We start from the raw sequence: 57379 nt of genomic DNA on the forward strand, positions 1-57379 counted from the left end.
GCCCGGAAAACTACCTCGCCGCCGTAAAGCTCGTCGCAACAAGAATATGGTGCCAAAGTTTATGAGTCGACGCCGTAAAAGAAATGTCCGGACAGGTTCCGGGGCTCGCGGTCATTCTCGTCGGCGACGATCCGGCAAGCCGCGTCTACGTCGCCAACAAGCATCGCCAGACCGTTGAAGCGGGGATGAAGTCCCTGGAGTTCCGGCTTTCGGAGCAGACGACGCAAACTGAGCTCCTCGCGCTCGTCCAACGCTTGAACGATAATCGTTCGGTTCATGGGATTCTCGTTCAGCTGCCGCTGCCTGCGCAAATCGAAGCGTACACGGTCATCAATGCAATCGCCGTCGAGAAAGACGTGGACGGCTTTCATGTCCTCAATGCCGGGCGTCTTGCGACCGGGCAGGCATCGCTGGTGCCCTGCACGCCGCTCGGATCGATAATGCTTCTCAAGGACCGTCTTGGCGATTTGTCGGGCCTTCACGCCGTGGTGGTCGGTCGTAGCAACATCGTCGGCAAGCCGCTTTCACAGCTGTTGCTTGCCGAAAATTGCACCGTGACGGTCGCTCATTCGCGCAGCCGCAATTTGCCGGAGATATGCCGGAGCGCGGACATTCTGGTCGCCGCCGTCGGCAGGCCGGAAATGATCAAGGGCGACTGGATCAAGCCGGGTGCGGTCGTCATCGATGTCGGCATCAACCGGCTGAGCGACGCGGGCGGCGTGCGGCTCGTCGGCGACGTGGCGACTTCGGAGGCAGGACACGCTACCGCCATTACGCCCGTTCCCGGAGGGGTCGGGCCCATGACCATAGCCTGCCTTCTATCCAATACGCTGGAGGCGTTCAGGCAAAGCCTGGCGCCGGCCGCAACTTGACCTAGCGAGAGGACATCCATGTCGAGTTTTGCCCTGCGCGTGCGCTGCGCATCCACCCGTGGCATTGTTGCCGCCATCTCTTCCTTCCTGGCGGAAGAGCAATGCAACATCACCGACAGCGCGCAGTTCGATGACGCTGACACGGGCCAGTTCTTCATGCGTGTCAGTTTCTGCTCCGAAGGCGGACGGGAATTGGAGTCGCTGCGGGCTGGATTTCAACCGATTGCGGACCGTTTCGGAATGGAGTTCGACTTCTTTGATGAGAAGGTCAAGCGCAAGGTGATCATCATGGTCTCACGCTTCGGCCACTGCCTGAACGACCTGCTCTACCGCTGGAAGATCGGCGCGCTTCCGATCGACATCGTCGCGGTCATCTCCAATCACTTGGATTACCAGAAGGTTGTTGTGAACCACGACATTCCGTTCCACCACATCAAGGTGACGAAGGAGAGCAAAGCTCAGGCCGAGGCGGAGCAGATGCGCATCGTTGAGGAGACCGCGGCGGAGCTCGTCGTGCTCGCGCGCTATATGCAAGTGCTCTCAGATCGCATGTGCCGGGAGATGTCCGGTCGCGTAATCAACATCCATCATTCGTTCCTGCCCTCCTTCAAAGGAGCCAATCCCTACAAACAGGCCCTCGAACGCGGTGTGAAACTCATCGGCGCCACGTCCCACTACGTGACCGCAGATCTCGACGAAGGCCCGATCATCGAGCAGGACATCGTCCGCGTCACCCATAGTCAATCGAACGACGACTACGTCAGCCTTGGTCGCGACGTCGAAGCTCAGGTCCTGGCTCGGGCGATCCACGCTCACATTCACGGTCGTGTTTTCCTCAACGGTAACAAAACCGTGGTGTTTCCGCCTTCGCCTGGAAGCTACGCATCAGAGCGCATGGGGTGAGTGGGCCTCCTCGTTGCGGCGCGGACACCGAATTGATCGGGTGCCGATCACGTGGGAGGGCGATGCGATGGCTAGTATCCAAACCGGTGACAAATTGACAGGAACTCAACGGGAGATGCCAACGTCGACCCTCAGCGTCGAGGACATCAAGGTGAGAATTATCACGCGCGAGATCATCCTTCCGGCCGCCCTGAAACAGGCCATGCAGGTCCTGCTCCAGGATCCCGACCTTGTCGCATTCGGGACGGCGAAGTCTGTCGCAGTGTCGTGCTCCGTGTCGACGTCGTCTGTGCATCGCTTGGCACGGCAATGCGGATACGAAGACTTTGCGAGGATGCGCTCCGCATTTAGAAACCACCTCCTCCAACGGAGCCGAGCCTGGAAGAACTTCGAAGAATTTTTCTCTGCGACGTGACCGTTCTTGTGTCCATCCGTTCCTATGGTGCAAAAGGCATCGCCCGCCACTTCGAATCGCGAGCGTTGAGTAGAGTCGAATTTCCATTCACCCCGAGCCACTGCTCGTTGCCCACTGTTCTGTGTACGTTTCCGAGTTGTGCGTGTGGGATCGCATAATGTATCGACTGGAATGCTGTCGTTCGGGAGAGCGGCACTATTTGCTCAGTCGCACGCCAGGCCCACCACTTCCCGCGTAGTCGCCGTCGATGAATGCTATGCCGGCGCTTTCCAAGACAGAACGAATGTCAGCAACCGTGCGAGGTTTAAGCTCTTCGCCGCGTTCGAAACGCACGATCGTGTTGGTGGAGACTGTCGCTGCCTCAGCAAGCTCCTTGACGCTCATCTGAAGAGCTGTGCGAGCCATTCTGCATTGAACCGGCAACAAAATCGCCTCTCCATATCGATTTCGCCTTGACGTGGCGAATTTTGGTGAGTATTTACAACCTCGGAGCGCATTGCGCTTAGAGGTGATTCTATTCGGACTATAGCGAGCCAAAGGAGCGCGCGCGAGCGTGCGACCTGCCGCGCCTATCGTTTTTAGCAAGGCAAGGCGTCGCTGGAGACACGGCGATCGAGTTGCTCGCATTAAGCGCGGAGCACGACATGGAACTGCGCCAACTTTCGTTCTTCGTTGCGGTGGCCGAGGAGCTGCATTTCAATCGGGCGGCGGCGCGGATGTGCATCGCCCAGCCGGCGCTGAGTTCGCACATCCAGGCGCTGGAGAAGGAGCTCGGGGTGCGGTTACTCGAGCGGTCGACGCGCCGGGTCGAGCTGACGCGGGCAGGGGAGGTGTTCTACGATCGGGCCGTCCGGATCATCGGCGATGTCGGTTTGTCTATGGAGGTGGCGCGTTCGGTGGCCGGCAAGGCGGCACGCACGATCAAGATCGGAACCGTCTATCCGGCAACGACCGGCGTGCTGCCGGCGTTTCTCGCCCGCATCGGCCGGAAGTTTCCGGATGTGGCGCTGCATGTGAGAAGCGGCTCGACCTCAGACATCATCCGGTCCATCGAAAATGGCCAGATCAATCTCGGCTTCATCCGACCGGTTGAAAACATCGGCTCCTTGCGCTTCTTCTCGATCGCGCATGAGCGCTATCTCTTGGCAGTCGAAAAGAGGAGCCCGCTCGCGCTTCGAAGCGAGATCGACATTGAGGATCTGCGATCCGAGAAGATCATCGCTTTCTCCCGTCAGAACCTCTCTTACTCTGAGCGCTATTTCTCCGAGATGTTCGAGACTCATGGGTTGACCGGCAACATTGCCTATAGCTGGACGACACCTTTTCGCTGGTGTCGCTGGTCTCTGCCGGCCTCGGCATCGGCTTTGCGCCGGAATGGACGAAGGACCTGCCGAACCGCAACTTCGAGCTCAGGCCGGTGCGCGGCGTCGATCTGAAGATCGGGCTTGGTGTTGCCTGGAACAAAGAAGACCCAACGGCGGCACGGGACGACATCATCGACATCGCCCGGTCGTTGGCGCGGCCGGGACGGTGAGGTGGCGCCTGATATTCGAGCGCTGGTCTGAAAAACGAGCAGGCACTGTCCTGCGGCCGGCACTGAAAGCGGCGGCCGCAGGATCGGAGTGACGATGCCACATTTCGTTGTTCGCCGCCTTCAGGCGGCGATCAGTTCGTCGGACGGGCCAAAGAACTCGAAGTGAACCCGCTCGCTTGAAACGCCTTCTCTGGCCAGCGCCGGAACGAGGGCGCGAAGGAACGGCTTCGGTCCACAGAGATAGAATTCAGCATTTTCAATGGGCGTATTCTTGCGAAGCCACTCTGCGGTGATGAAGCCGTCGAAGTCGTGAGACAGTCCGACCGCGTCCTCAGCTGTGGGCGCGCTGTAGAAGCTGCTGATCTTGATCTTGCCATGCGCGTCGGCGAGCTGGCGAACATGCCGGTCCATGGCATGCGTCCCGCTATTCAGCGCGCCGTGGATGAAATGCGCTTCAAGGTTCGGATGCTCCTCGGCGATTGTCTCCAGGATACTGATCATCGGCGTCAGGCCAACGCCGCCCGAAAGCAACACGACCGGTTTCTCCGGCGCTTCGGGAAGGAAGAAGTCGCCGGCCGGCGGGGTCGCACTCAACACCATGCCGACGCTCGCCCGATCGTGGAGGTATCGCGATCCACCCTGTCCCTGCGCTTCCCGCTTGACCGAGATGCGGTAGAAACTATCGCTGGGACCGCTGGAGATCGAGTAGTTGCGCTTGATCTCCTGGCCGTCCAGTTGGAAGCGAAGCGTCAGATATTGGCCGGGCTTGTGGCGCGCAACGCGACCGCCATCCTTGGGCTTCAAGACAAACGAGGTGACGACATCGCTTTCGCGAACCTTCGCGTCGACGACGAAGTCTCTCCAGCCATCCCAGCCGCCCGAGCGCTTCAGCAGTTCGCCGCGGATCTCGGCTTCGCGCTCCTTGAGAATATCGGCCAGGAACCAGTAAGCCTCGCCCCATGCATTCAAGAGTTCAGGTGTCGCTGCATTTCCGAGCACATCCTCGATGGCGGCGAGAAGGGCCGTGGCCACAAAGGGATAGTGCTCGGGCAGAATATGATACCCGATGTGCTTGTGCGCGATCCGCTCGACCACGGGGCCGAGCACGGCAAGGTTATCGATGTTTTGCGCGTAGGCCACAATGGCGGCGGCAAGCGCGTTAACCTGTGAGCCGCCTTCGCCCTGATTTGCATGGTTGAACAGCTCGCGGATATGATCGTCACGGAATAGGCGGGCATACATGCTCTTCGTGATGTCCGCTCCGTGTGCCGCGAGAGCCGGGATGCTTGCCTTTACGATCTGAACGGTCTCGGGTGAGAGTGGTTTCGGCATGATCTTTCCTTTCGATGCGGTGCATCAGTGGGGGGCAGGTTGATGATCGTAGAAGTGCAATTGAAGTTTCACCGGGCCTACGATCTGGAGGTGGTGGGGCACATCCGGGGGGATGATGACCGGCGAGCGGGTGTCCGCTTCGATCACCGGCTGAGAATGAAGGTGGTAGTGGAGGCTTCCCTCAAGGACGGTGAGCTTCGCCCAGGTCTGCGGCCGCAGCCTGTGAAACTGCAGGAGCGGTTCGGGGACCGTGTCTTCGTCGAAAACCGGTGTGCTCCTATAGGGCCGTGAGGCAAGCTCAAGCGGTCTGGCCGGCGGGACTGCGTGGTCCGATCCAAACAGGGCGGACGACAAACGCGAAGCAATTCTGATGGCCCTTGACTGGATCTCGGCAGCAACCTCCGGCGACAGGGCGTCTGAAGTGACCTTCCTCCAACGCGTCAACCAGCGCTCGAACATGCCCGGGTGGATGCGTTCAAGGTGGATCAAGTGCATTGCCACCGGATTGCCCTTGTAACGGCCGGTGGACATCATCATCGACCCCCAGAATGCCGTCATGCGCTCGAGATGGTCGTCCCAATCTGTTACGGCCGCGAAGCCAGCGTTCAAGACCTGGTCGGATCGCGCTTCGGCGTAGAAACGTTCAACGACCGTTCGGATGTCTGTTTCGGTTATCGCTTGCGAGCTCATCGCAAATCCGCCCTTAAACATGTATCTCAGATGCATCTATTTATTCGAGAACAAAGATGCTAATCAAATGCATGTTTTTGGATTGGACTATTTGACGCAGACCCCGATGAGGCTCACCAAATATACCGACTACGCAATGCGATTGATGATCTATTTGGGATCACGGCCATCGGGGCTTAGCTCGATCCGGGAGATATCGGACACGTTCTCTGTCTCGCAAAACCATATGATGAAGGTTGTTCAGGACCTTGCGAACGCTGAGTTCCTGGAGTCCGTGCGCGGTCGCAATGGCGGCATACGCCTCGCGAGGCCGACGAACGAGATCAATCTCGGCGCCCTGCTTCGGCATACTGAAGGGCTGACGGATTTGATAGATTGCCACGGCTGTCGTATCGCGCCCGCCTGCGCCTTGCCGAGCGTGCTTTCGGAAGCCACAGCCGCCTTTGTGGCGGTTTTCGACAAATACACGCTCGCCGATCTCGTGGGCAAGCGTTCGGCGCTCGGCGAGCTTTTGGGCTTCGGGGAGCATTCGTCGCGGTGAGGTTATGTCGTGGCCCTTCGAAGACGCGGCCATTCTCCTTGCCTACCCTCGCAGGTGATCGCGGGCGGGTCGCGATTGAAACTCCCGGATAGCGAGGGGAGAGCGCCAAACAGGCCAAGTTCATGTCTTGCGGAATGAACCTTTAACAGCGGGAATAATAACTGGGTCATTAGTTCTGATCCCATCAAGGGATTGAAAGTCGGCTTTGGGGCCGCTTGCTGACAGTCTGCTTCGGAGCAGCGTCCGGCAGAAAACTGCCGTTCAGTAAGCGACCGCAATTCGGCCATTCGCTCTCCAAAAACGTAGACCCCAAAGCTGCTTGCAATTACCTAAATGGCCGATTTGTCTGCGTAGACGGCTTGACGGTCTGCACTAAACTTCAGGCCCCTGTCGTGGCTGCGGCACCGACTATCCGCTGATGCTGGTCGCCTGAGACCAGACGACCATCCATTGGCCATCACGCTGTTCGTAGACGTCGGTGTGCCAGTAATCACTGAGAGGGACTTTGTGCCCACTGAACAAGACCTCCAACTGGGCGCGATATCGGATGACCGCAGCGGTGTCGTACAGGCGCACCGCAATGTCGGCAGGCTCCCAGGTCAGGTATCGAATTTTGCCCAATGCGATAGACCCCAGATACTCGTCTTTGGAAAGGGCCACGCCGATTGGCGTGATCAATTGAAAGTCTGGTGCGTGAAGCTTTCTTGCACGGTCGAGATCAGCGACGACGAGGGCGCGCAGTCTGGCGCGTTCCGTTTCACGCAAAAACTCTATTGTGCTGGAGGTTTCGACAGTATCGGGGGATCGGGTCGTCATGGTATTCTCCAATTGAAAAAGGCGAGATCGCTCGATCTCTAAATAAGTGACGACTATACGGAGGCTGCGGCGGTCGGCGGCATGGCTGCGATCAAGCCCAAGTCAATCAGGCTCTGGGCGCTAGCCCGTATAGCCTCTTCCTCTGAGCGCGACCGCCAGTTCAGGACATGCCGGGCCTTTGCTGCGCTGACACTCAGGTCACGATTGAGTTCATGAACGATGGTTCGTGCATGGGGGTCGGATTCCGCCATCGCCCTAACCACCTCATCGGGAACTTCACCTGAAGGAAGCCGTGAGACGTACTCTGGGAAGGACGCAGCCAGGACAGCTACCAAATCCTTGAGCCAGAAAAAGCGCCCGCCAACGATAAACCTTTGATCTTTGGCTTCGGGCTGCGTCATCGCCAGCAGGTGAGCCCGCGCCACATCGCGCACATCCACCACTGAGAAACCAAACCGTGGAATACCTTGGAATTGTCCTGTCATCAGATGATGGATCAGTCCCACGGATGTCCCGAAATTCGCTCCGAGCAACGGCCCCAGGATCATGCTCGGGTTAATGACAGTCAGTTCGAGCCCTACGTCGCGCGCAAAGGCCCAGGCAGCACGCTCAGTCAAAGTTTTTGACTGGTAATAGGGCGTTGCCCGCGGACCGTTCGGGTCAGTCCAATTTTCTTCGGTGAAGGGGGCCTGCCCGTCGCCATGGTTGGTGGCACCTATCGAGGATGTGAGGACCACCCGCTCGACGCGCGCGTTGTGCGCCGCAAGGAGTACCCGCAAAGCGCCCTCACGGGCGGTCTGGATCAAAGCGTCCGTATTTTCCGGAAACCCAGGAGGAAAGGGAGACGCGGTATGAATGACATAACGACAGCTTTCGACAGCTGCAGGCCAGCCATCGTCGCTATCAAGATCTGCCTGCACGAAGCTGAGCCGCTCCAGAGCATCCTTGCCAATATGAGCGACAAGCAGACGTCGCACGCTGTCACTTTTTTCGATGTGGCGCAGACTACCGCGCACACGATAGCCTTGCTTAAGCAACTGAAAGGCGACGTGCCCGGCGAGAAACCCACCAATGCCGGTAACCAGCACCGCTGCATTTGCAGCGTTCGTCTCTGTTTTCATCGAATGTCCTTCTGACCGCATCAGTCGGTCATACCGATTAGACACTTGAACCCTAAATGTCCAATCGTCTTTTGACAGTCTGGACTGAAGGTGTCAATCTGCCCATCATGCAGCCCGACCAAAAAATAACCCTGATCCTGGACGCAGCCTTGCCGGTGTTTGTACGCTTTGGCTTTCGCAAGACGTCAATGGCGGACATTGCCCGTGCGGCGTCGATCTCGCGCGCCTCGCTCTATTTGAGCTTCAGCAGCAAGGAAGAGCTGTTTCGGGCCGGTTCAGTTCGCGCCCACGCCAAGGCCTTGGATGAAGTGGCAGCGGTGCTGGCGAGCGACGGGTGTGCCTTTGATCGCATTGCCAAGGCCATGGCGGTTTTTCAGCGGGAGTTGATTGCGCCATTTGGCGGCAGCGCTGATGCAGATGAGCTATTTGCCGCCAACGTGGCCTTGGCGGCCGATATTACGCTCGACGCGCGCCAGAAGCTTTTGAACCTGCTGACGCAAACCATATTGGCTGCTGCGCAGAAGGGCGAAATCGATCTTGAACCTCTGCAAGTGCCACCTGCGCAGCTGGCCAATCTCATTGTCGCTGCCATGGATGGGATCAAGCACGCCCAAGGCGGCGGTTCCAGCCTTCAAGACGGCATGAAACTCTTCATGCGCCTCCTTCGACTGGCCGTAGCCGCCGTTCCGCTCCCCACCCCAAATCGGATCTCGTGAATGAAGAACCAGCCGACGAAGCGGTCATCCGTTTTGAGCGAATGACCGTTCCATGTTCATATTTCGGTTCGCTCAGCCAAAAGCAACGCATCCTCGATGTCCATACCGAGACATCGGACCGTGTTCTCGATCTTGGTGTGCCCGAGCATTATCTGGATGGCGCGCAGGTTGCCGGTTGCCTTGTAGATCATGGCCGCTTTCGTTCTTCGCAGCGAGTGCGTGCCATAGTCCGATGCTCGAAGCCCAATCGCTGTGACCCATTCATCAACCAGACGGGCGTACTGTCGCGTGCTCATGTGCCGCGAGTGATCGACCCGACTTGGGAAAGCGTATTCATCGACGGTGCCACCGCGTCTCTCAAGCCACGCCAATAGGCTGGCCGACCGTCTCCCCGCATTCCATGCGGCACGGCCGCGGGCTGCAGCATCATATCGAGAGTTTCCCATTTCATTTCTCCTTGGCCTTAATTGGCCGAAAGAGAAACGATTGAGGCTGGCAGCCCTCGGGCCGCAAGCGGACCAGCGGCTTTCGTGCTGCAACGCTTTTAAGCCGCCAATCCGGCATGTATCTATTGCCTTGAGGGGGCATGACCATCCGGCTGGTCAATGGCCTGGAAGCCTTTACTGAGGAAAAACAACATCTGGTTACTCCAATCGCCAACGCTCCAGCTCAGCCAGAGTGAAGCGCGGCGTAATGTGCTGCGGGCAGTTCCAGTCGAACGCCTCCACCGCGATGAGGACGAGACGCTCCACCCGAGCGGGATAGTCGGGTACGGTCAGCTTTTTCGCCAGCACCGGATCGTCTTCTGCATCGATGACGCGCATGTGACCATAGATTTTCAGGCGCCGCCGGTGCGCGTAGTCCATCAGAAACAGGGAGACGCGGTCATTGGCGCTGACATTGCCTGTCGTGATGTATTGCCGGTTACCGCGAAAATCCGCAAAGCCCAGCATCGATGCGTCAACCGTGGTGAGAAAGCCCGCAGGCCCACCACGGTACTGGACGTAGGGCCAGCCGGTCTCCGAGACACTGGCAAGATAAAAACCGTCGCGCGCACCGATGAAGGCCGTTTCTGCCGGACCGAGGCGCTGGCTCTGCGCAGTTTCGTCTGCGTGAGCGCGCGCGATCCGCGCCCACTGCTCCGCGCTGCCATAGTGCTCCTGTGCGGCCGCTACGGAGGGCGTCGTGGCGATACTGAGATATCTGCTGCTCATTCCGTTCCTAACTTTCTAGAGCGCCGGAGCTAACTTCAATCCTGCAAGGCCCAGTCCGCCACCTCCCAGCGCATCTGCCCACGGTCGGCGACGACACGGCCGAGCCCTGGGAAGGGCATGTGCGTGGCGGCGATGAGTGCGCCTTCCGAAGCGGCGCGAGGGAAAAAGCGGTCGCGCATTGCCTTGGCCGCTGCACGGTCCTGCTCGAACAGGAAGAACACGTCGGTCGCCCCCGGATGCACGACCGGAAAGATCATGTCCGAGACCATGATGAGGCTCTTCCCGTCATCCTCGACCCGCACGCCGATATGGCCGGGTGTATGGCCGGTCAGGTCGACAATTGAGACGCCGCGCACAATTTCGCGTTCTCCGTCAATCGCCTGGAGTTTCGGGTAGAGGCGCACCACCTCCTCCGCCATCTTAAAGCTGGTTTGCAGATAGTCGGGCGCGCCGCTGCGCTTGGCCGGGTCGGTCCAATGGGTGACGTCGCGACGATCGATGTAGAGCTCCGCCTTTGGGTAGTTGTTCTTGCCTCCGGCGATCAGACCGCCCATGTGGTCCTGATGCATATGCGTTACGATCACCGCGTCGATCTGGTCAAGCTGCAGGCCAAGCGCACCGAGCGCCTGCGGCAGTTTGCCGGTCTGCCCGATCGAGCCCGCTGCACCGGCATCGATCAGGATGCGGCGCTCACCATCATCGATGAGATACTGGTTGAAGAGGAACCGCACCCCACTCGGCCGGGCGGTGAACTGAGCGACTGCCGCCTGCTCCACCTCGGCCGGAGCGCGTCCCGGAAAATAGTCGAAGGGCATATCGGCGTACCCGTCTGTCAGCGCCGTCACCGTGAAGCGACCGATGCGGATCTGCGCCAGCGGCGTAATGCTGACCGGCGTTTTGGCGGTATTCTGCGCGGCGGCAGGGGCCGGTGCGCCACTGATCAGTCCTCCCCCAAGGAGGCCGAGAGGAAGAGCGCTGGCAAAGGCACGACGTGAAAGTTGAGGCATGACGTCTTTCTCCTGATCATTGGCAATACGGGGAGCCGGCCGGCGTCCCCTGGATCGACGCAAAAGCTAGGATATCCGAAACCAATAGGGTATCCTGCCATTTCAGGAACTTTCCTCTCAGTTTCCGGAAGGATACGATGGATCGGTTTGAAGCGATGTCGGTGCTGCTGGCGGTGGTGGACGCCGGCAGCCTCTCGGCTGGATCGCGGCGATTGCATGCACCGCTCGCCACGGTCAGCCGCAGGGTCGCGGATCTTGAAAAACACCTTGGCGTGCGCCTGGTCCTGCGCACCCGCCGCGGCCTCTCCTTGACGGATGAGGGGCGCAGCTTCGTCGCCGCGTCACGTCGTATTCTGGAGGAACTGGACGCGGCAGAGCGGCAGGCCAGCGGCGACTATGGCGCGCTGCGTGGAGGGCTGCACGTGACCGCACCGATTGCCTTCGGCGAGCGCCATCTGCTGCCAATAGCTCTGGAGTTCCTGAAGGAGCAACCCGATATCAACCTGCGTCTGACCCTCGCCGATCGGCAGCTAAGTCTGGCAGACGAGCACGTCGATGTGGCCCTGCGGATCGGACACTTGGCGGACAGCGCGCTTATCGCAACGCGCGTCGGCGCCGTCCGACGGGTGATCTGCGCGAGCCCCGACTATCTTGCCCGCCGAGGCGTTCCGCTTCAGCCGGAAGACCTCAGCCACCATGACGGCATAAGCTTTCAGGGCTTTGCGACCGCGCCGGAATGGCGCTACCGCCGGGACGGCGCGGCCTTTGCCATCGAGCCGCGCCCCAAATTCGCGGTCAATACGACGGAGGCTGCCATTCAGGCTGCAATAGCCGGTATCGGCATTATCCGCGTGCTGTCTTACCAGATCTCCGATCAGTTGCGCTCCGGCGCTCTGCACGAATTGCTGACGGACTTTGCACCGGAACCGCTACCTGTGAACGTTATCCATGGACCAGCCGATCCCCTGCCGCTGAAGGTGCGGTGCTTCCTCGACTGGATCGTCCCAAGCCTACGCGCGCAGCTGGCTTACTAGCGTCCCGCTTCAGGCGCACCACCGTTGATGGCAGTGAGGCGCACCGGGGCGAATGCTGCAAGATGCGGTTGTCCTTCCCTAAGCGCCTAACATGTCTATGCTCCGCAGCGCATCCTCAATATCTCCTTCGGCCAAGGTTAGGCCGCTTGGAAAACGTATGTGAGCGGTGAGAGGGGCCGTCATTTCTTTGGCGAAGCGTTCCCAGGTAGGGTGTCTTTTCACCAGATCGAAGTCCACGATAAGCGGCGACTATGGGAATCAAAAACTATCTGATCGAAGGCGGTTCCGGCACTGGGAAAACGTCTGTCGCTACCGAACTGGAGCGGCGGGGCCACCATGTCGTCCATGGTGATCGGGTCTTGGCCTATGTCGGCGACCCCGAGACGGGCCAGGCACTCACAGGGCCACCCGAAGGCGCGGACCGCATTGTTTGGGGATACGCCCACTGGATCTGGCGCGTCGACAAGGTCCGCGCTATTGCTGCCGACACCACCCATCCCGCCACCTTCTTCTGTGGCGGCTCGCGCAATTTCCACAAATTCCTGGACCTTTTCGACAAGGTTTTCGTGCTCGATATAGACGTTGAGACCTTGAACCGACGATTGGATGGGCGGCCAAATGAGCCGGGCTTCGAGCCGGCCGAGCGGACGCTGGTGATCCGTTACCATCATACCCGGGAATATCTTCCCATCGGCATCAATATCGACACGACGGGTACCGTCCCAAGTGTCGTCGACGATATCCTCGCTCAACTCACCTGATGCCCTGAAAGTATTGAGAATGGGACGGAAAGCACTCGATTATTGCGGGAACGCTAGCCGCCTGAACGGCTCACAGGCGGCATTATCGCTTTCGTGGTCGACCGGCAGCTCTCAGAACGAGAAACCGGCTGTCTTAACGACCGACAAGGGGACGCAAAGCGGAAACCATTTCCACTTTGGGGCCGGTTGCGGATTGGCGGGTTCTGGGAGCCGACCTACCAAAGCGGTCGTTCCCGCGTCTTGGGCGAGCCTTAACTTTTGGCCCGAAGACGACCTTTAGCTTCGCTGCTCTCGACGGGGGTAGCGGGTGGAGAGCGGTCGTCGCCAAGCGGATCCCCGTATGACGTGTTCGGGCCGCATTCCGGACGGGCGGATTCCTGGCGATGAGGACCGCAAAAGGTTAACTGCGGCCGGGTGGTGAACTGACCGAAGCTGGAACTGATTACCCCGCTACATTGTATATCTCGGCAAGGTCGCGTAAATCCCAATTCCCGCCAGACAACACCGCGCAGACTTTTTCATCGGGGTTGACGTCTATGCTGCCCGCCAACAGTGCTCCGACGCCAATCGAGGCAGCTGGTTCAGCGATCAATTTCGCATCCTTGGCAAGAGCACGCATCCCGGCGATGATGTGCTCGTCTTCAACAAGAACAATCTCGTCCACATACTTTTCGATAATCGGATAGGGGTTTTGACCCGGAACGCTTATCCTCAAGCCATCCGCAATTGTGTTCTTCAAGGGAAGCGATGTGCGCTCCTTGTTTATCCGGCTGTGAAAATACTTCGGTGTCAAGGCAGGCTCTGCCCCGATAACGCGCACCGATGGTTTCGTTTCTTTGATGGCGGTAGCGATACCCGAGATTAGCCCGCCGCCGCCTATGGGAACGATGACCGTATCTACATCGTCCAGGTCCTGCAGTATTTCGCACCCGATCGTTCCCTGACCGGCCATCACGATGGGGTCCTCAAAAGCGTGAACAGCCGCGTATTTGTTTTCTGCAGCGATCTCATACACCCTTTTCCATCTGGCGGCGGTGTCGCCATCGAAAAGAATGACTTCTGCCCCGAGGGCCTTTGTGTTTTCGATCTTGATTTTGGGCGTGGTGACCGGAAGGATCAATATCGCTTTTACGTCCAGCATCCTGGCGGCATAAGCAAGCCCTTGGGCATGATTGCCCGACGACGTCGCGATAATGCCGTTTGCGATCTCTTCTCTCGAGAGCGAGAGAGCCTTGTTCAGGGCGCCGCGGATCTTGAAGGCGCCAGTAATCTGCAGGGTTTCCGGTTTGAGATATAGCTGACAACCAGCGGCTTTCTCTATTTTGTCCGCACGTAGTAGCGGCGTGTGCCTGACGTGCGGTTTCAGCCGTTCCTGAGCTTCACGGATATCCTGAATGGTGGGGTAATTGCGCATGGTCATTACTCAACGAACTGAAAGAACGTGCCGACGTTATTGGCTATGGCGTTCTGATAGATTTTGCTGGCAGTCGTATTGTCTTGTATGGCCATGCCCGTGGAATCGAAAATCGTGATTTCGTCGTCACTTTCTCGTCCCGGCTTCCTTCCCAACAATACCTCGCCGATTTCGCCATGGATGTCGTCCTTGGTGATGATGTTTTTATTCAGCGGGTGCCAGGTCTCGCCCTTTTCGGCGCACTGCGCAATTGAGTCGACGAGTACTTTTGCGCTCCTGAATATCTCTGGATCCAGTTCTTGTTTACCTTGTTGATCTGTACCGATTGCCACGATGTGGGTGCCGGGCTTCACCCAATCCGCTTCCACAAGCGACCCTTTCCCGCGGGTCGTCGTAATCAGGATATCGGCCTGCTCAACGGCTTCTTTTTTTGAATTTGCTGCAATTACAGGAATGCTGAACTCGCTTTCGATATCGGTCTTGTATTTGGAAAGCGTATCCGGGTTACTGTCCCACGCGTGGATCTTTTCAATGTTCATGATCTCGTTGACTGCCCGGATTTGCATTCTTGCCTGATTTCCGGTTCCGATCGATGCGATCGTCCTGGCGTTCTTCCTCGCCAGGGCTTTGACGGAAACGGCTCCAGCCGCCCCGGTTCTGAGACCGAGGATCAAGCTTCCATCCATAATGCAAATCAACGCACCGCTCCTGGCATCAAACAGGAGAATGGTCGCCATGCCATTGGGCACGCCGTGTGCTGTCGGGTTATCAATGAACCCTCCAGAAGACGCCTTCATGGAGATCATTTCGTTGGCTTTGTAGTAACCAAGCTTGAAGTCAATCTCCCCCCGAGGCGACGGGAGATCTATTCCGATATAGTCAGGTTGTTCCACCTGATCACTGTTAAAGCCTTTGTAAGCCTCTTCCACCGCGCCGATGACTTCCGCCATGCCGATTAGCTGCCTTACTTCATCCTTCTTGAGCAGCCGCGTTTTCATGCATGACCTCTCTATTGCCGGATTCCTGGGACGCATCGGCACAGCCCGATCCGTGCCGCAATCACCATAGCGGGCGAACGGCGAGACTAGCGCCCGCATTCGCCCCGACCTGAAGCAGATTGTTTTGAATCGCATAGGGGCCTTGGCAGAGAGTTGCGGCAGGAGTTCTTCCGAGCTTAGTCGCCAGCGCGTAGGCTTCGCCGCGCACGACAAGGATAAGTTCAAAGGCCAGACGGCGATTGCAGGGAAGGCGCTGGAAACGGATAGACGCACGTGACCGGTTTCCGCAACGCACTGCAGCCTTTCCGCATCGCGTACAGAACTGGCCGCTTGGGGTCGAATTGCGGCAGAGCGCTTCTTCGCGCTCCGAATGCAGGCGAGTCCCATCATGTGCTGGAACGATCAAGGTACTCCACGACTGCGGTGTTCACCTAAGCCGTAAGGGGCTCGCCTTCAATTACTGCCCCATACGCCCATCAGCATCTTGAGAAACCTTTCCGCGGCCGGAGACAGGATGCCGCCCCGACGGCGGACCACCCCGATGGTACGCGATATCGCGGGATCGCCAATGGGGCGTGTGATCAAGAATGGATGGTCACCCTGCGGGGTCGCCATGCGCGGCAGGACCGAAATTCCGAGGCCGGCCTCCACCAGACCGAGGGAGGTGGACAGATGGGTCACCTCGTAAAACCAACGCAGCTTGATATTCGATTTTGCCAGTGCTGCGTCGAGCAAGGTTCGGTTGCCGCTAGATCGATGAACGGTAATCAGATGGTAAGGCTCGAGGTCTGCCCAGCCGACCGAGGGTTTGGCGGCAAGAGGGTGATCCTTGCGCGCTGCCAGCACGAAAGGATCTTCCACGAGCCGGTCAAAGATCAAGTCCGGATCCGATGTGCCTATGATATTGATGCCGAACTCCACCTCGCCGCGTGCCACGGCCCGGAGGCCGTCGGTCGCCGGCAGGTCGAGGATGCGAAAGCTTATGTTGGGATATTCCTCGTTGAACTGGCGAATGACGGTGGGTAGAAAGTAAAATGCTGCGGTTGGGAGGCAGGCGATCGTCACCAATCCGCCTCGATTGGTACCAACGTCGCGTACGGCGAACAAGGAGCCGTCGAATTCCTCCAACATGCGTCGGACAAGAGGAATTAGTTCTGCCCCGAGGGCCGTCGCCGACACATGCCTCGTCGTTCGCTCCAGGAGCGGTGCTCCGATCGCCTGCTCCAGCTTCTGGATCCGTCGGCTCAACGCCGGCTGCGACAGGTGCAGCGCATCGGCGGCGCGATGAAAGCTCTCCAGCTCTACCACGGTCAGAAAGGCTCGAAGATCAAGGATCTCGCAATTAATGTTCATCTTGCATCAATTTCCCGATTCTTAGCATTTCACAAATCAACCGTACTTCCGATAATTGGATCAAATAGGCCGGATTGATACGGCGATGACATAATTCCAATGGAAGCACAAGCGATGAACGACCTACTGGCGATCCCTTGCGTCCTGATGAGAGGCGGCACTTCAAAAGGTCCGTTCTTCCTGGCAAACGATCTTCCCGCGGAGGCGAGCGAGCGGGACAAGATCCTGCTGTCCGTCATGGGTTCGGGTCACCCGTTGCAGATCGATGGCATCGGCGGCGGCAACCCGGTGACGAGCAAAGTGGCCATCGTCGGACCTGCCACCATCCCCGGTGCGGACGTGGATTACCTCTTTGCGCAGGTGCGGGTCGACCAACAGCTCGTCGACACGTCACCGAACTGCGGCAACATGCTTGCTGCGGTTGGCCCTTTCGCCATCGAGGCGGGTCTCGTTCCGGCCCGAGGCGAAACGACGCTCGTCCGGATCCATAACGTCAATACCGGCAAGATGATCGAAGCCGACGTTCCCACGCCGAATGGCAACGTCTCCTATCTCGGCGAAGCGGCGATCGACGGTGTACCGGGCAGCGCAGCGCCGATCGCCCTGACCTTCATGGACGCAGCCGGCGCGCGTACCGGACAGCTTTTCCCCACCGGCAATCCGATCGATTGCATCGACGGTGTGGCTGTCACATGCATCGATTGCGCCATGCCGATGATGTTGATCGAGGCAGGCGCGGTCGGCGCAACAGGCTTCGAGTCAGCGGCTGAACTCAATGCTGATAAGGAATTGCTGGGAAGGCTGGAAAAGCTGCGCATCGCTGCCGGAGAACGGATGGGCCTTGGCGACGTGCGGAACCAGGTGACCCCGAAGCCGGTGCTCATTTCCCGGCCAACGTCGGGAGGCGACATCAGCGTACGGTATTTCATGCCGCACCAATGTCATCCTTCGCTGGCGACGACTGGGGCCGTGGGGATTGCCACCGCCTCCATAAATGAAGGCACCGTTGCTTCCCTTCTCGTCGGCACGCGCAAAGCGCCGGTGGTGTTGTCGATTGAACACCCGAGCGGCCACCTGGACGTCAAACTTCATGAAAGGGACGGCAAGGTCGTTGCCGGCATCCTTCGCACCGCCCGCCGGCTGTTCGAAGGACACGTCTTCGCAAAACCTGTCTCGCAACTGGGTTGCGCGGCATAATGATCGTGGCCGCCGGGAGGGCGCCACCAACAGGAGGAGAATACCATGCGCAAGCTCATGCTCGCCCTCGCGGCAACCGTCGCCTTTGCCGGTTCGGCGTTGGCGGATCCCGTCCGCATCAGCGTCGGTTCTTATAATCTCAACAATCTTCCCTTTCCGGTTGCCCAGGGTCTCGGCCTTTATGAGAAGGAGGGCCTGGAGGTGACGGTAGAGAACTTTGCGTCGGGCGGCTCGAAGACGCTCCAGGCGCTCGTTGCCGGCTCGACGGATATCGCCGTCGGCTTCTACGACCATACGATCCAGATGCAATCTCAGAAGAAGGCCGTCGTGGCCTTTGTGCAGCTCGCCCGCAATTCCGGGCTGGTGCTGGCTGGTGGCAAGGACAGCACGTTCGACCCGGCAAAGCCGGAAACGATCAAGGGCGCGAAAATCGGGATCACTTCGCCGGGCTCGTCTTCCGATTTCTTCGTCCGCTACTACCTGCAGCGCAACGGCTTGTCCGCGGACGACGTCTCGCTGATCGGCGTCGGCTCCGGGTCTGCCGCCGTGGCGGGCCTTGAACAGGGCAAGGTCGACCTCCTCGTCAACTACGACCCGGCAGCGACCTTCATCGAGGCCAAGGGCGTCGGCAAGATCTTGATCGACGGGCGCAGCGACGACGGTGCCAAGGCGATCTATGGCGGGATTTACCCAACCTCCGTCCTCTATGCCACGCAGAGCTATATCGATGAAAATCCGGAGACCATCCAGAAGGTCACGAATGCGACGGTCAAAGCGCTCGAGTGGATGAATAGCCACTCCGCGGAAGAGATCGTCGACAAGCTCCCGAAGGAATTCATCTCCGGCGATCGTGACACCTACGTCAAGGCGGTCGAGAACGCGAAGGCGATCTTTTCAAAGGACGGCCGTATCAACGAGGAGGATATCAAGACTCCGCTCGCCGTCCTGAAGAGCTTCAACGAAAAAGTCGCCGCGGCCGAAATCGACCTTACGAAAACCTACACCAACGAGTTCGTCGGCAAGGTCCCGAACGTCGCCGCCAACTGACAGGAGGAGGTCATGGCATTGGCCGTAGTGAATACCGCACCCCCGACGGACAGACCCCATCAAGCAAAGCCGATGGTTTCCATCGACTCGGTCACCATGTCCTTCGGTGCCTACGTGGCCGTGCAGGATGTGAACCTGAGTGTTTCCGATGGCGAGTTTCTCGCCATCGTCGGACCTACCGGATGCGGCAAGAGCACCATACTCAATGCGATTGCCGGCCTGTTGAAACCTGCGAGTGGCACTGTATCAATTGATGGTCAGCCGGTGCGCGGGGTCCAGAACGACATCGGTTATCTGTTCCAGCAGGATGCGTTGCTTCCATGGAAGACCGCGATCGAGAACGTGGAACTCGGTCCCATGTTCAAGGGTATCGGCGCTGCCGAACGTCGCGAGCAATCGATGAGATGGCTGGCGAAAGTCGGACTGAAAGGGTTCGAACATCGCTATCCGCATCAGCTTTCCGGCGGTCAACGCAAGCGCGTGCAGATGGCGCAGGCGCTGATAACTGGCCCCAAGGTCATCCTGATGGACGAGCCCTTCTCGGCGCTCGACATCCATACCCGCCACCTGATGCAGAATGAGCTATTGCGGCTTTGGCAAGAGGAGCGGCGTGCCGTGGTGATGATCACACACGACCTGGAGGAGGCCATTGCTCTCGGCGATCGGGTCGTGGTGCTTGCCGCCGGACCACGCTCGCGCGTGATCGACAGCTTCCCGGTCGATCTCGAACGCCCGCGCGATGTCGCCGAAATCAAGCTCGATCCGCGCTTTATGGATCTTTATCGCAACATCTGGTCGTCGCTGCGCGGTGAAGTGGAGAAAAGCTATGAACGCCATGACTGAACGTTTAATCCAGGCCGTGCTGCTGGTGACGGTTGTGGGCGGCTGGCAACTGGGTGTCGAAGCAGGCGTGATCGACGTCTTTTTCTTCCCTGCGCCTTTCGACATCATGAAACAGATCGTGGCCTGGATCATCGATCCAGGCTTCTATAAGCACGTTTCGATCACGCTCACAGAGACGGTGCTCGGATACGTGATCGGTACCGCCCTCGGCGTGGCGGCCGGCGTCTGGCTGGGGCTTAGCCGCGGTGCCTATCGCATCCTCGACCCCTTCATAAAGGCGCTGAACGCCATCCCCCGCGTGGTGCTCGCTCCGATCTTCGTGCTTTGGCTCGGCTTGGGGCTCTGGTCGAAAGTGGCGTTGTCGGTGACGTTGGTTTTCTTCATCACCTTCTTCAACGCCATGCAGGGCGTGAGGGAAGTCAACCCGGTGGTACTGGCGAATGCCCGGATTCTCGGGGCCAAGCGCTCAAGCCTGCTGACCCACGTCTATTTCCCGGCGGCGGCCAGTTGGATTCTGTCTTCGTTGCGCACTTCGGTCGGCTTTGCCGTCGTCGGGGCGATTATCGGCGAGTATCTCGGCTCCTCCGCCGGCCTTGGTTATCTGATCGCTCAGGCCGAAGGCAACTTCGACGCGGTCGGCGTCTTCGCCGGCATCATCATCCTCGCTGTGTTCGTGTTGATCATCGACCGCATCCTCGACATCGCCGAGGCCCGGCTGATCAAGTGGAGCCCTCACTCGACCGAGAGCCAGGCCACCTGACGGGCGGCGACGGCGCCGGGCGGCAATGATGCCGGCCGGCGACCAAGGCGACAACGGAACTGAGGCTAACGGGGCGCTGTTGCCGCGAGCCTAACTTTCACTCCAACGACCTCGGAAAATTCGTATTCTTGAGTGTCATCAGGTCGAACGACCGAACCACGTTCAGGGGCGACTGTCCGTTTGTGCGGCTTTCAGTCGAGCGACAAGCATTGCTTTGAATCCGGCTATTTCTGGGCGGTTGCTGCGGTCTCCCCCGGCGACGGTCGAGACCTTGTCCCCAGGTTTGAACGGCCCTTGCTGACCGGAGCCAGGTTTTGCAGGAACGCCGCAATCGCCTTAGCGTCATCCTCGGTGAGTTCCGCGAAAGCATGCCAGGGCATGATCGGCGCAAGGATGCGGCCATCCGGCGGTTCGCCGGTCTGAATCGCCTTGACGATGTGCCCTGCTGTTCCAGGTGCCGATGCCGGTCTCCTTGTCGGGCGGGATGTTGCGCCGAACAAAGACACCTTCACCCGGAATCTCGAAACCCACATCCGAGCCGCCGAGAACCTCGCCAGTGCTCTGCATTATCCGGTTGGGAGACGCGGCTTGGGCGGCCTGGGAGATCCTAACTGAAGTGCAACACGCCGGTTTTAGGGTAGGGGTTCAGCCTCCCTCTTGCAAATGTGCCCGAAACACTTCGGCCGGTGTTCTGAGTCGAGGCACTTTCTCGGCTGGTCGTTGAGATGGCGAGCAAGCTGGATGAGCTTGCGTTGCGACACGCCTGCAAGGTCGGTATCGCCTGGCATGAACCGGCGGATGCGCTTGTTGGTGTTTTCCACCGCACCCTTCTGCCACGGCGCGCTGGGGTCGGGGATAGCGATGCTCGTCCGGCATCCGCCTGATGATTTCGTCGGTGCTTTTGTGCTGGCAGTACGACGCGATTATTCTTCGATACGACGCTTCTCTCCCGGGGGAAGCCCATGCTCGATCAACCTGTCGAGGTAGTCGCAGTAAGGACTGCCTTCATAGAATGGGTGGGCCGCCTCTCGGACGTATTCCGCATTCAGGTTTGGAAACTTCTTCAAAGCGTCAGAGATCCAGATCTTTACTTCATCGGTATTGCCCGCCCTGAGGGCGAGCAACGCTGCCCCAATGAATGGATAATAGGTTGTGCGTTCGAAGGACGCGCCTTCCCGTAGATGCATCCGGGCCGTTGAGAGGTCATCGGGCTCGCCCCTCAGCATTAAGCCAATACCGAGTAGTGTCTTGAACGCAAACGTAGATGGATCGTGAGGACTGAGATCGATGGCATTTTGTGCGGCCCTAATCGTCGTATCGGCGTCCCTGAGCCGCACAGCTGCCATTCCATGTGCGAAGTGAAGAAACGCGTAGTTGGGATTTAATGCAAGGCCCTGTTCAGCGACAGGCATGGCCTCAGCCGCTCGCCCGTCCACCGTAAGAAGGAGCGACATCATCGCGTACGCGATATCGCTCCGCCTGTCGATTTTTAATGCCTTCGTGGCGAACGATAATCCTTCCTTGACAGCGACAGGCACGTCTGCGGCACGCCCCCAAAGGACGAGTGCGTATCGGTGACGAGCTAAATAGGCGTAGGGAAGTGCGAAATTCGGATCGTGTTCGAGAGCTTGTCGAAGGAATTTCTCGGCAGTGGCTTGAGAACCTGCTTCGAAGGAAAGCAATTCAGCAAGGCCGCGGTGACAAAGTTCCCAAGCAGTAAGGTTGTCGGTCGATTTGGCGAGGGCGAGGCCCCTTTCGTGCGCTCCCAGTTCTGGTTCGATGCCCGCGATAATTCGGCGCGTTATCTCATCCTGCACATCAAAAAAATCGGCGATCGGACGATCCCACCGCTCGGCCCAGATGTGTGCTCCGGACAGCGCGTCGATTAGCTGTACAGTAATCCTCAACCGATCACCTGACCGCCGAACCGATCCTTCCACGACATAGCGCACACCAAGTTCTCGGGCGATCTGGCGTACGTCCTTAGCTGTTCCCTTGTAGGCGAAAGTCGAGTTGCGAGCGATCACGAACAACCATCGAAAGCGACCTAGTTCCGTGATGACGTCTTCGACCAGTCCGTCGACAAAGAAGTCCTGATCGGGGGTGGCAGAAAAATTTTGAAATGGGAGAACCGCGATCGAAGCACGTTCCTGCCCAGAGAGCCGAACCGGGCTCGGCGCCGTGCCGTCCACCTCGACCTGCCACACGTCAATTGGTTCGGGGATGTTCTTAACGGACTGCGGCCCGAGCCGCGTCATCCCAGCCTCTATCTTGCCTTGCACATGATCGTAGATTGCACGAGATATGCAGATGCCTCCGGCGGGTGCGATGGTTTCCAAACGCGCAGTGATGTTGACGCAGTCGCCGAGGATGTCGTCCCCATCGATCACCACGTCTCCCAGATGAATACCGATCCGGAAACGCAGACGTCGGTCTTCCCCTTGAGGAGACTCGCGCGAGATCAAGTTGCGCTGCATTAGAAGAGCCGCTCTTACCGCCAACACTGGCGATGAGAAATCGACTAGGAGCCCGTCGCCCATGGTTTTGACGATGCGGCCACCGCCTTCCATAATCGCCGGGTCAATCACGCAGGTTCGCGCGTCGCGCAGCCGCGAAATGGTGCCTTCCTCGTCCGCCGCCATGAGACGAGAATAGCCGACCAAATCGGCAGCCATTACTGTGGTAAGGCGACGTTCCATGCTTGCCCCTCCGCCAAGAAAATACAGTATCGCCTGACAAGCAAATGCGAAAGCGCTCCTGAACCGCGCCAATTAGTTGTCGGTTTTAGAACTAATGTCCATCCGGTAGAAAGCCGCTCCCGACTTGTGACCTGAGTCGTTGCAACTCCATTCGCTCGCCAGCGATCCAACGCTGCGGGCGACCGGTACTCTCGATATTGGGGTTTGAGACGTCATGATCGGCCGCCGAGATCGATGAAATCCCCGGCTTTGGGGTGTCGGATAGCGTTAGAAACAAGGCCGCGCCGCGAGACAAAGGGGTTGATAGGCTATGCATTGCGCCCTTGTTGTAAAGCACCCCGATGTCAGCGATCGGCTGCCGAGATATCGTGGTGACGGCTCGCCACTTGGTTGAGCGTGGCACCGGTCCCGATGAACGTTACCGGAGCCCGCTAGGCAGGGTCGAGCGTTCGACTTGGTTCAAGGCGAGGGATAGGAGACATCCGTCTGCCGGCTTCCGGTCGTCGAGTGGAGAGTTCGCGTTGCTATCCCTGATCTGAACGCCCGGGGAGCGTCAGGAGCTGATACTTGGCCAGTGTGATCCGAGCGTCGCAATTGGAGCCGTTAGTTGGCGGACTGCTTTCGGGGAGCAGGCGCTGAAAGCTGACATTCGTTCATCAGCGACTCGAATGTCCGCTTGGCCCGCTGCAGACAATTTTTGCTTCCGGCGCCTATGCATGACCTCGAATGACCGGTCTACGGCAGGGAAAGTTTGGGACGCTTGCGCTTCCTGCGCGAGCACGCTAATCACTGAACTATATGGTTCAGTATGTAAGTCCTCCCCTCGATCTCTCTTTCGCGGCGCTGTCCGATGCGACCCGCCGCGGGATCATCGATCAGCTTGGGCAAGGGGACGCGTCGATCACCAGTCTCGCGGATAAGTTCCAGATGACACTGACCGGCATGAAGAAGCACATCCAGGTTCTCGAGCGGGCGGGGCTCGTCGTCACGCAGAAGGTCGGACGGGTGAGAACCTGCAAACTTGGGAAACGCGGCCTCAAGGCGGAGGCCGAGTGGATCGAGGCGCATCGCAAGCTCTTCGAGGCCCGCTTCGAAGCATTGGACGAAATCATCAGCGAAATGCAAAAGGAGGGAAGCGATGAATCAGCAAGTTAACAGTCCAGGTGGTGAGCAGAACCGCATGTCAGTCGAGCGCAGAGGAGATCGCGAACTCGTCGTAACGCGGACATTCAATGCGCCGGCGAGTACGGTTTACAAGGCGTGGAGCCAGCCCGAGCTGTTCCAGCGCTGGTGGGTGCCAAAATCGGCATCCGGCGTTTCGCTCGTATCGTGCGATATGGACGTCCGTACCGGCGGCAAATACCGGCTGGTATTCGGCGTCGGTGGTTCGGACACCATGGCCTTCTACGGCAAGTATCTCGAGGTGGTGCAAAACGAGCGCATCGTCTGGACCAACGACGAGGGCGAAGAGGGCGCGGTCACGACCGTGACTTTCGAGGACCAGGGCGGAAAGACGCTGCTGACGTTTTACGAAGTCTATCCGTCCGCGGAGGCGCTTGAGGAAGCACTGCAGGGCTCGGCGGCCGCATTGCCGGAACAGCTGGAGCAGCTCGACGAATTGCTTTCCAGCAAAGACGAGTAGTCGGGTAACTCGCCTCGGGGGAACGTATGCTCTTGGGAAGTGACTCCACCAGCCTTTCCGGCCGGAGCGAAGGCCCGTCAGCGGCGGGGGTCGAAAGAAGACGGACTGCCTTTGGAGTGCACGCGATGAAAGTTGACCTGCGTTCACACTAGAACAGATGGCCGGTAGTCTTGCGAACCACATCATTGACAACGAGAGCGGGGGACGCTCCTCGCACGCAGCGCTATCTCAGATCAGGACACGACGATCGCCTTGGCTGCTACCCGCCCTGTGTTGGACACTCCTTACCGCTGGCTGAGCGGCATCCGACGCTAACGGCAGTCGGAGATGAAGACTAACAGCGTGATTTTTTGCACGCAGCCTTGTGAGGCAATCGTCATGTCGTTGGGTTGGTTTCGATCGGCAATGTGAAAACAAACGTCGATCCCTGAGGGGCGTTTTTTTCTGCCCACAGACGTCCGCCGTGAGACTCGACGATCGAACGGCAGATCGCCAATCCCATGCCCATGCCGTCGTTCTTGGTGGTGAAGAACGGTTCGAAAATCCTGTCGGGGTTTTGGACCCCAGCGCCCCAATCGCTGACAGCGATGCGGATCATGTCATCGATACGCGACGCATGCAGGCTGACCATTCGCAGATTCGCAGTGAATGCCATCGCCTCTATGCCGTTTCGGATTAGGTTGACCAGTATCTGTTGAAGCTGGACGCGATCCATGGCGACCGGAGACAGGTCACCTTCGACATCGACCTGTATGCGGACGCGGCGCCGCATGGCTTCCTCGGCCATAAGGCTGCGCACTTCGGCAATGACTCCGTCCACCGTTGTGCTCATCCCAGGTTCAACCGACCTTGTGAACAATGCACGGATGCGGCTCACGACGTCTGCGGCGGCGTTTGCATCGCGAGTAATGCGTTCCACCGTCCTTTGCGCTCGCTCAAGGTTTGGCGGATCAGCAGATAGCCAGCGTTGGCACGCATGGGAATTTGTCACGATCGCTGCCAACGGCTGGTTCACCTCATGGGCGATCGAGGCGGAAAGTTCGGCAAGGCTAGCGGCTTGAGACGCACGCGCGAGACCGTCGCGCGCAGCCCGCAAATCTTCCTGGGCCCGAACTTCGCTGTCTATGTCGATGCAAATGACGTTCCACTGGACGACCAGCCCCTCTGCGTCCCTCATAGGCGCTGCTCGGGTTTCCACCCAGCGATACTCTCCGTCCGACCGACGAAGTCGATGCTTCTGTGCATAGGGCGTGCCGGTCGACAAGGCATGGCCGCAGCTCTCATGGACCTGAGGTATATCGTCGGGATGGACGGCAGCACCAAGCGCGCCCGACGGCCTTGCTTCGCCCGAGGCGTCCGGCGCTTCCAACTTGTACCCCAGATACTCGCGAAGCTGTTCGCTGCGGTAGACAGGATCACCGTTCGGGTCGGTGCATTCGACCATCGCAGGCAAGGTTTCAATGAGCTGTCGAAGCGAGCGCTCACGCTCGCGCAAGACCTGTTCTACACGGAGCTGATCGTCGATGTCGTGACAAATGCCGAACCATTGCAGGATCTGACCGGTGGCGTCCCGCAAGGGGGCGCCGCGGCCCGACATCCAGCGATAGACGCCATCGGCGCGGCGTAGCCGGTAGTTTAATGAGAAGCTCTCGCCAGTGACGAAAGCCTCTCTAAGCGTGGCATCCATCTTCGCTGCGTCATCCGGGTGAAGCGCGGCCGTTATGGCAGCGGCGAGAACGCTGCCGGTCCCCTGATAGTCTTTCACGTCGTGGCCCAGGAATTCAATCAGGCTCTTGCTGAAGAAGACCGGTTCCCCATCCGTGTTTAACCGCCAGAGTGGGCTGGGCACCATATCGACCAGCTGCGAGAGTTCGCGTTCCCGATCGAATAGCCGTTGTTGGACGCGCACTTCGTCGTCGACATCGATGGCAACGGCATACCACTGCACGATCGTCCCGCTTTGATCGCGCAATGGCTCGCAGCGTCCATCCACCCAGCGGTATGCGCCGTCGGCGCGCAGCATGCGATATCTGTTGGAGAATGGTTCACCGGTGGAGAAGCCGTGCGTGGCGTTCTCACGCACGGAGGCAATATCGTCTGGATGGACGACAGAACGCATCATCGCGCCCGCGCGGGGCATGCCCGGCTTGTTCACGTCGATGGCATCGAATCCGAGGAAGTCCACCAACCGCTTGTTCAGAAAGCTCAGTTCTCCGCTGGCGGTCTGGCGGGCGATGAAGGCCGGCACCATGTCTACGAGCAGGGACAGCTCGCGCTCGCGATCGTGCAATGCGTTTTGAGCCCGCATCTGATCGTCGATATCAAGCGAAACGCCATACCACTCCTCGATCTCTCCTTCATGATTGCGACGAGGTTCGACCCGGCATTCCACCCAGCGATATCCGCTTTCAATTTCAAGCCAACGAAAGCGCAACGTCGCGCTACTGCCGGTCTCGAAACATCTTTGCAGCGTGTCCCCGACGGCCGAAGCGTCGTCCGGATGGATCAGCTTCTGAAGCAGACTTTCGATACTCTGCTCCCCGTGCGCTTCGAAGCTTGCGACAACCGAGCGGAAACGGTCTCGGAACTGTTTGTTGAAGTAGACTGAGCCGGTCGATGGCGTCGCGCTCCAGATGCGGACCGGCACTGCGTCGATCATCAGTTGAAGCTGCCTCTGACTACGGCGCAATGCGTCCTCGGCGTGGGTCAGATCATCGATGTCATGGCAAATGCCGTACCACTGAACGATCCGCCCTGATTGATCCCGCATTGGCTCTGCCCGGCTCGACATCCAGCGAAAGACGCCATCGGCCCGGCGCAGGCGATACCGCATAGCAAAGTCTTCACCGGTTTCGAGGCAATGTCGAAGCAGGTCGACGAATGCACCTGCCTCGGCGGGATGCACGGAGGCTTCGACCATGGCTGCCAGTCGGGTTTTTCCCGGTTTGTCCGTGTCACTAATGTCCAAGCCGAGAAAGTCGACCATGCGTTTGTTAAAGAAGGTCGGCTCGCCATCGGGGGTCAAGCGCCAAACGTGACTTGGCACCATGTTCACAAGGTGCAGCAGCTCCTGCTCCCGTTCGCGCAGTGCTGCCTGCGCGCTTACTGCGTCTTCGATGTCGACGGAAACGCCATACCATTGCAAGATCGTTCCGGCCTCGTCACGCATGGGCGCAGCCCGGCTCTCGACCCATCGATGGGGACCATTTGCGCGCCGCTGACGATATCTGCCCGCAAAGGTCGTGCCCGCCTCGAAGGCGCGTTTCAGCGCCTCATCGGTGGCAGTGCGGTCATCCGGGTGAATGTCCGTCAAGGATCGTCTTCCGTTGGCCGCAACCAGATCCGTCAGCGCCAGCCCGGTCGTGTCGGTGGCCCACTTGTTGAGGTAGCTCGGCGTTCCGTCAGGCGTGGCGCTCCAAATGAGAGCCGGAACGGCGTCGATCAAGCGTTGCAGCCGGAGTTCGCTTTGACGAGCGGTGGCGAGTGCCAGTTGGTGCTGCCTGGAAATGGCTGCGACGACAAGCGCCGAGAATGCGGAAATGACGAGGAAGAGCTGCAGCATGACCTGCTGTTGCCTTTGCGATCCGGCATCACCGATAAACTGGCTGTCTCCGGATATCGTGAGCGCCATCGTAATCAGCGTCAGGAGCGTCAAGGCAACGGCGGCACCTCGGAATTCGAAACGTGCGGAGGCCCAAAGCAGAAACGGCAAAATGATATATGGAGAGGGGAAGAAGCGAGCACTCAAGGAAAGGGCGGCAACGCCCAGGAAGATGAGGCAGAGAACGGCAGCCTCCGTCCAGCGTTCGACAGATGGATTTGACTCTCCGCGCCAGGAGCGGACGAGGACTAGCACCAATGGTGCTACCAGCAAGATGCCTGTCGCATCTCCAATCCAGAACAGTGGCCACACGGACGCGAATGTCTGGGATTTCACGCCGAACCAGGCAAGGGTTGCGCTCCCGACGGTCGCGCTTGCGAGTGGTGCTACTCCCGCCCCCAATATGACGAAAGCCAGGACCTGCTGGAGGGTTTCCAGTCGGACGGGGCGACCTATGGCGCTGCTTACGAGCATCGCACCCACGGAAGCGCAGAGCGCGTTGCCGACGAAGATCAAAAATCCTGCGGGAATTGGGCTGTGAAACCAGACAAGCTGGGCAAACATCTCGGCAAGGCAACCGCTGACGATCCACCATGGCCAACTGTAGGGAGAGGTGAGGATGAGTGTCGCCATAAATACGCCGCCGGGAGGCCAGATCGAGACGGTGATGCCCGGGACGATAGCGAGCACATTCGCGAATCCGCAGCCCAGCACGTAGGCTGCGAAGAACGCGACCAGATGCAACAGCTGTGGGCGGCTTGATCGAAACCGCCACCACTGTGAAGCAGGCCCGAGGGACGGTCGGTCGGTGGGCGCGCGCGGCAACGCGCTCGCCGCGGGCCCTGGCGACGTTCGCTCGCGCCCCTGAATAGGCTGGCTGACTGTCTCTGAATGGCTGTCGCCAACTCTAGAAGCTGATTCCATCGGCTGCTCCGATCGGACAGAGAAAGCCTGGGCGCAGTAGGCCCTACCAAGGCAGTATAAACGCATTCGGATGGGACGAACCTTCACCCGTTTCCCTTGATCCTATCGCAATCACAGCCATGCCGCAGCCTATGGAAGTCCATGATGCCTGCGGGGATTGTCAGCGCTCTGCCCTGCGGTTTCACGCAGAACCTCGACCGAGCGCTTCGAGACGTCGCGGCGATCGGCAGGTGCGCCGGTCGATCGGAACCATGCCTTACGGGTGGTGACAAGGCTATCTTGACGAAGGCTGGCTCATCTGCCGGTCTCGCGACGAGACGATAGTCCCGTTTGTGCCGAAGCAACCATCTATCGGCCTGGCTGCAGTGCATTAGGGAACCGTCTTGCCGTCCAGGTCGAGCTGCCAGACGAGGCCGAGAGTTACTCTTCGCCTATGCGGAGGTACAGCTTAGAATACACGGCGAGTTGTCATAGATTTCCATAGGATGCAGGGGAGACGCGGCGAGAATAGGATGGGCGGCTAGTTCGCGCAGTCCGGATATCGAGAACGACTGCTATGCAGAGCGCTGATAGTGGCTTCCTCGTCCTGCAGGAGAAGGCAATGACGAAAGCGTTCGACACACCTGACGAAATCGGGCTGGAAGCAATGCAGGCGGTGCGGATCATCGAAAGTGTGGTCGGCAACGCTTGGGCTGCGAACCCGGCCGGTGAGATCGTTTGCGTCAGCCCTGCGGTGCTGTCGCGGCTGGCCCTGACGCTTGAGGAGTTCAGCTCACAGTCGGATGGTGGTCCTCTCGGCTGGAGGAGAATGATCCATCCGGACGATTACGGACGGTCAATGGCGCTCTGGCACTGGTGCCTTGAATCGGGCGAGCACTTCAATATCGAGCATCGAACTCTGCGCAAAAGCGGCGCTTACGGTTGGAGCCGCACGTCTGCTCAGCCCTTGCGCGATGGTGATGATCGTATCCTTGGCTGGTACGGCGCCATAATCGACATCGAAACGTCTGACGCGGCCGCTCGTTTTGCCGATACGGCGGAGGCGGCCGTACAGGAATTGCCAAGCTCATTGAGCGCAATTCACCCCGACGATCGAACTGCAGCGGCGCATGCGGCCGCGCGTGCGTTCTGGACGGGTGTTCCCCAGGTCACGAGGCACAGACAGCGACAGCCCGACGGCAAGTATAGGTGGACGGAAACCCGTGCCGAGCCGGGGTACAGCGTCAGCGTCGACATCGACGAGTTGGTGACGGATCGCGAGCCTCGTATGGTTACGGCATCCGATACCGCTGGTGAGCCAGAACCATTGCGGTCTGCGAGAGCTGTCGAGAGCATATTCGGCAACGGCTGGGCGTTCGATGCGCGCGGACGCTGGATTTACCTGCATCCATTTGCGCAGAACTCGCTCGGCGTCACTGCGGAACAACTGAACGTTTCCGTTGACGAAGGTCACACGGCCTGGAAGCAATTGCTGCATCCGGACGATTACGAGCGGACCGCAGCGGCATGGAATCGTTGCCTCGAAACGGGGGATGACTTCAACGTCGAGTTTCGCTTCCGCCGCGTATCTGGAAGTTATGTCTGGGCCAGGACTGCCGCCCGGGCCGCCCGCGACGCCCGAGGCCGCATCGTGGGCTGGTTCGGCATCGCGCTCGACATCGATGTTTACAAGAAGACCGTTGAGGCGTTGCGTGGCCGAGAGCTCGAACTCTCGCAGCTTGTCGACATGGTCCCGGTTCACATCCGCCGACTGGGCCCCAACGGCGAACCGACCTTTTTCAACAAGCGCCTGCTTGATTTCTATGGGTGGAAAGATCTCGCACAGTTGGAAACACCGGCTGGCAGCCGGCTGGCGACGGCGATGGAAATGCTCGTGCATCCGGACGACTCCGCGCGCCTCCTGGAAGCGGTCCGCCATTCCGTTGCGACAGGCGAATCTTACGGAATGAAGTACCGCTTGCGCCGCTCGGACGGCGTCTACCGTTGGGTCGACGGGCGTGCGGCGCCGCTGATCGACCCGGAGGGGGGGATTGCAAATTGGTATGCGATCTCGATCGACATCGATGATGAGATGCGTGCACAGAACGCGTTGCGCGACCGCGAAAGAGAACTCCTACAGCTCGTCGATATCGTTCCCAGCCTGCTTTGGCGCCTGAACCGTCAGGGCGAGCCAACATTTTTCAATAAGCGGCTGATGTGCTTTCTGGGTCTGGATGCAGCGAGTTCCGATCAGCCGGACCCGCGCCGGCTGGCGGCCATCTTCAGAGGAGCCGTCCACCCGGACGATGCATCCGGTCTTGAGGACGCACTGAGCCGATCTATCGCCACCGGCGAAAACTTCTCGAAAAGGTTTCGGCTGCGCCGCTCGGATGACGTCTATCGCTGGGTTGAAAGCAATGCAGAACCCCTGCGCGACGACACTGGAAAGATCGTGCAATGGTACGGGCTGTCACATGATATCGACGATCAATTGCGGGTCGAAGAAGCGCTGCGCGAACGCGAGCGATCGCTTTGGCAACTGGTCGAGACATTGCCGGCGATGATCGACTGCGCCGCGCCAAACGGCGAGCCGGTCTATCGCAGCCAGCAGTTGCGGGAATTTCTCGGGTATAATCTTGAAGATCTGGACGGAACCGGGAAGTCTCGGCTGGACGCAACGCTTGATGCAGGGGTGCATCCCGACGATGTTGCAGGGGTCAAGGAGAAGTATGCGCATTCCCTGGCCACTGGTGAACCTTATGCGCGCAAACACCGTCTGCGGCGGTTTGACGGCGAGTATCGGTGGGTCGAGACCAGAGCGGCTGCCATGCGCAATCTGGAGGGCGCCATCATCCAGTGGAACGTGATTTGCCTTGATATCGATGGCGAGGTTCAGGCGCAGGACGAATTGCGTCTTGCGCAAGAGAGGCTTTCCAGAGCCAGCCAGTCGGCGAGCCTGGCTGAGCTTTCCGCATCAATTGCCCATGAGGTGAACCAACCATTGGCAGCGATCGTGGCCAACTCCAACGCCTGTCACCGTTGGCTGCTGGCCGAACCACCCAATCTCGATCGGGCAAAGATCACAGCCGAACGCATCATCCGTGACGCCAACTCTGCGGCGGAGGTCGTCAGCCGCATCCGCGCCCTGTTCAGACAGCGCGTCGAGCCGCAGAGCAATACCGATCTTGTGAACGTGATTGCCGAAGCAGTTCATCTCATCACAGAGGAGGCCATGCGCCGTCGCGTCCGGGTCGAGCTCGATATCGAGCGAGCCCTCCCGAATGTTGTCGTCGACCAGGTGCAGATCCAGCAGGTTCTGGTGAACCTCATTCGTAACGGTATGGACGCGATGGACGCCGCTGTTCGCGACCGCGTTGTTAGCGTCAGGGTCCATCGCGTTGGTGATTTTGTTGCGACCGAGGTCAGTGACCGTGGCATGGGTGTCGCGTTTCCTGAACGAATTTTCGAAGCCTTCTTTACGACGAAAGTGAATGGAATGGGGATGGGCCTGGCAATTTGTCGTTCGATCATTGAGTCGCACGGGGGGCGACTGTGGGTGCAAAACAATGAACCGAGTGGCGCAATCTTCACGTTTACGTTGCCGATTGAAGTGGAAGCGGCGGCATGACGAAGGACGAATACACAGTTTTCATCGTCGATGACGACAATCGGATCCGCGAGGCTCTGTGCGAGCTTTTGGCCTCACACGGTATCCAGTCGATCGCCTTCGGTTCGGCCGGAGACTATGTCAATTCAGAGAAACCAGACACGCCAGCCTGCCTGCTGTTGGATATCGAGTTGCCGGACATCAACGGTCTGGATCTTCAAAGTGAAATAGCGACAGGGGAACATCCACCGATCGTATTCATAACCGGTCACGGAGATATCCGTTCGTCGGTGCGCGCCATAAAGGATGGCGCGGTGGACTTTTTGACCAAACCGTTTACCGACGCGGATTTGATGGCCGCCATTCACACGGCCATTGCCCAAGACGAGAAAAGACGAGCCGAGCGCGCAGAGTTCGCAAAGCTGAGGCGGCGCTATCTCGACCTGACACCGCGCGAACGCGAGGTGCTGCCGCTGGTCATAAGCGGGCTACTCAACAAGCAGGCGGCCGCGGAACTCGGCATCAGCGAGGTGACCCTGCAGATCCACCGGCGAAATGTGATGCAGAAGATGAAGGCGGGTTCTTTTGCCGACTTGGTCCGGATCGCGGAACGTTTGAAGATCCCCATCACGCATGCCCGCAAGACCGGCGTGAAATCGATGGCTTTGCCGCATCGGCAGGTCGTCGCGATTGTTGACGACGATCCGAGATTGCTGGAGTCGCTGGAGGACCTCTTGGAGTCGGCCGGCTACTCGGCTCGCAGCTTTTCGTCGGGCCGATCGCTTCTTTCCGCTGGGCTACCGGGTTTGGATGCGCTCATCACGGATATCGGTATGCCGGGAATGGACGGGTTCGAACTTAGAGACTTGGTAAAGAGGAAAGAGCCGAGTCTGCCTGTTTTCCTGATGACTGGACGGCACGAGATCGCCGATCAGCTGAGTGTGCACGACCGGACTTGCTGCTTCAGAAAACCCTTCGATGCGCAGGTTCTGCTTGCCACGCTTGCCGCTGCATTGTCCGACCGAGATATGGAGGGGAGCGATGAAGCCTGAACTACTGCTCAAACCGACGGTCGTTTCGCACGCGCACCGTCAAAGCGAACGCCCGCTCGTCGTGATCGTCGATGATGCGCGCGGGATGAAACAGAGGCCAATCTGATGCAACACGCTCAAACCAAGGCGGAAAAGCTTGCGGAACCTATCGTCTACGTCGTTGACGACGACGAGGCGATGCGGGAAGCGTTGCTCGATTTGTTCACGGTGACCCAAAAGCGGGCGACTGCCTTCTCGAACGGTCCAGAGTTCTTGGAGACTGCCGACATTCAGGCGCCCGGTTGCCTTGTCCTGGATCTGCGTATGCCGGGCGGCACCGGCCTGGACCTACAGGAACATCTCCTGCTTGCCGGGAGCCGGCTGCCTGTCATCTTTCTGACGGGTCACGCAGACATTCCAACAAGCGTAAAGGCGATGAAGGCTGGCGCCATGGATTTCCTCACAAAGCCTTTCTCCGACCAGGATCTCCTCGAGGCCGTAGATCGTGCCATAAAGCTCGACGCCGAGCGCCGCAAAGTCGAGGCGGAACGCGACCGGATCCAGGCGCTGGTGGATACCCTTTCTCCTCGCGAGCAGGAAGTGATGTTTGCGGTGGTCAGTGGCCTTATGAACAAGCAGGTGGCCTACCAACTCGGAATTAGCGAAATGACCGTAAAGCTCCATCGGATGAGCCTTATGCGCAAGATGCAGAGCCGTTCGCTGGCAGATCTCGTTCGGAAAACCGAACAGCTACGACGCAATTGAGCGACGCGCGGACCCGCAGGATTCGACCCTAGTCAAGAAAAGGAGGCCGCCTGCCCTTGGTCAAACGGCCCCTAGGTGTGCCGGCCTTGGGCGGCCGTGCCGCGGGGAGGGGACTGCGGCACTCAGATAATCACCTCCTGACGAAGGTGCCGGCCAAGGATGGTGCTGGAAGCCTACCGTCTTTCACGCACCTGCATCACTATACGTTCGTATAGCGAAGCCGATCGCGACGCGAAGCCGGTTGTTTGTTGGACACATCACGCTGCGGACCGCAATGGGGCCAGGACGGCCGGAAAAGGGGCGCGACCGACTCTTGCGGTCGCAAGCTCAGGCAGCGACCTCACTGAAGCAGTTCCGACTTCCTTACGAGGTCGCTGAATGTACGTGCCTGCATCTTTTTCATCGCGCTTGCGCGATGAAGCTTGACCATGATTTCGCTGATCCCCAGTTCGAATGCGGCCTGCTTGTTCATGAGACCTTGGGTGACAAGCTTCATTACCTGCCGTTCGCGGGGGGTGAGGCTGGCCGCGCACTGGCGGGCATGTTTTCTCCTTGCAGCCACTTCCCGCTGCTTTTTTCCTTCCTCCATAGCTGCGGCCACCGCACAAAGCAGGTCATCCACCTCGAAGGGTTTCAACAGGAAATCGACGGCTCCCGCCTTCATGGCAGTGACGCTCGTCGGGACGTCTCCATCGCCGGTCATGAAAACGATCGGAAGGTCGAAGCCCGCATCCGACAGTTTCCTTTGATACTCGATACCGCTCATGCCGGGCAGTTTCACATCGAGCAACAGGCACCCTGCGGCCTCCGGGTCCCCCCTTTCGTCGAAATCCGCGGTGTCGACGAAGGCTTCGGCCTGTATTCCTGAAGAACAGAAGAGTTCCAGCAGCGCCGAGCGAATCCTTTCATCGTCGTCGATGATGTGGACTATGTTCACGTCGGTGGCTGCTTCGATGGGGTTTGAACGTTCGGGCATTGTTTAGCTCCCTTGATCGTCAGGTACCAACATCCACCCATTTTATCCGACGTGGTTCTGCTGGCTATAAAACGAAGGTTTGCTCTACCTCGACTGTCCGCCCGGTTGACCAGCCGCTGGCTTGCTGTCAGGCGCCGCAAAGCGAAACGCACGGTGCGATCGCCCGAAAGGTGACTTCGATCAGTTGTTCGGGAAATGCCAGGCGGGAAACCCCAATGAGGTTGCTCGCACATTCAGGCACCTCGGCTCCATACATCTCCTTGCGGACCTTGCCAGAAGCCGCAAATGCGGCATCGACATCGAGCACATAGAGTGTCTCTTCGACCACATCGTCGAGTGAAGCGCCGAATTCGGCAAGCACGGCGACGGCATTGGCGTAGGTCTGCCGCATCTGCTCTTCCATGGTTGAAAAATCGACCGGTCTTCCGGATGGATCCAGTTTTGCCGGGGCGACGAGGTTGCCGGCCCAGTCGTGGCTTAGCTGGCCGGAGACATAGATGATGCCTTTAACCTGCACGGCCTGAGAGTAGCCGTAGGCTTTTTCCCACGGCACACCGAAGTTTGCGGTCCGTTTTTTCGGGGAACACATGAAATCCTCCATTCCTTCCGGGTAGGCGGCGGCCGCAATTCGCAACCGCTCGAAGCTCAGTTCTGTTTCAGGTCGCGTGTGGCGACGAAGGGCGCCGAGGCGCCCTTCCACTCTCTACTTGGTGATAAAGCTGAGAATGTCCTGGTTGATGACGGCCGCGTGCGTGGTCGCCATGCCGTGAGGGAAGCCCTCGTAGATCTTGAGGGTGGAGTTCTTCAGAAGTTGAGCTGAACGGGGGGCGGAAATTGCCAGCGGAACGACCTGGTCGTCATCGCCATGCAGTACCAGGGTCGGCACGTCGATCATCTTGAGGTCTTCGGTAAAGTCGGTTTCCGAGAAGGCCTTGACGCCAAGATAGTGGGCATTGGCGGCTCCCATCATCCCCTGTCGCCACCAATTGTGGCTTACGGCTGCAGATGGTGTGGCGCCAGGACGGTTGAAGCCGTAGAAGGGTCCGTTTGCGATGTCGTGATAGAGCTGCGCCCTGTTGGTTGCGAGCGCCTCGCGGTAGCCGTCAAGCGCTTCGATCGGGAGCCCCTCGGGGTTGGTCGGCGTCCTGAGCATAAGCGGTGGTACCGCGCCGATCAGGACGAGCTTGGCCACGCGGCCCTCGCCGTGACGGGCGACGTACCGGGTCGCTTCGCCACCACCCGTCGAATGCCCGATATGGATCGCGTTGCGCAAATCCAATTGCCGCACGAGGGAGGCTACGTCGGAAGCGTAATGGTCCATGTCATGGCCACCGCTCACCTGCTCGGATCGCCCGTGGCCACGGCGGTCATGGGCAATGACGCGATAGCCTTTTGCGAGGAAGAAAAGCATCTGGTTGTCCCAGTCATCTCCGCTCAACGGCCACCCGTGATGGAACACGATCGGCTGCGCGTCGCGTGGCCCCCAATCCTTGAAGAAAATCCTGGTCCAATCTTCTGTCGTTACGTATCCGTGACCGGGTTGCTCGGCTGTCATGGCCAATCCTTTCTGTGCTGGTTTTGCCGCATCAAATGATGCGTTCAAGCCGCGATGCTCAGCTCGCGAAACACGGCCCTGACGTAGGCCCCTTCGCTAACACAAGACCGTTTTGACCCCCTGGCAGGAACCGTATTTCGGCGGGAGTAGCGGCTGGCAGGCGGCGTGAAGACGCTAGCACCTGGCGCATGGCGGGAAAGGTATACCTTGGTTTCGACGATCTCTCGCAGGCCGCCTGGACCCTGATGGCGTGGTCACGAAAAGTGGCGTTGCGGCAGCCTAACCAAACGTCACGCCGCTGCCCGGACTTTCAAGGCGCAAGGCATACACCTCGATCGAGGTTGCGATGCCGTCCACCATATGAGACCCGAGGCGTTCGGTTTGCGCATGGCACCCTGCTGTGTCCACGAACTCTTGCGAGAGAAGTGCGGGACGGCGCAGGCGTTTGGTGAGTGCCTCGAGCTTGAAGCCCCTGTTGATGGCAGAACCGATCACAGTGAAGTCGAGACGGTGTCTTGAACCGATGTTGCCGTAATTGACCGCGCCGAGGTGGATGCCCAAGCCGAAGCGCACGTGGTCGTCTTGCAGCCAAAGGCGAGACGCAGCCTGATACCCCTCCCGGACCGCCGCGATCAGGTCCATGCAGGCTTCCTTACGATCCATCGGAAAAATGGCAAGCAGACCGTCTCCGATAAATTTCAGGATTTCTCCGCCATGCTTTTCAATCGGTTCTCCGACGGCGTCGAAGAAGCTGTTCACCGATAATATGCGGCTGCGATCGCGTCCGCTTCGATAGGGAGTTCGAAGCGGCGGCTCTCAGGGTTGTCTAGAACACGGTGCGGCAAGTTTAGCCTCCTCGCTGCTAACCAGGGTCAACGGCCGATCGATGCCTCGCGGCGAAAAAGCGCCGTACGGGGCAACAATCGACCGTTACTCAGGCCAAGGCAGTCGCCTGGTTCATTCCTGACAGAAGCTCTCGGTCAATAGTCCCACCAGGCCGGAACCCAGCGGTAAAGGTCGCCGGCGGTTGCGACACGGCCGACCGATGGGAACGGCATGTGTGTTGAAACCAGCCAGGAGCCAGTCTCCGCAAGCTCACGCATAAGCCGAAGCCGGACTAGGGTCGCCTCTTCAGGGTCGTGTTCGAAGCCGTTGTGCCACTCGGGGTGGTCGAAGGAGACGGGGAAGAGGGCATCGCCGCCGAACATCAGCCGCTCGCCACCGGACGAAATGCGGACCACGCTGTGCCCGGGGGTGTGACCGCCGGTACGAGTGACCACCACGCCCGGTGCCACTTGGGCCTCTTCGTCAAAAGTCCGCAGATTGCTGCGATACGCTTTCAGAAAATCGAGGGACGCCTTGCGCGCCAGATCTGCGAGCGCCGGTGGCATGGCGGTAAGCGAGAAATCGGGCGCCTGCCAGAACTTGGTCTCGGCGGCGCACACGTGGACGCGAAGATCCGGGCGCATGCGCTCCTTCACGCCTTCTACGAGGAGCCCACCGACATGGTCGAAGTGCATGTGCGTCAGCACCACGTCGGTCACGGCGGCAAGATCGACGCCGGCGGCTTCCATTCGATGGACGAACTGTCCGGCCCGCGGGAAATCGGGATACTCTTCGCCGAGACCGCTGTCGATGAGGATCGTCTGGTCGCCGCTGCGCACGACAACGGCGTTCAGGGCCCAATCGAAGGCAACCTTTGACAGAAACCTGTCATCGAGCCACGCGTCCCGCACCTCGGGTTCGGCGTTGGTGGCCATCGACTCGGCCGGTGGGGTCAAGATGCCATCGCTGATGACCAGTACGTCGATGTCACCGACCCGTACCGCGTAGCGTGAAGGAACCAGTTCATCCGGCGCGGGTCTTTCTTGCGTGACGACTTTTCGGGGAATTGTTTGTGCATTCGACATGATGCGCTCCTGTTTTCGCGGTTGAGATGTGCCGGTCAGGGTTACATCGCGGAGTCTAGGTTCGGGTCTTTTGGCGGTCGAGCTACACCTGAGTATGGGGCTGCTCGTGCTCGGCCCCCGTGAAGCGAGTTCGTGCGCTTCGATCGGCGCGCCACGCGCACGCTTTGCTTCCATGCTTGTCAACGGTGGATCGAGCGAATGTCACCAAACATGCGTATAGTTTCGGCGGTCAATTCAATCGCCTAGCCTGGGTGCGTTGCTCGGTCCGTGACATCACGAACGTGATGATTGGCACAACCGCAGGCGGACTGAACTCCATGACACCCACAGAGGTTAAATTGATCGCCCTGTCCGGTGCGCAGCCGCTGCTGGACGTATCGGAGTACTGCCGGCGCGCGGGCATCTGCGAAGCCGAGGAACGGAGACTGCTGTTGCTTCTTGGGCGACAGGCGTCCTGCCACGAACTCCAGATGAACATCGTACAGCGCCGAATGCGTGCACGTTAGCGAACAGTCAAGGTCGCCTTATCGAACGCACGCTCGCAAACCTGTCGTGGTCGAGGTGCCGGACAATTGCACAGCGCGCGCTCTGTTCATTACGCGCCGCAAGCGGCCATGGTCACTCCGGCAATCCTGCGAGCCGCAATCCGTCGGCAAACCGCTTGAAATCGTCCGGTCGATGGATCGGCAACCAATCGTGCAGATTGGAAACGCGCAACGCCGGATCAAGCTGCCTCAGGCGCCGCATATACCGACTTGCCTCGTCGGGACGGTTGGCAAGCGCATGGCTTGCCGAGGCAAGCGCGACTGCCACGAGCAAGCTCGGCAGGTTGGCGAGTGCCTTCTCGGCCCAGACCAGCGCATCGTCATAGTTACCGGAAAAGAAATGCGCGATTGCCGTTCCTGTCTGCATGCGGAACATCTCCGGGTCGAGCGGGCTCAGGCGAACGGCATGGGCGAGATCCTTGATGGCGCTCTCCGTTTCACCCCGAAAGACGCGCAGTACGCCACCCAGAAACCAAGCGAGTGCGAAGTTCGGATTGAGCAGTCGGGCCCTGTCGACCAACGCAATGCCGGCATCGAGGTCGTCGGCGAGATGACCGAGCGCGTGGCCGCCTCTCGTCAGCGCCACGGCATCGTCCCGGCCAAGCTCAACCGCAAGCCGCGCCAGTCGCGCGCCTTCGGCGATCTCTGCCGTGCGATCGAGCATCCAGCCATTGAGCTTTCGCCAGAAGAAGCACCAGGCGGCGCCGGCATAGGCGGAGGCAAATTCATTGTCGAGCTCGATCGCCTTGTAGAACAGCGGCAGCGCAGCCTCGAGCGCCTCGCGGGTGCCGCTGTGCAGTTTTGCCATGCCACGAAGATAGTAGTCGTAGGCGTCGAGACTTTCGGTCGGCTTGCGTTTGGCGCGCTCCATCTCGATCCGTTCGAGTTGCGGCGAAATCGCGCCGACGACGCTTTCGGCTATCTCATCCTGCAGCTCGAAAATGTTGTCGAACGTGCCTTCGAAGCGCTCGGCCCAGAGATGCGCACCGGTCGTGGCATCGACGAGCTGGCCGGTGATGCGGACCTTCTTTCCCGATTTGCGCACGCTCCCTTCCAGAACATAGCGCACGCCGAGCTCACGCCCCGCTTCGGTCGCTTCCACGGCGCGGTCCTTGTAGGTGAAGCTCGAATTGCGCGCGATGACAAAGAGCCAGCGGAACCGTGACAGTGCGGTGATGATGTCCTCCACTACCCCGTCCGTAAAATACTCCTGCTCCGGATCGCCGCTCAGGTTCTGGAAGGGCAAGACGGTTATGGAGGGTTTGTCGGGCAGAGGGAGTTCCGGCGCCACCACGGGTGCATCTCCAGAGCTGCCATCGACGCGGCCCGAACCTTGCGAAAGGATATCGTTTCCGACATCGACAAGACGGACCTCGCCGACGAAGCGGAAGCCCTTGCGGGGGATGGTGCGCACCAGTTGCTGTTCTTCGCCGCTGTCACCGATGGCCTTGCGAACGGCGTTTATGTGGCTGGTGATCGTCGATTCCGAGACGATCCTGCCGCCCCAGATGGCGAGCAGCAGATCATCCTTTCCAACGACTCTGTCGCGATTCTCGATGAGATGCACCAACAGGTCGAAGACCTGCGGACCGACGGCGACAACCTGCCCGCTGAGCGTCAGTTCCCGGCGTTCCGGATCGAGCAGATAGCCTGCGAACTTGAATTGCACCTCAGCCCTCCTGGTCGACTTTCCCTGGCTGGCGATTGCCATCCGCGGACAACTGCCACGCCATCGCGTCGTTAGAGCATCCCCCCACGATCACACAACCGCTTGGACGGACAATCAAGCTATCCACAAGGGAAATTCAAGACAGGCCCAAGGACTTCCCTGGTGCATAGGAGCAGTCTCAGCGCAGATCGGCGGCAATGGTGCAGTCGAGAAGAAGCAGAGTGAACCCATGAAGATCGTCGTCATCGGAGGCACCGGCCTTATCGGATCGAAACTTGTGAAGAGCCTGCGCGAGCACGGACACGATGTGCTTGCAGCCGCGCCAAATACCGGCGTCAACACGATCACGCGTGAAGGCTTGGCCGCAGCGATGGATCGGACCGATGTGGTCGTCGACGTCGCCAACGCGCCGGTTTGGGACGACAAGGCCGTCCTCGAATTCTTCGAGACGTCGGGGCGCAACCTGTTGGCCGCCGAAGCTGCCGCCGGCGTGCGTCATCACATCGCGCTGTCGATCGTCGGCAGCGAGCGGTTGCCTGATAACGGCTACTTCCGGGCAAAGGTCGCGCAGGAAAACCTCATCAAGGCAGCCGGTATCCCCTACACCATCCTGCGGGCCACGCAGTTTTTTGAGTTCGTCGGCGGCATCGCGCAATCGGCAACAGTCGACGGAGAGGTTCGCCTTTCACCCGCGTTGTTCCAGCCCATCGCCTCCGACGATGTCGTGGCGGCGCTTGCCGATATTGCACTCGCGCCGCCCGTCAACGGAACGATCGAAGTCGCCGGACCGGAGGCCATACCGCTCGACGAGGTGGTCCGGCATTTCCTGCGGGCGATCAAGGATGATCGGAAGGTCGTCCCGGACGTTCACGCACGCTATTTCGGCGCACTCCTGGACGACCAGTCGCTGACCCCCGGCAAGAACCCGCGGCTCGGTGCAACTCGGTTCGACGATTGGGTCGGCCAACAGGTCGGACACTGAAATCGCAAGTATCGGGAATGGGGCCATGCTCGTGCTTCGACATGGGGGTCCGACATCCCCTTTGCCGTGACGACGCCACGAAATCCAACAGGGACTGGGACAATGGATACGCTCGAAGACAAGATTGCCGCCGCCACCGGCACCGCCTCAGTCGGCGTCGCTCCGAAGCGATCCAGCAAGAAGAAGAAACTCGGCGTGTTGCTTTGCCTCGGCGCCGTGGTGGCCGTCGCAGGCGGCTGGGCCTGGGCCCGTCCGGGCAGTGAGGCGTCGACGGATAACGCCTATGTTCGTGGCGATGTCACCTCGCTTGCACCAAAGGTTGCCGGCTACGTCGTGGCCGTCGAGGTCCAGGACAACCAGAGCGTTCGGGCGGGCGAAGTGCTTTTCCGGATCGATGACAGGGACTATCGCGCTCGCCTTGCGCAAGCGGCGGCCAATGTCGAAGCTGCCAAGGCTCGGCTTGTCAACGTCGATGCGGAGACTGAGCTCCAGCACGCCCTTATTCGTCAGGCCGAAGCCCAGAAGCTATCGGCCATCGCAGAGATGAATCTTGCCGCCAAGGCATATGAACGCCGGCGCGAACTGATCCGCAGCAACACCATCAGTCAGGCGCATGTCGACGAAAGCGAAGCGGCGCGATCGAAAACGGAGGCAGGCGTATCTGCGGCCTCTGCGACGATCGAGGCGCAGAAGCAACGCATCACCGTGCTCGCGGCGCAGCGTGAAGCCGCCGTCGCGGCCGTGGCACAGGCAGAAGCGGCGCGCGACCTTTCTCAGATCGATCTGGAGAGCACGACCGTCCGCGCCCCGGTCGGTGGGGTTATCGGCAACCGCCAGGTTCGCGTCGGCCGGTTCGTCGCGCCTGGCACCACCCTGCTCGATATCGTTCCGGTCGACGATGTGTGGGTTGTTGCCAATTTCAAGGAAACGCAGCTTGAACACATCCAGCCGGGGCAGAGCGTTCGCATCACTATAGACAGCTATCCGGGTCAGACGCTTGACGGCACAGTCGACAGCTTCGCGCCGGGCAGCGGCTCAGCCTTCAGCCTGCTGCCGTCAGACAATGCAACCGGCAACTTCGTGCGCGTCGTCCAGCGGGTCCCGGTCAAGATCCGGTTTGCCAACAACCCTTTGACTGGGCGGCTGGTGCCAGGTCTGTCCGCAAGGGTGGACGTTGATCTCAGGAGCGGGTCATGACCAGGCACGTAGCCATCACCAGGAACCGCGACACGTCTGCGTCCGGAGTGTTGCTCGTCATAGGTATCGTGCTGGCGGCACTGACAGAGGCGATTGCGAGCACCGTTCTTTCGCTCGGACGCGGCGATATCATCGGTGATACCTACGCCACTCCGGACGAGTTCGCCTGGCTCGACGTCGGTTATACCGCCTTCAAGCTCATCGGCTTCATGGTCGCCGCTTCGATGCTGACCCGCATCCGTCCGCTCAGTCTCGTGATCGGATCGACGCTCATCATGGGGCTTGCGTCCGGGATGGCGTCCGCGACGACGTCGCTGGATCTTTTGATTGCCCTCCGGATCGTTCAGGGGCTTGCCGGCGGGGTCCTGCTCGTTGCAGGGCAGGCCACCATCTTCTTTGCTTTTCGGAGCGCCCATCAACCAATCCTTCAGGCGCTGTTTGCAATGGGCGCGGTGGTCGCGCCCGCAACGCTCGCTCCGACACTTCAGGGGTGGCTGCTCGACAGCCAGTCCTGGATCTGGATCTTCTACTGCAACGTCGTCCTGTCTCTCGGCGCTACCGGGCTCCTCTTGATGGTTGACGATCCGACACCCTTCATGACGAGGCAACGTCCATTTGATTGGGTCGGGATTACGCTCGTCTCGCTGGCACTTTTCTGCTTCACCTATGTCTTCAGCCAGGGAAGCCGCTGGGACTGGTTTGAACAGCCGCGCATCCTTTGGCTCTCGGTGGTCGGCGTGGCCTCGCTATTCTTGTTTCTCGGGCAGCAGGTGCTGCGCAAGGGCACCGGCCTCCTCGATTTTACCGTGTTCAGATCGGACGATTTCGCCTTCGCCTTCATCGTCAGTTTTGTCGCCGGAGCGGCGCTGTTTGGCAGCGCGTTCCTGATCCCGTCTTTTGCCGTCTCCGTTCTTGCTTTCACGCCGACCGATGCGGGCCTGCTGCTCCTGCCGAGCGGTACCCTCTTCGTCGGGGCCTTGCTTTTTGCCGCCTTTCTCATGCAGGTCCGTCGGCTTCCTCCGTTCGCGACCGTGCCCTTCGGTATCTTGATGATCACGGTGGCCATGTGGATGCTGTCCGGCTCGACCAGTGAAAGCGGTGCCGCCGACATGATGGCTGCGATCCTTTTGCGCGGCCTCGGCCTTGGTTTCCTGTTCCTGTCGATCACGCTGATTGCCTTTACCAATCTCGACAGGCGAAACCTCGCCTCCGGCATTGGACTGTTCAACACCGGGCGCCAGTTCGGCGGTCTTGTCGGCGTTGCCGGGCTTCAGACCCTTATCGACCATAACGTCGCCGCAAACGTCGCGGTTCTTGGATCAAGCGTCAATGCGGGAGGTCAGGCTGTCATCGAACGTCTGGCCGGCACGACAGCCATGCTCGCGGCGCGTGGCATGGATGCTGTTCCCGCCAGCCGAGCCGCGATGGCGCTTCTCGGCCGCGCAGTCACCGGACAGTCAATCGTGATCGCCTTCGACACGGCGTTCACTGCCGTGGCGCTGCTGTTCGTCGTCGCAGCGCCCGTGCTCGTGGCCATCAAGGTCGGATTCGCCAGGCGAGCCAAAGCACGCCACACGCACCCCGACCGTTGACCGAACGGGCCGCCCTAAACCCAGGTATAGCTCGACCGTCAACATCGCTCGAACCTAGAGTCCAAGCCGTGAACTCTTCGATCAGGCAAACAGGAGGGCGTCATGTCGCCGCTAGAAGCAAGATCCCATACGAACACGACTTTGGAGCCCGCGCCGCCCGGTCGGTCGGCTCCAGAAGAGCTGGTTCCATCGCGCTACGCGGTGCGGGTCGGTGACATAGAGGTGCTGGTGGTCAGCGATGGGGTGCTGCCCTTGCCAACCACGATGTTGGGACACAATGCCGACCCGGCCGATCGGGCAGCCTGGCTTGGAGACATGTTCTTGCCGCAGGATGCTTTCGACTGGTCGCTGAACGTGGTCGTGGTGCGAAGCGGTGCCCAAACCATTCTCATCGACGCCGGGCTCGGCATGGATCCGGACTTGAACCTGCCTCGGGCGGGTCAGTTGATCAGGCGCCTGGAGGCTGCGGGTATCGATCTCGCAGCAGTGACCGACGTGGTTCTTACCCACATGCACATGGACCACATTGGCGGACTGCTCGTCGATGGCGTGAAGGAGCAACTGCGCCCGGATTTGCGGATCCACGTGGCGGCCGCCGAGATCAAATTCTGGGAATCGCCGGATTTCTCGCACGCGGTCATGCCGCAGGGTTTCCCGGACGCGCTCCGGGCAACTGCCAAGCGCTTCGCGAACGAGTATCGCAACCATCTTCGACCGTTCGAGGACGAGTGCGAGGTCGCGCCGGGCGTGGTTGCGCAGCGCACGGGCGGCCATACGCCCGGGCACTGCGTGGTCCGCGTGGCCTCGGGAGGCGACCGGCTGATGTTTGCCGGCGATGCCCTGTTCGCCGTCGCCTTCGACCATCCCGACTGGTACAACGGCTTTGAGCACGACCCCGAGGAGGCTGCTCGCGTTCGGGTGCGTCTCATGAAGGAACTGGCCGAGACAGGATCGTCGCTGGTGGCCACGCACCTGCCTTTCCCGTCCGTCGGACATGTGGCGATCGATGGCGATCGCTTCCGGTGGGTTCCGGTATTCTGGGACTACTGACGTCTCCAACTGAGCGAATGGCGCGCAAGAACCATCGGTTCGCGTGCATGGCGACAAGGGCGGGTTCGCCCTTGTCCTTTTCAGAGCAAGGTGCCGCTAGCCGGCCGTAGCGGAGGGAGAAACGCTGCCTCGCCACGGGAGTGGAAATGGACCAGCAAACGCAATTGTTTCCCGTCCTCGTCTGTATTCTGGGCATCGCCGGAATTGTCGTCTGGCATCTGCAGGGCAGGGCGCGCCCAACGGCGCGGCTGGTCGTGCAGATCGCCTTCTTCGCATCGATGACGGCAGCGCTCGCCTGCAGCGGCCTCAATCCGTTTCGCTACGACCGGACCGGTCTCGATGGCGCGCAGACACTGCTCGTGACGGCAAAGACGCTCTGGTGGGTTCATCTCTCCTGGGCGGTGATCGGGTTCGTCCGGCTTTACCTTGTCCTCGACGGACGGCCGCGGGAAGCGCGACTGATCCAGGATCTGGTGGTCGCCGTCGTCTATCTCGGCGTGCTGCTCTCTACCCTGGCATTCGTCTTCGGTGTGCCAATAGGGGGCCTGCTGGCGACGTCGGGCGTCATTGCGATCATTCTCGGCCTCGCGTTGCAGAGCACTTTGGGTGACGTCTTCTCGGGCATAGCGCTGACCCTCGGTCGCCCTTATGTCCTTGGTGATTGGATCTGTCTCAGTGACGGAACGGAAGGCCGGGTGGTCTCAAGCAACTGGCGGTCGACGCATCTGCTGACCGCGGCCCACAATCTCGTGGTCCTGCCCAACAGTGTCCTGGCAAAGGTGGGGCTGACCAACATCAGCCAGCCCGACGAGAACCACCAGATCGTCGTGTCGGTTCGCGTGGCTCCAACCCGCATGCCGCATATGATCGTCGACGTGATGAATGCTGTCCTCGACAGTTGCAACGCGATCGTGAAGCAGCCGGCTCCAACCGTCGGGCTTGTGGGGATCGATGCCAGCGCGATCACGGTGGAGCTCCAGTTTCGGGTCACCAGCCCGGCGCAGCGCGGCCCAGCGCGCAACGAAATCATCGACCTGGTCTATCGGCATTGCAGGGCGCATGGTGTGCAACTGGCCCTGCCTGCCGAGAGCCCGCTGATGCAGGACCTTCGCATGTCCGACCCGCAGCACGCCGTCGCGCCGGCACAGGACCTGATCGACGCGATCCCGATCTTCTCCAATCTCAGCCAGGAAGAACGCGATACGCTTGCGGCCGCGGCGACGCCGCGCAGCTTTGCCGCCGGGGCCGAAATTGTCAGAGAAGGCCGGTCGCTCGAAAGCCTGATGATGATCAAGAACGGCGTGGTGGCGATGAAGAGCGGCGATGTGGAAATCGCGCGCCTGGCCCCCGGTGATTTCTTCGGCGAGGACGGCCTGTTGGCAGGAGTGAAGGAGAAACACGACCTCCATGCCGTCACCCGCCTTACGGTCTATCAAGTAGATCAGGCAGCATTCGCGCCGCTTTTGTCGAAGCGCCCGGAAATCGCGGAGGATCTGGCAATCCACCTGGCGCAACGGGAAGCGATCGGAGCAAGTTCGGAATTGCCAGCGAACCAGCGCGAGCGACGCAAGCTGGACCTGCTTCATGCGATCCGATCCATCTTTCGAAGCCAGCGTGAAAGCGCGAACGGTTGAAGCGGAGACGCGGCAGTTCGCACGCGGGCACAACTTCTGCCGAGACAAAATCGCCGCTGCGGCAAACCTACGTATATCTGTTTCTCTCCGGAGGCCGGCCATACGATCCCACGCATTGCCAACAACGTGAATGGAGGAGAAATCCATGCGAAAACTAGCGATTGGCTTGCTGTTTGCGACGCTGATCACCGGACCGGTAGCGGCCTCCGACGAGCCCTATAATGCCAAGGTCACAGTGGTGTTCGACCACGCCCTTCCGAATGTGCCGGGCAAGAGCATGCGCGGCGTCCTGGTCGAGTACGGCCCGGGGGGCCACAACCCGTCACATACCCACCCCAAGAGCGCTTTTATCTATGCGACGGTGATCGAGGGCAGCATCAAGAGCCAGATCAACGACGGTGCGGTGAAAGTCTACAAGACCGGCGAGAACTGGATCGAAGTCCCAGGCGATCATCACCGCGTAAGCGCGAACGCCAGCGATAGCGAGCCGGCGAAGATCCTGGCTGTTTTCGTTCTCGATACGACCGAAACGAAGATGGTGCTGCCCGCAAAGTAAAGCCCTTCTTCCCATTCAAACACGGTGATCCATAGACGAGCTTGCAAGGAGCAGAACCATGAAAATCGTCATTATCGGCGGGACCGGCCGCATCGGGTCAAAAGTCGCAGAGCGCCTCAGAAGCAAGGGCCACGACGTCGTGCAATCGGCGCCGTCCACGGGCGTCGATACACTGACTGGTGAAGGGTTGGCCGAGGTGCTTGCCGGCGCTCAGGTGGTGCTCGACGTCAGCAACTCGCCATCCTTCGAACCGAGCGCCGTGCTTTCGTTCTTCGAACGGTCGACCTCGAACCTGCTTGCGGCGGAGCGGGCGGCCGGTGTCGGACACCACGTCGCACTCTCCATCGTCGGTATCGAACGGTCGCCCGACAATGGCTATTTCCGCGCCAAAGTCGCACAGGAGACCCTGATCAAGAAAGGTGGCGTTCCGTACACCATCGTAAGGTCGACGCAGTTCCTGGAGTTCCTCGGCGGCATTGCCGATGAGGCAACGGTCGACAGGACCGCCAGGGTCTCGTCCGGCGCGTTCCAGCCGATCGCCGCAGACGACGTCGCGACCTTCGTCGCAGAAGCGACGATCGGCAAGCCTGAAAACCAGACGATCGAAATCGCCGGGCCCGAAAAGAAGCCCATGAGCGAATTCATTTCCGAGTATCTGGCAGCTGTCGGCGATGGCCGAAAGGTTGTTGCCGACCCGGACGCCAAGTACTTCGGCACGCGCGTCGACGATCAGTCACTGGTTCCTCTCGGATCCGCCAAGCTGGGTCAACTCGACTTCAGGACATGGAATGCCCAACAACCTCAGGCGGCAGCCTAAGATCTTTCCGTCGGGGTCGATGCGGCGACGAGACGCGCACCGGCCCCGACGCCTTTGTCTCCGGTGCGGCCACGCGCTCGAAGCAAAGAGAGAATCCAAGGTTTACGATCCACGTCTTCATCGGTCATGATGGAAATGGCAGCCGGCGACCGTCTCGAAGCTCGCAGAGGCTGGTTCGCGCAGACTTGATGTTCGACAGAAACCCGGCCCGTGCCGGCAAATCGCCGGCGCACATGATATGAAATGCCAAGGTTATTTCGACGAACAGGAAACGGTCGGGGGACCGGGCCATGGCCAATCTTTCTATCGAACCCGCTGCGTCTCGCGACCCGCTTTCACTTGTGGTCGGTGCAACAGCCTGCCAGGTGATCGGTGGCCTCGTTCCGCAAATGTCGCCTTTTGTGGTCGCGGGACTGATTGACGGTCTTGCGCTGTCCGAGCGCGACGCCGGTATTATCGCGTCGGTCGAACTCCTGGCGCTGGCCGTCACCGCTATCCTCGTCGCGCCAGTGCTGCCGCGACTATCCTGCCGGCGCGCCGGGATGTCTGCGCTTGTCGTGACCATGGCGGCCCAGGCCGCCTCTGTCGTACCGGACGGATGGACTTCGCTGGTCTTGTTGCGCGGCATTGCGGGCATCGGTGAGGGAGCGCTCTATGCCATGTCACTCAGCCTTGTCGCGTCGCATTGCCGCAATCCCGAAAGGATCTTCGGTCTGTTCCAACTCGTCTGGGCAATCGGCAGCGTGGCACTGTTTGGCATCGGTGGCGAGGTGACAGCAGCCTATGGCCACCGAGGGATTTTTGCGCTGTTGGCGGGTTTGACGCTGGCCTTTTCTCCGCTTCTTCTTCTCATGCCGGATCTCAAGACCCTGAAGCATCCGGTCACCCGGACGCCACCGTCTGTGCCGCTTTTCGGAAGCCTGCTGTTTGCTGCGATTGTTCTTTACGTCGCGGTCTCCGCCGGTCTCTTTGCCTTCAGCGGACCGATGGGCGAGCGCATCGGTCTGGACACGGCCGCGGTCGGATACATCCTCACCCTGTCGACCATAGTTGGCCTTGCCGGGGCGGGCGCGGCGACGGCACTGAACGTTCGCTGGGGACGAACGATCCCGATCTCCGCATTCTGCCTTGGCTACGTGGTGGTGACGCTCGTCCTTTGTCTCTGGGAGAACGCGGTTGCTTACAGTGTTGCGGTCATCGTCTCCGCCGTCCTTTACTACTTTTCACTGCCGTATCTTTTCGGCCTGGCCGCAGCGCTGGACCAAAGCGGGCGCTGGGCGGCCGCAGCCGGATCGGCGTATCTGCTCGGATTTGCCGCCGGGCCAGTCTTTACAGGGGCCGTGATTGCAGCGTCGGGGTATGCAAGCCTCGCGGCGGTCTGCGTCAGCATGACGATTGCTGCCTGGGCCCTTGCCGTGTCCGTCGTCGCCCGCGCCTTCAACGGACGTCGCCTGGTCGGCCGCCTCCCCAATTCGCCGGCTTAGGTTGATATCCTAGGTCGCCGAGGCGACGGGCAGAGCGAAGGTGACCGTGGCGCCCAATGTCTCGTTGTTGGCCACCCATAGCTTCCCGCCATGGGCTTCCACGATCGATCGGCAAATCGGCAGTCCCATGCCCATGCCGTTGCCCTTCGTCGTAAAGAACGGTTCGAACACGCGCTCCGGATCCTTGAATCCGCTTCCGGTGTCCTCGACCGAGATCCTGATGGTGTCGAGGTGATCGTGGCTGGACACGATCTTCAGTGAACGCAGGGGGTTCGTCGTGTCCATGGCCTGGATGCCGTTGCGGATGAGGTTTACCAGGACCTGCTGAACCTGAACCCGATCGAGCGCCACTTTGGGAAGATGCTGGTCCAAAACCAGGTCGATGCGGGTCGTCGTTGCAGCGATCTCATCTGACATCAGATCAAGCACCTCGTAAACGAGGCGGTTCACGTCTTCGACCGCCCGTGACTGCGGCTGGTGTTTGAAAAGCGCTCGGATGCGGCTGACCACCTCGACGGCCGCCGCAACGTCCAGGGTGATGCGCTCTGCTGCGCGCTTGCCGCGCTCGATGTTCGCAGGCTCGGCCGAAAGCCAGCGCAGGCATGCGTCAGCGTCGGCGGCGATCGCCGCCAGCGGCTGGTTGACCTCGTGTGCGATTGAAGCGGAAAGCTGCGACAGATTGGCCGCCTGGGTCGCCCGCGCAAGCTTCTCGGCCGAACGGCGCAAGGCAGCCGTTGTTTGCACCTGATCCTCGATATCGTGGCAAAGGCCGAACCACTGGACGATGTTGCCGTCCTGATCCCGCATGGGCTCCGCACGGCCGGACATCCAGCGATAGACGCCGTCTGCCCGAAGCAACCGGTACCGCATCGAAAATCGCTCCCCGGTCGCAAGGCAGCGGGTGAGCTCTGCATAAACAGCGTCCGCGTCGTCCGGATGGAAAATCGTATCCATGACGGATGCAACGTCACTCACGTTTGAGAGATCAAGACCCAGATAGTCCGCCATGCGCCGGTTGACGAGCGTAGTGGTGCCGTCGGGTGTCAGGCGCCAAAGATTGCTCGGAACCATGTCGACCAGCAAGGATAGCTCGACCGAGCGAGCACGCAGGCTCTCCTCGGCCTTCTTCTGGTGCTCGATGTCGATGGTCTGCCCATGCCAGACCGTAACGCGACCGTGTGCGTCCCTTGACGGTCTGCCCGACGCGCGAAACCAGCGAAACGCGCCGTCCGCGCCACGCAGACGGTGCGCGCTGTCAAACGGCTCGCCGGCGTCCATGCTCCGCCGCCAGGTCGTCGCCACAAATCGCTGATCGTCCTTGTGGATGCGTTCAAGCCACGCACCGTGGTCTTGCAGGCCATTGCCGAAATATGCGTCCATGCTTCGGTTGCGATAGATGAACCGGCCGGCCGGATCCATCGACCACATGTGGCCGGGGACGTTGTCGAGAAGGTCAAGCGCGAACTCGGCGCTGTTGCGAGTATGTTCGCGAAAGGCGGCGTCTTTCCTTAGTCCGTCGTCGTTGGACATCTGTCGCTCCGCAGAAGACGACGGTCAAGAAAAGGACTTCACGCCGAAGCTCGGCGGCGGACCGGCAGCCTTGGTGAATGGATGGCCGCATTATATCCCGAAGGCCCTCGTTTTCAATCTGACCTGCTGGAGGCGGGCGGCCCGCGATCGTGCGGCGCATAAACGGATGTATAGCTGCCGCACGCGGCGCGCTTCCGGCACGATAACAAGCGACCATAACGGTCGGTTATGTCAGGCGGAGGACGAAGCAACATGACCCAGCGGTTCAATTATTCCAAGCTTTCGCCCGGCATGGTCAAAGCCATGATGGCGCTCGGCAACGAGATCAGGAATGGCTCGATCGAAGAGACGATACTCATCCTCGTCGACATGCGGGCGTCCCAGATGAACGGATGTACGTTCTGCATCGATATGCATGCCAAAGAAGCGATCATCCATGGCGAGCGGCGGCTGCGCCTGTTCCATATCTCGGCCTGGCGTGAGTCCACCTTGTTCTCGCAGCGAGAGCGGGCCGCGCTTGCCTGGACGGAGGCGCTGACGAAGCTCGCCGACGGTGGCGTTCCCGATGAAGTTTACGACAGAGTGAGGGGTGAACTGTCCGAGCAGGAGATTTCCGATCTCACGTTCCGGATCATGGCGATCAATGCCTGGAACCGCATCAGTGTCGCGGCCCGCGCCGTTCCTGGTTCCGCCGACAAGGCTTACGGGTTGGACAAGGCCGGTCTCTAGATGGATATCTGTCGGGCAATGGCGGCCCTCTTTATGCTTGCCTGCTTTGTCGGCTGTGCCGCGCAGCGGGCCGAGGTCACAGCGCAGCCCGTTGCCACATCACCGACGTTGCAAGGCGGCCAGCCTGTTCGAACGCAACAAGGGTCCGGGGCACAAGACCTCCTGTACATCACCGACAGAGAGCCGACCGCCGATTCCGGCAACCGGCTGTCCTACGGTGCAAAGCGGGCGATCTACTTGAGCTTCGGATCGGTATCGATCGCCCCAAGACGCTACGCTTCTGCCGGGAGGAAAGAATTCCGGGTCGACGCCGTTTCCGAGGCCGGCCGGTTTCCGGCAACGCCCTACGGCGTCGTCGCGACGGCGAACGGACTACGCCGCACTCCGCAGGCGGTCGCGGCGCATGAACAGGCCTTCGCGTCGCTGCAGGCTCAAATTGGCCGGCGTCTCGCAGCGGCCGAACGCAAGGAAGTCGTCGTCTTCGTTCACGGATACAACAACAGCTTCGAAGATGCGGCACTCGCCACCGACGAGATTTGCCGATCGCTGCAAAACCAGTTTGTCTGCATTGTCCTGACATGGCCCGCCGGAGGCGCCGGCGGTTCGTTCTTTGGCTACAACATCGACCGCGAGTCGAGCGAGTTTGCGGTTGCGGACTTCAAGAAGGCCGTTCGCGTCATCGCCGGAACGAAGGGTGTCGAGAGGCTTCACCTCCTGGCCCATAGCCGTGGAACCGACGTGCTGGCGAGTGTCGTCCAGCAGCTTGCCATCGAAGCGTATGTCAGCCGATCCTCGCTTTGGCAGCGGTACAAGATCGCGAATGCTGTGTTTTTCGCTCCCGATATCGATCTCGATGTCGCGTCTTCCAAGTTGTTTGCCTGGGTCTCTGACCCGGACCTTGCCTTCGGAAGCAAATCGACCCCAAGCGCATTGCCCTCGCAAGGCTCCATGCACCTTACGGTCTATTCGTCTCCAAGGGATGAGGCGTTGAAAGCCTCGACGCTGATCTCCGGCAGCGCGTTGCGGCTTGGTCAGCTCGCCGTCGGCAACCTTCCCAGTGACAGGGGCGAGGCGGCGTCCAAATGGGCAGGATTGCACATGGGAGGGCTGGTCAATTTCGTCGAGTATTCCGGCGGCAGCGGCTTTATCGGCCACAGCTATTTCTTGTCCGACGCTACGATCAAGACAGACCTGGTTGCGCTGATCCGCGACAGAGCCAAGGCCGGTGACCCCCGACGCCAGCTCGTGGAAATCAAGCGCCCATTCTGGCGGACGTCGGATGCTCAACAGGCGGCGCGATGATGGTTGCAACACGTCGGGAGTTACTGTTTACCCCAAGACTAGGCTGCCTCGTTCGTCCCGGCAGAAATGTTGGGACCCGAGCGTTCTGGCGGTGCGAGGCCGCTGTTCGCGCGCTTTTGGTCAGTCAGAAAGGGCTGCGCGGTGAATGGAGGCGCGGCTCGGCTGCCTCACCATCACTCGGATCACTGATCTTGCCCCGACCGTCATGCGCTTAGGACAATCGCTTCCATGACGGCTGCAAGCAGCATGCGCGCACCTGTTACGGAGTGCTCTGGCTCGACATATTCGGCCTCGTTGTGGCTAAGCCCATCGCGGCAAGGCACGAAGATCATGGCCGCCGGCGCAACACGACTGACGAACAAGGCATCGTGGAAGGCGCCGGAGAGCATGCGCTTGGTCTTCAATCCGAGCGACGCGGCGGCGCGATCGAGGCCGGCCAGCAGGTCTTCCGAAAAGGCAGCCGGCGGCATGTCGAAGATCTGCCTCAATTCGCTCCGGCAGCCGGCGGCTGCGGCAGCGTTGTCGCAGGCGCGCCGGGTCTGGTTTTCCAACGCGTCGATGACCGTAGTTTCCGGATGCCTGAGGTCGATGGTGAACGTCACCAAGCCCGGAATGGCATTCACCGAACCCGGCTCGACCGCAAACCGGCCGACGGTGAAACGGACGCGCGGATCGCCCGGCATCGTGCCCTTGTAGAGCGGTTCGAGCGCGGCTATGGCGGCCGCCATGGGATCGCGACGGAACTCGAGTGCCGTCGTGCCGGCATGCGCTGCCTGGCCCCTGATCGTCACCTCCAGCCACCGCGTACCCTGGATGCCGTAGACGATGCCGATCGGGGTGTTTTCCTGTTCGAGCGACGGACCCTGCTCGATATGAAGTTCGATATAGCCGGAGATCGGGAAACCGAGTGGACGCATTTCGGCCTCCGGCAAGGCGTGCAGCGTTGCCTTCAACTCCTCGACGAACCGGGCGCCGTCGCGACCGCGAAGATCGGACCAGGCGTCAGGGATCGTGGCCGCGGCGAAGGCCATGGAACCCATGGTCCCCGGTTGGAACCGGCTTCCTTCTTCGTTGGTCCAGGCAACAACCTCGATCGGCAGATCCGTTGCGATCCCGGCATCCTCAAGGCTTTCCATCACCTCGAAGGCCGAAAGGGTTCCCAGAGCGCCATCGAAGCGTCCGCCGGTCGGCTGGCTGTCGAGGTGGCTGCCAATGACGAAGGGGGGCTTTTCGGGAAAGCGGCCTTCGCGCCGGATGAACAGGTTCGCCATCGGATCCTGAAACACGCGAAAACCGCGCGCGAGCGCGCGCTCGGCCAGAAGGCGCCTTGAGGTGCGATCTTCGGCCGACAGGGCCTGTCGGTTGACGCCGCCGGCAGGCGTCGCCCCGATCCTTGCGAAGTCATCGAGGCGCTGCAGCAGTCGCTTGCCGTCAATTTCGATGCGAGAGGTCATGGTCGGCTCCTGACAGGTCGTCCCGATCAGCCGTAGGCTGCATCATGAAAGGCGATTTCCAGTTGCTGTGCGCGCCCGAAGATAGCGCTCAGACGTTTGCGCTCGGAAACCTCGAGCGTGTCGCCGGCGGCGTCGAGCTCTTGCTTCAGCCACTTCGCCTGCGCCGCGAAATCATCATCCGCATGCATTTCGACCCATTCTTTCAGATGCGGATCGGCAATGTTTGCTTGCGCAGCCCTTTTCGACCAGGTCCAGTACATCCATTCCGCGGCGAACATGGCGGCGACGGTATCGAGGAAGCCTCCGTTGCGGGCGATATCCAGCATGCCCGTTCGGAAAGCCTCGACCTCGGCAACATTGAGATCGTAGGCGCCGGGATCGATGCTGCGCTCGGCAAAAATCCGTTCGAAATAGGCAATCTGCTGGTTGGCGAGCGCATCCAGAACGGCGATCAGCCAGCGCTTCTGTACGATCGTCTCGGCCTTCGCCGTCGCAAAGGCGAAGATCGAGATCGCGGTTTCGACGAAGGCACCCTCATAGACGAGATAGCGTTCGAAAACTTGCGCGGACAGGCGCTCCAGCACGATGTCGTCGACGAAGCGATGGTTCACCATGGCTTCGAAGACGGCAGCGTTTTCCCGCAGGATCTGTTCCGAAAGCGTTTCAGCCGCCATCGTCATGCCTCCAGCGCCGGTTCTGCGGCGGCGCGGAAAGCTTTGACCCGCTCGATGTCGACCGGGTTCCACCAGACCCCGCCCTGCTTCAGCGACGAGGCAACGATCACGCCGTTGGTGCGCTTGAGTATTTCGACGATGTTGTCCTTGGTCACGCCCGAGCCGACCAGAAGCGGCAGATGCGTGGCCGAGCCGATCTCTTCGATTTCCTCTATGGTTGCCGTGTTGCCGGTGCGCTGACCGGTGGCGATCACGCCGTCGGCATCGAAGAAGGCGAGGTCACGCGTCAGTTCCTGGATCGACCGGTCGGCGACGATCGCGTGAGCGCCATGCTTCACGTGGCTGTCGGCAAAGACCTTGATGTGCTCGGCGCGCAGCAGCGAACGATATCGCATTGCTTCTGCCGCACGGCCCTCCATGAAGCCTTCATTGGCGACATAGGCATTGGCCCACTGGTTGACGCGGATGAACCTGGCGCCGCCGGCCATGGCGATCGCAAAGGCCGGGATCGGCGCATTGGCAAGGACGTTGATGCCGAGCGGCACACCGGTGGCCCGCGCGATCCGGTCGGTGACGACGGACATGAAGGCTGCCGTTTCGTGGCCGATATCTTCCGGTTTGGAGAAGGGCACGTCGCCATGATTTTCGATCATCAGGCCATGCAGGCCACCCTCGACCAGCGCCTCGGCATCACGCATGCAGGCATCGTAGATGGTCGACATATCGGCGCCCCGATAGCGCGGCGCACCGGGGAAGGCCGGGCAATGGATCATGCCGATCAGAACCTTGTCAGTCCCGAATATTTCCCTTATGGCGCTTGAGGACTTGTCAGATATTTCCTGCATTTCTCTCCCTTTCGAAGGTATGTTCATGCACGCTTACGTAATCGGTAATGTGACGGTGGACG

At 60.1% G+C, this 57379-nt stretch carries 47 protein-coding genes and 6 pseudogenes (1 of these 53 cut by a window edge); 28 read left to right on the forward strand and 25 right to left on the reverse strand.

Going from position 1 to position 57379, the window contains the following annotated elements:
• Positions 1-65 precede the first annotated feature (65 nt).
• Together AC070A_RS26800 and purU are read left to right on the forward strand one after the other, a co-directional pair.
• Positions 66-872, forward strand: a pseudogene (locus tag AC070A_RS26800) (bifunctional 5,10-methylenetetrahydrofolate dehydrogenase/5,10-methenyltetrahydrofolate cyclohydrolase); the annotation flags it as partial.
• A gap of 18 nt (positions 873-890) precedes the next feature.
• A complete protein-coding gene (gene purU, locus AC070A_RS26805; RefSeq protein WP_113736964.1) occupies positions 891-1775 on the forward strand; it encodes a formyltetrahydrofolate deformylase in 885 nt (294 codons plus the stop codon).
• A gap of 610 nt (positions 1776-2385) precedes the next feature.
• On the opposite strand, the gene AC070A_RS26810 is transcribed toward purU, so the two are convergent.
• On the reverse strand, positions 2386-2595 hold the full coding sequence (locus AC070A_RS26810; RefSeq protein ID WP_492383610.1) for a helix-turn-helix domain-containing protein: 210 nt from the start codon (positions 2593-2595) through the stop codon (positions 2386-2388).
• Positions 2596-2834: 239 nt separating this feature from the next.
• Here AC070A_RS26810 and AC070A_RS26815 point away from each other — a divergent pair.
• Positions 2835-3724 (forward strand): annotated as a pseudogene (locus tag AC070A_RS26815) (LysR family transcriptional regulator).
• A gap of 120 nt (positions 3725-3844) precedes the next feature.
• Here AC070A_RS26815 and hmpA read toward each other — a convergent pair.
• Together hmpA and AC070A_RS26825 are read right to left on the reverse strand one after the other, a co-directional pair.
• Positions 3845-5056 carry an NO-inducible flavohemoprotein gene (gene hmpA, locus AC070A_RS26820; protein WP_113736961.1) on the reverse strand — a complete coding sequence of 404 codons (1212 nt, stop codon included), beginning with the start codon at positions 5054-5056 and terminating at the stop codon, positions 3845-3847.
• 24 nt (positions 5057-5080) lie between these two features.
• Positions 5081-5746 (reverse strand): TehB-like domain-containing protein, encoded by a 666-nt coding sequence (locus AC070A_RS26825; protein WP_162770929.1) that lies wholly within the window; start codon positions 5744-5746, stop codon positions 5081-5083.
• Between AC070A_RS26825 and AC070A_RS26830 the strand changes: the two genes are divergently transcribed.
• Entirely contained in the window at positions 5715-6287 is a 573-nt protein-coding gene (locus AC070A_RS26830; protein WP_492383609.1) for an Rrf2 family transcriptional regulator, read from the forward strand. The two genes, AC070A_RS26825 and AC070A_RS26830, sit on opposite strands and share 32 nt — an antisense overlap.
• 408 nt (positions 6288-6695) lie before the next feature.
• On the opposite strand, the gene AC070A_RS26835 is transcribed toward AC070A_RS26830, so the two are convergent.
• Both AC070A_RS26835 and AC070A_RS26840 read right to left on the reverse strand, forming a co-directional pair.
• Positions 6696-7103, reverse strand: a complete 408-nt coding sequence (locus AC070A_RS26835) for a nuclear transport factor 2 family protein (RefSeq protein ID WP_057248381.1) — start codon at positions 7101-7103, stop codon at positions 6696-6698.
• A gap of 53 nt (positions 7104-7156) precedes the next feature.
• Positions 7157-8224: an NAD-dependent epimerase/dehydratase family protein gene (locus AC070A_RS26840; protein ID WP_113737303.1), complete on the reverse strand. Its 1068-nt coding sequence runs from the start codon at positions 8222-8224 to the stop codon at positions 7157-7159.
• A gap of 56 nt (positions 8225-8280) precedes the next feature.
• Between AC070A_RS26840 and AC070A_RS26845 the strand changes: the two genes are divergently transcribed.
• The gene (locus AC070A_RS26845; RefSeq protein WP_057248379.1) at positions 8281-8940 is read left to right on the forward strand and encodes a TetR/AcrR family transcriptional regulator; all 660 of its coding nucleotides are present in this window, start codon (positions 8281-8283) and stop codon (positions 8938-8940) included.
• A gap of 56 nt (positions 8941-8996) precedes the next feature.
• On the opposite strand, the pseudogene AC070A_RS26850 reads toward AC070A_RS26845, so the two are convergent.
• From AC070A_RS26850 to AC070A_RS26860, 3 genes and pseudogenes are all read right to left on the reverse strand, one after another.
• Positions 8997-9317: pseudogene (locus AC070A_RS26850) on the reverse strand (tyrosine-type recombinase/integrase); the annotation flags it as partial.
• A 267-nt stretch (positions 9318-9584) separates the two neighbouring features.
• Positions 9585-10154: a pyridoxamine 5'-phosphate oxidase family protein gene (locus AC070A_RS26855; RefSeq protein ID WP_113133904.1), complete on the reverse strand. Its 570-nt coding sequence runs from the start codon at positions 10152-10154 to the stop codon at positions 9585-9587.
• A gap of 35 nt (positions 10155-10189) precedes the next feature.
• Complete coding sequence (locus tag AC070A_RS26860; RefSeq protein WP_057248378.1) at positions 10190-11161, reverse strand: MBL fold metallo-hydrolase; 972 nt, start codon at positions 11159-11161, stop codon at positions 10190-10192.
• A gap of 137 nt (positions 11162-11298) precedes the next feature.
• Here AC070A_RS26860 and AC070A_RS26865 point away from each other — a divergent pair, with 137 nt between their 5' ends.
• Together AC070A_RS26865 and AC070A_RS26870 are read left to right on the forward strand one after the other, a co-directional pair.
• Positions 11299-12195: a LysR family transcriptional regulator gene (locus tag AC070A_RS26865; RefSeq protein WP_057248377.1), complete on the forward strand. Its 897-nt coding sequence runs from the start codon at positions 11299-11301 to the stop codon at positions 12193-12195.
• A 251-nt stretch (positions 12196-12446) separates the two neighbouring features.
• The gene (locus tag AC070A_RS26870) at positions 12447-12956 is read left to right on the forward strand and encodes a GTPase domain-containing protein (protein ID WP_113737305.1); all 510 of its coding nucleotides are present in this window, start codon (positions 12447-12449) and stop codon (positions 12954-12956) included.
• 442 nt (positions 12957-13398) lie between these two features.
• Here AC070A_RS26870 and AC070A_RS26875 read toward each other — a convergent pair whose 3' ends face one another.
• The 3 genes from AC070A_RS26875 to AC070A_RS26885 all read right to left on the reverse strand — a co-directional run bounded on the left by AC070A_RS26875 (position 13399) and on the right by AC070A_RS26885 (position 16721).
• Complete coding sequence (locus AC070A_RS26875) at positions 13399-14376, reverse strand: threonine/serine dehydratase family protein (RefSeq protein WP_492383608.1); 978 nt, start codon at positions 14374-14376, stop codon at positions 13399-13401.
• Positions 14376-15368 (reverse strand): ornithine cyclodeaminase family protein, encoded by a 993-nt coding sequence (locus AC070A_RS26880; protein ID WP_113737306.1) that lies wholly within the window; start codon positions 15366-15368, stop codon positions 14376-14378. The genes AC070A_RS26875 and AC070A_RS26880 overlap by 1 nt, the downstream gene beginning before the upstream one ends.
• 453 nt (positions 15369-15821) lie before the next feature.
• Positions 15822-16721 (reverse strand): LysR family transcriptional regulator, encoded by a 900-nt coding sequence (locus AC070A_RS26885; RefSeq protein WP_057248375.1) that lies wholly within the window; start codon positions 16719-16721, stop codon positions 15822-15824.
• A 114-nt stretch (positions 16722-16835) separates the two neighbouring features.
• Here AC070A_RS26885 and AC070A_RS26890 point away from each other — a divergent pair, with 114 nt between their 5' ends.
• From AC070A_RS26890 to AC070A_RS26905, 4 genes are read left to right on the forward strand one after another with little or no spacing between them, the layout of a single operon-like run.
• Complete coding sequence (locus tag AC070A_RS26890; protein WP_112996351.1) at positions 16836-17918, forward strand: 4-oxalomesaconate tautomerase; 1083 nt, start codon at positions 16836-16838, stop codon at positions 17916-17918.
• A 45-nt stretch (positions 17919-17963) separates the two neighbouring features.
• Positions 17964-18965 (forward strand): ABC transporter substrate-binding protein, encoded by a 1002-nt coding sequence (locus AC070A_RS26895; protein ID WP_112996350.1) that lies wholly within the window; start codon positions 17964-17966, stop codon positions 18963-18965.
• Between the two features lie 12 nt (positions 18966-18977).
• Positions 18978-19808 (forward strand): ABC transporter ATP-binding protein, encoded by an 831-nt coding sequence (locus AC070A_RS26900; RefSeq protein ID WP_112996349.1) that lies wholly within the window; start codon positions 18978-18980, stop codon positions 19806-19808.
• Positions 19792-20568: an ABC transporter permease gene (locus AC070A_RS26905; RefSeq protein WP_057248371.1), complete on the forward strand. Its 777-nt coding sequence runs from the start codon at positions 19792-19794 to the stop codon at positions 20566-20568. Before AC070A_RS26900 ends, AC070A_RS26905 begins: the two co-directional genes overlap by 17 nt.
• 224 nt (positions 20569-20792) lie before the next feature.
• On the opposite strand, the pseudogene AC070A_RS26910 reads toward AC070A_RS26905, so the two are convergent.
• From AC070A_RS26910 to AC070A_RS26920, 3 genes and pseudogenes are all read right to left on the reverse strand, one after another.
• Positions 20793-21114, reverse strand: a pseudogene (locus tag AC070A_RS26910) (c-type cytochrome); the annotation flags it as partial.
• A gap of 99 nt (positions 21115-21213) precedes the next feature.
• Positions 21214-21419: pseudogene (locus AC070A_RS26915) on the reverse strand (transposase); the annotation flags it as partial.
• Between the two features lie 72 nt (positions 21420-21491).
• Complete coding sequence (locus tag AC070A_RS26920; RefSeq protein ID WP_057248370.1) at positions 21492-23267, reverse strand: adenylate/guanylate cyclase domain-containing protein; 1776 nt, start codon at positions 23265-23267, stop codon at positions 21492-21494.
• A gap of 798 nt (positions 23268-24065) precedes the next feature.
• Between AC070A_RS26920 and AC070A_RS26925 the strand changes: the two genes are divergently transcribed.
• Both AC070A_RS26925 and AC070A_RS26930 read left to right on the forward strand, forming a co-directional pair.
• Positions 24066-24422 (forward strand): ArsR/SmtB family transcription factor, encoded by a 357-nt coding sequence (locus AC070A_RS26925; protein WP_057248369.1) that lies wholly within the window; start codon positions 24066-24068, stop codon positions 24420-24422.
• On the forward strand, positions 24406-24909 hold the full coding sequence (locus AC070A_RS26930; RefSeq protein ID WP_113737307.1) for an SRPBCC family protein: 504 nt from the start codon (positions 24406-24408) through the stop codon (positions 24907-24909). Before AC070A_RS26925 ends, AC070A_RS26930 begins: the two co-directional genes overlap by 17 nt.
• 376 nt (positions 24910-25285) lie before the next feature.
• On the opposite strand, the gene AC070A_RS26935 is transcribed toward AC070A_RS26930, so the two are convergent.
• Positions 25286-29434, reverse strand: a complete 4149-nt coding sequence (locus AC070A_RS26935) for a PAS domain-containing protein (RefSeq protein WP_492383607.1) — start codon at positions 29432-29434, stop codon at positions 25286-25288.
• A gap of 601 nt (positions 29435-30035) precedes the next feature.
• On the opposite strand from AC070A_RS26935, the gene AC070A_RS26940 reads away from it, so the two are divergent.
• The 4 genes and pseudogenes from AC070A_RS26940 to AC070A_RS26955 all read left to right on the forward strand — a co-directional run bounded on the left by AC070A_RS26940 (position 30036) and on the right by AC070A_RS26955 (position 34816).
• Positions 30036-33041 (forward strand): PAS domain-containing protein, encoded by a 3006-nt coding sequence (locus AC070A_RS26940; RefSeq protein WP_113737327.1) that lies wholly within the window; start codon positions 30036-30038, stop codon positions 33039-33041.
• Positions 33038-33670 (forward strand): annotated as a pseudogene (locus tag AC070A_RS26945) (response regulator transcription factor); the annotation flags it as partial. The gene AC070A_RS26940 and the pseudogene AC070A_RS26945, both read left to right, overlap by 4 nt.
• Positions 33647-34072: a response regulator gene (locus AC070A_RS26950; protein WP_336572469.1), complete on the forward strand. Its 426-nt coding sequence runs from the start codon at positions 33647-33649 to the stop codon at positions 34070-34072. The pseudogene AC070A_RS26945 and the gene AC070A_RS26950, both read left to right, overlap by 24 nt.
• Positions 34073-34177: 105 nt before the next feature.
• Complete coding sequence (locus AC070A_RS26955) at positions 34178-34816, forward strand: response regulator transcription factor (RefSeq protein WP_057248366.1); 639 nt, start codon at positions 34178-34180, stop codon at positions 34814-34816.
• A gap of 340 nt (positions 34817-35156) precedes the next feature.
• Here the strand turns inward: AC070A_RS26955 and AC070A_RS26960 are convergent, their stop codons facing one another.
• The 6 genes from AC070A_RS26960 to AC070A_RS26985 form a co-directional block, all read right to left on the reverse strand.
• Positions 35157-35792: a response regulator transcription factor gene (locus AC070A_RS26960; RefSeq protein WP_112996347.1), complete on the reverse strand. Its 636-nt coding sequence runs from the start codon at positions 35790-35792 to the stop codon at positions 35157-35159.
• A 127-nt stretch (positions 35793-35919) separates the two neighbouring features.
• The gene (locus tag AC070A_RS26965; RefSeq protein ID WP_375293077.1) at positions 35920-36381 is read right to left on the reverse strand and encodes a Rid family hydrolase; all 462 of its coding nucleotides are present in this window, start codon (positions 36379-36381) and stop codon (positions 35920-35922) included.
• A 114-nt stretch (positions 36382-36495) separates the two neighbouring features.
• Complete coding sequence (locus tag AC070A_RS26970) at positions 36496-37347, reverse strand: alpha/beta fold hydrolase (protein WP_110880091.1); 852 nt, start codon at positions 37345-37347, stop codon at positions 36496-36498.
• A gap of 279 nt (positions 37348-37626) precedes the next feature.
• Positions 37627-38106 carry an adenylate/guanylate cyclase domain-containing protein gene (locus tag AC070A_RS26975; protein WP_492383606.1) on the reverse strand — a complete coding sequence of 160 codons (480 nt, stop codon included), beginning with the start codon at positions 38104-38106 and terminating at the stop codon, positions 37627-37629.
• A gap of 221 nt (positions 38107-38327) precedes the next feature.
• Positions 38328-39257: an MBL fold metallo-hydrolase gene (locus AC070A_RS26980; protein ID WP_113737309.1), complete on the reverse strand. Its 930-nt coding sequence runs from the start codon at positions 39255-39257 to the stop codon at positions 38328-38330.
• Positions 39258-39875: 618 nt separating this feature from the next.
• Positions 39876-41471: a winged helix-turn-helix domain-containing tetratricopeptide repeat protein gene (locus tag AC070A_RS26985; RefSeq protein ID WP_057248358.1), complete on the reverse strand. Its 1596-nt coding sequence runs from the start codon at positions 41469-41471 to the stop codon at positions 39876-39878.
• 229 nt (positions 41472-41700) lie between these two features.
• On the opposite strand from AC070A_RS26985, the gene AC070A_RS26990 reads away from it, so the two are divergent.
• From AC070A_RS26990 to AC070A_RS27025, 8 genes are all read left to right on the forward strand, one after another.
• On the forward strand, positions 41701-42453 hold the full coding sequence (locus tag AC070A_RS26990; RefSeq protein WP_057248357.1) for an SDR family oxidoreductase: 753 nt from the start codon (positions 41701-41703) through the stop codon (positions 42451-42453).
• Positions 42454-42555: 102 nt separating this feature from the next.
• Entirely contained in the window at positions 42556-43650 is a 1095-nt protein-coding gene (locus AC070A_RS26995) for an HlyD family secretion protein (protein ID WP_057248356.1), read from the forward strand.
• Positions 43647-45242 (forward strand): MFS transporter, encoded by a 1596-nt coding sequence (locus AC070A_RS27000; RefSeq protein WP_057248355.1) that lies wholly within the window; start codon positions 43647-43649, stop codon positions 45240-45242. The genes AC070A_RS26995 and AC070A_RS27000 overlap by 4 nt, the downstream gene beginning before the upstream one ends.
• 102 nt (positions 45243-45344) lie before the next feature.
• A complete protein-coding gene (locus AC070A_RS27005) occupies positions 45345-46292 on the forward strand; it encodes an MBL fold metallo-hydrolase (protein WP_057248354.1) in 948 nt (315 codons plus the stop codon).
• A 146-nt stretch (positions 46293-46438) separates the two neighbouring features.
• Entirely contained in the window at positions 46439-47926 is a 1488-nt protein-coding gene (locus AC070A_RS27010) for a mechanosensitive ion channel family protein (RefSeq protein ID WP_113737311.1), read from the forward strand.
• A gap of 145 nt (positions 47927-48071) precedes the next feature.
• Positions 48072-48482 (forward strand): cupin domain-containing protein, encoded by a 411-nt coding sequence (locus AC070A_RS27015; RefSeq protein ID WP_058323728.1) that lies wholly within the window; start codon positions 48072-48074, stop codon positions 48480-48482.
• 58 nt (positions 48483-48540) lie between these two features.
• Positions 48541-49299, forward strand: a complete 759-nt coding sequence (locus AC070A_RS27020) for an SDR family oxidoreductase (RefSeq protein ID WP_057248352.1) — start codon at positions 48541-48543, stop codon at positions 49297-49299.
• Positions 49300-49589: 290 nt separating this feature from the next.
• Positions 49590-50783, forward strand: a complete 1194-nt coding sequence (locus AC070A_RS27025) for an MFS transporter (protein ID WP_057248351.1) — start codon at positions 49590-49592, stop codon at positions 50781-50783.
• Positions 50784-50792: 9 nt separating this feature from the next.
• On the opposite strand, the gene AC070A_RS27030 is transcribed toward AC070A_RS27025, so the two are convergent.
• Entirely contained in the window at positions 50793-52313 is a 1521-nt protein-coding gene (locus tag AC070A_RS27030) for a PAS domain-containing sensor histidine kinase (protein WP_112996338.1), read from the reverse strand.
• Between the two features lie 252 nt (positions 52314-52565).
• Here AC070A_RS27030 and AC070A_RS27035 point away from each other — a divergent pair, with 252 nt between their 5' ends.
• A complete protein-coding gene (locus AC070A_RS27035; RefSeq protein ID WP_113737312.1) occupies positions 52566-53042 on the forward strand; it encodes a carboxymuconolactone decarboxylase family protein in 477 nt (158 codons plus the stop codon).
• Positions 53043-54344, forward strand: a complete 1302-nt coding sequence (locus tag AC070A_RS27040) for an alpha/beta hydrolase (RefSeq protein ID WP_113737313.1) — start codon at positions 53043-53045, stop codon at positions 54342-54344.
• A 203-nt stretch (positions 54345-54547) separates the two neighbouring features.
• On the opposite strand, the gene AC070A_RS27045 is transcribed toward AC070A_RS27040, so the two are convergent.
• From AC070A_RS27045 to AC070A_RS27055, 3 genes are read right to left on the reverse strand one after another with little or no spacing between them, the layout of a single operon-like run.
• On the reverse strand, positions 54548-55798 hold the full coding sequence (locus AC070A_RS27045) for a Zn-dependent hydrolase (protein WP_113737314.1): 1251 nt from the start codon (positions 55796-55798) through the stop codon (positions 54548-54550).
• A gap of 26 nt (positions 55799-55824) precedes the next feature.
• Positions 55825-56472, reverse strand: a complete 648-nt coding sequence (locus AC070A_RS27050) for a TenA family protein (RefSeq protein ID WP_112996334.1) — start codon at positions 56470-56472, stop codon at positions 55825-55827.
• 2 nt (positions 56473-56474) lie between these two features.
• Positions 56475-57317, reverse strand: a complete 843-nt coding sequence (locus AC070A_RS27055) for a BtpA/SgcQ family protein (RefSeq protein ID WP_057248347.1) — start codon at positions 57315-57317, stop codon at positions 56475-56477.
• Between the two features lie 25 nt (positions 57318-57342).
• Here AC070A_RS27055 and AC070A_RS27060 point away from each other — a divergent pair, with 25 nt between their 5' ends.
• A protein-coding gene (locus AC070A_RS27060; protein WP_113737328.1) for a ribokinase crosses the window boundary here: on the forward strand, positions 57343-57379 show its 5' end (the start). The gene runs 863 nt beyond the window's last position; only the first 37 of its 900 coding nucleotides appear in the window; its start codon is at positions 57343-57345; its stop codon lies off the right edge, out of view.

It is taken from the genome of Ensifer sp. GW101-20A05 (assembly GCF_059424735.1).

Excerpts from the sequence above, each read along its gene's own strand:
- AC070A_RS26830 (WP_492383609.1), top strand. The coding sequence starts at position 5,715 with ATGTCTGTTTCGGTTATCGCTTGCGAGCTCATCGCAAATCCGCCCTTA.
- AC070A_RS27005 (WP_057248354.1), top strand. The coding sequence starts at position 45,345 with ATGTCGCCGCTAGAAGCAAGATCCCATACGAACACGACTTTGGAGCCC.
- AC070A_RS26995 (WP_057248356.1), top strand. The coding sequence starts at position 42,556 with ATGGATACGCTCGAAGACAAGATTGCCGCCGCCACCGGCACCGCCTCA.
- AC070A_RS27015 (WP_058323728.1), top strand. The coding sequence starts at position 48,072 with ATGCGAAAACTAGCGATTGGCTTGCTGTTTGCGACGCTGATCACCGGA.
- AC070A_RS27025 (WP_057248351.1), top strand. The coding sequence starts at position 49,590 with ATGGCCAATCTTTCTATCGAACCCGCTGCGTCTCGCGACCCGCTTTCA.
- AC070A_RS26825 (WP_162770929.1), bottom strand. The coding sequence starts at position 5,746 with ATGAGCTCGCAAGCGATAACCGAAACAGACATCCGAACGGTCGTTGAA.
- AC070A_RS27050 (WP_112996334.1), bottom strand. The coding sequence starts at position 56,472 with ATGGCGGCTGAAACGCTTTCGGAACAGATCCTGCGGGAAAACGCTGCC.
- AC070A_RS26885 (WP_057248375.1), bottom strand. The coding sequence starts at position 16,721 with ATGAACATTAATTGCGAGATCCTTGATCTTCGAGCCTTTCTGACCGTG.
- AC070A_RS26865 (WP_057248377.1), top strand. The coding sequence starts at position 11,299 with ATGGATCGGTTTGAAGCGATGTCGGTGCTGCTGGCGGTGGTGGACGCC.
- AC070A_RS27045 (WP_113737314.1), bottom strand. The coding sequence starts at position 55,798 with ATGACCTCTCGCATCGAAATTGACGGCAAGCGACTGCTGCAGCGCCTC.
- AC070A_RS26970 (WP_110880091.1), bottom strand. The coding sequence starts at position 37,347 with ATGACAGCCGAGCAACCCGGTCACGGATACGTAACGACAGAAGATTGG.
- hmpA (WP_113736961.1), bottom strand. The coding sequence starts at position 5,056 with ATGCCGAAACCACTCTCACCCGAGACCGTTCAGATCGTAAAGGCAAGC.
- AC070A_RS27000 (WP_057248355.1), top strand. The coding sequence starts at position 43,647 with ATGACCAGGCACGTAGCCATCACCAGGAACCGCGACACGTCTGCGTCC.
- AC070A_RS27040 (WP_113737313.1), top strand. The coding sequence starts at position 53,043 with ATGGATATCTGTCGGGCAATGGCGGCCCTCTTTATGCTTGCCTGCTTT.
- AC070A_RS26930 (WP_113737307.1), top strand. The coding sequence starts at position 24,406 with ATGAATCAGCAAGTTAACAGTCCAGGTGGTGAGCAGAACCGCATGTCA.
- AC070A_RS26920 (WP_057248370.1), bottom strand. The coding sequence starts at position 23,267 with ATGGAACGTCGCCTTACCACAGTAATGGCTGCCGATTTGGTCGGCTAT.
- AC070A_RS26900 (WP_112996349.1), top strand. The coding sequence starts at position 18,978 with ATGGCATTGGCCGTAGTGAATACCGCACCCCCGACGGACAGACCCCAT.
- AC070A_RS26965 (WP_375293077.1), bottom strand. The coding sequence starts at position 36,381 with ATGTGTTCCCCGAAAAAACGGACCGCAAACTTCGGTGTGCCGTGGGAA.
- AC070A_RS27035 (WP_113737312.1), top strand. The coding sequence starts at position 52,566 with ATGACCCAGCGGTTCAATTATTCCAAGCTTTCGCCCGGCATGGTCAAA.
- AC070A_RS27020 (WP_057248352.1), top strand. The coding sequence starts at position 48,541 with ATGAAAATCGTCATTATCGGCGGGACCGGCCGCATCGGGTCAAAAGTC.
- AC070A_RS26855 (WP_113133904.1), bottom strand. The coding sequence starts at position 10,154 with ATGAGCAGCAGATATCTCAGTATCGCCACGACGCCCTCCGTAGCGGCC.
- AC070A_RS26835 (WP_057248381.1), bottom strand. The coding sequence starts at position 7,103 with ATGACGACCCGATCCCCCGATACTGTCGAAACCTCCAGCACAATAGAG.
- AC070A_RS26980 (WP_113737309.1), bottom strand. The coding sequence starts at position 39,257 with ATGTCGAATGCACAAACAATTCCCCGAAAAGTCGTCACGCAAGAAAGA.
- AC070A_RS26925 (WP_057248369.1), top strand. The coding sequence starts at position 24,066 with ATGGTTCAGTATGTAAGTCCTCCCCTCGATCTCTCTTTCGCGGCGCTG.
- AC070A_RS26935 (WP_492383607.1), bottom strand. The coding sequence starts at position 29,434 with ATGGAATCAGCTTCTAGAGTTGGCGACAGCCATTCAGAGACAGTCAGC.
- AC070A_RS26990 (WP_057248357.1), top strand. The coding sequence starts at position 41,701 with ATGAAGATCGTCGTCATCGGAGGCACCGGCCTTATCGGATCGAAACTT.
- AC070A_RS26905 (WP_057248371.1), top strand. The coding sequence starts at position 19,792 with ATGAACGCCATGACTGAACGTTTAATCCAGGCCGTGCTGCTGGTGACG.
- AC070A_RS27010 (WP_113737311.1), top strand. The coding sequence starts at position 46,439 with ATGGACCAGCAAACGCAATTGTTTCCCGTCCTCGTCTGTATTCTGGGC.
- AC070A_RS26955 (WP_057248366.1), top strand. The coding sequence starts at position 34,178 with ATGCAACACGCTCAAACCAAGGCGGAAAAGCTTGCGGAACCTATCGTC.
- AC070A_RS26870 (WP_113737305.1), top strand. The coding sequence starts at position 12,447 with ATGGGAATCAAAAACTATCTGATCGAAGGCGGTTCCGGCACTGGGAAA.
- AC070A_RS26880 (WP_113737306.1), bottom strand. The coding sequence starts at position 15,368 with ATGAAAACGCGGCTGCTCAAGAAGGATGAAGTAAGGCAGCTAATCGGC.
- AC070A_RS26960 (WP_112996347.1), bottom strand. The coding sequence starts at position 35,792 with ATGCCCGAACGTTCAAACCCCATCGAAGCAGCCACCGACGTGAACATA.
- AC070A_RS27055 (WP_057248347.1), bottom strand. The coding sequence starts at position 57,317 with ATGCAGGAAATATCTGACAAGTCCTCAAGCGCCATAAGGGAAATATTC.
- AC070A_RS27030 (WP_112996338.1), bottom strand. The coding sequence starts at position 52,313 with ATGTCCAACGACGACGGACTAAGGAAAGACGCCGCCTTTCGCGAACAT.
- AC070A_RS26845 (WP_057248379.1), top strand. The coding sequence starts at position 8,281 with ATGTCCAATCGTCTTTTGACAGTCTGGACTGAAGGTGTCAATCTGCCC.
- AC070A_RS26875 (WP_492383608.1), bottom strand. The coding sequence starts at position 14,376 with ATGACCATGCGCAATTACCCCACCATTCAGGATATCCGTGAAGCTCAG.
- AC070A_RS26940 (WP_113737327.1), top strand. The coding sequence starts at position 30,036 with ATGACGAAAGCGTTCGACACACCTGACGAAATCGGGCTGGAAGCAATG.
- AC070A_RS26810 (WP_492383610.1), bottom strand. The coding sequence starts at position 2,595 with ATGGCTCGCACAGCTCTTCAGATGAGCGTCAAGGAGCTTGCTGAGGCA.
- purU (WP_113736964.1), top strand. The coding sequence starts at position 891 with ATGTCGAGTTTTGCCCTGCGCGTGCGCTGCGCATCCACCCGTGGCATT.
- AC070A_RS26895 (WP_112996350.1), top strand. The coding sequence starts at position 17,964 with ATGCGCAAGCTCATGCTCGCCCTCGCGGCAACCGTCGCCTTTGCCGGT.
- AC070A_RS26890 (WP_112996351.1), top strand. The coding sequence starts at position 16,836 with ATGAACGACCTACTGGCGATCCCTTGCGTCCTGATGAGAGGCGGCACT.
- AC070A_RS26860 (WP_057248378.1), bottom strand. The coding sequence starts at position 11,161 with ATGCCTCAACTTTCACGTCGTGCCTTTGCCAGCGCTCTTCCTCTCGGC.
- AC070A_RS26840 (WP_113737303.1), bottom strand. The coding sequence starts at position 8,224 with ATGAAAACAGAGACGAACGCTGCAAATGCAGCGGTGCTGGTTACCGGC.